The 57671-nt window shown below is 49.5% G+C and carries 44 protein-coding genes (1 of these 44 cut by a window edge); 23 read left to right on the plus strand and 21 right to left on the minus strand.

The features are described 5' to 3' along the window. Both AC1RVX_RS10685 and AC1RVX_RS10690 read right to left on the minus strand, forming a co-directional pair. On the minus strand, positions 1–85 hold the 5' portion of the coding sequence (locus AC1RVX_RS10685; protein WP_493216566.1) for an AzlD domain-containing protein. The gene continues 239 nt to the left of window position 1, outside the view; 85 of the gene's 324 nt are visible here — the first part of the coding sequence; it begins with the start codon at positions 83–85; its stop codon lies off the left edge, out of view. Then, on the minus strand, positions 82–828 hold the full coding sequence (locus tag AC1RVX_RS10690) for an AzlC family ABC transporter permease (RefSeq protein WP_493216567.1): 747 nt from the start codon (positions 826–828) through the stop codon (positions 82–84). Before AC1RVX_RS10690 ends, AC1RVX_RS10685 begins: the two co-directional genes overlap by 4 nt. A gap of 240 nt (positions 829–1068) precedes the next feature. On the opposite strand from AC1RVX_RS10690, the gene AC1RVX_RS10695 reads away from it, so the two are divergent. From AC1RVX_RS10695 to AC1RVX_RS10710, 4 genes are read left to right on the plus strand one after another with little or no spacing between them, the layout of a single operon-like run. Further along, a complete protein-coding gene (locus tag AC1RVX_RS10695) occupies positions 1069–1272 on the plus strand; it encodes a zinc-finger domain-containing protein (RefSeq protein WP_493216568.1) in 204 nt (67 codons plus the stop codon). Positions 1273–1284: 12 nt separating this feature from the next. Continuing rightward, entirely contained in the window at positions 1285–1716 is a 432-nt protein-coding gene (locus AC1RVX_RS10700) for a YybH family protein (RefSeq protein WP_493216569.1), read from the plus strand. A 41-nt stretch (positions 1717–1757) separates the two neighbouring features. Next, a complete protein-coding gene (locus AC1RVX_RS10705; RefSeq protein ID WP_493216570.1) occupies positions 1758–2714 on the plus strand; it encodes a YheT family hydrolase in 957 nt (318 codons plus the stop codon). Next, positions 2714–3334 carry a DUF2946 family protein gene (locus AC1RVX_RS10710; RefSeq protein WP_493216571.1) on the plus strand — a complete coding sequence of 207 codons (621 nt, stop codon included), beginning with the start codon at positions 2714–2716 and terminating at the stop codon, positions 3332–3334. The genes AC1RVX_RS10705 and AC1RVX_RS10710 overlap by 1 nt, the downstream gene beginning before the upstream one ends. 86 nt (positions 3335–3420) lie before the next feature. Here AC1RVX_RS10710 and AC1RVX_RS10715 read toward each other — a convergent pair whose 3' ends face one another. Continuing rightward, positions 3421–6072, minus strand: a complete 2652-nt coding sequence (locus tag AC1RVX_RS10715) for a hypothetical protein (protein ID WP_493216572.1) — start codon at positions 6070–6072, stop codon at positions 3421–3423. Positions 6073–6369: 297 nt separating this feature from the next. Beyond that, the gene (locus tag AC1RVX_RS10720; RefSeq protein ID WP_493216573.1) at positions 6370–7932 is read right to left on the minus strand and encodes a M48 family metallopeptidase; all 1563 of its coding nucleotides are present in this window, start codon (positions 7930–7932) and stop codon (positions 6370–6372) included. A 45-nt stretch (positions 7933–7977) separates the two neighbouring features. Here AC1RVX_RS10720 and moaC point away from each other — a divergent pair, with 45 nt between their 5' ends. Continuing rightward, a complete protein-coding gene (gene moaC / locus AC1RVX_RS10725) occupies positions 7978–8502 on the plus strand; it encodes a cyclic pyranopterin monophosphate synthase MoaC (protein ID WP_493216574.1) in 525 nt (174 codons plus the stop codon). 36 nt (positions 8503–8538) lie between these two features. Here moaC and AC1RVX_RS10730 read toward each other — a convergent pair whose 3' ends face one another. Beyond that, complete coding sequence (locus AC1RVX_RS10730; protein WP_493216575.1) at positions 8539–10245, minus strand: PglL family O-oligosaccharyltransferase; 1707 nt, start codon at positions 10243–10245, stop codon at positions 8539–8541. A gap of 394 nt (positions 10246–10639) precedes the next feature. Between AC1RVX_RS10730 and AC1RVX_RS10735 the strand changes: the two genes are divergently transcribed. The 8 genes from AC1RVX_RS10735 to AC1RVX_RS10770 all read left to right on the plus strand — a co-directional run bounded on the left by AC1RVX_RS10735 (position 10640) and on the right by AC1RVX_RS10770 (position 18214). After that, positions 10640–11068, plus strand: a complete 429-nt coding sequence (locus AC1RVX_RS10735) for a pilin (protein WP_493216677.1) — start codon at positions 10640–10642, stop codon at positions 11066–11068. 147 nt (positions 11069–11215) lie between these two features. Further along, positions 11216–11683, plus strand: a complete 468-nt coding sequence (locus AC1RVX_RS10740; RefSeq protein ID WP_493216576.1) for a pilin — start codon at positions 11216–11218, stop codon at positions 11681–11683. 126 nt (positions 11684–11809) lie between these two features. Further along, on the plus strand, positions 11810–12250 hold the full coding sequence (locus tag AC1RVX_RS10745; protein ID WP_493216678.1) for a pilin: 441 nt from the start codon (positions 11810–11812) through the stop codon (positions 12248–12250). A gap of 63 nt (positions 12251–12313) precedes the next feature. After that, a complete protein-coding gene (locus tag AC1RVX_RS10750; RefSeq protein ID WP_493216577.1) occupies positions 12314–14236 on the plus strand; it encodes a hypothetical protein in 1923 nt (640 codons plus the stop codon). Between the two features lie 20 nt (positions 14237–14256). After that, on the plus strand, positions 14257–15132 hold the full coding sequence (locus AC1RVX_RS10755) for a glycosyltransferase family 2 protein (protein WP_493216578.1): 876 nt from the start codon (positions 14257–14259) through the stop codon (positions 15130–15132). Further along, positions 15113–16249 (plus strand): glycosyltransferase family 4 protein, encoded by a 1137-nt coding sequence (locus AC1RVX_RS10760; protein WP_493216579.1) that lies wholly within the window; start codon positions 15113–15115, stop codon positions 16247–16249. Before AC1RVX_RS10755 ends, AC1RVX_RS10760 begins: the two co-directional genes overlap by 20 nt. Then, positions 16246–17172, plus strand: a complete 927-nt coding sequence (locus tag AC1RVX_RS10765) for an NAD-dependent epimerase/dehydratase family protein (protein ID WP_493216580.1) — start codon at positions 16246–16248, stop codon at positions 17170–17172. The genes AC1RVX_RS10760 and AC1RVX_RS10765 overlap by 4 nt, the downstream gene beginning before the upstream one ends. Positions 17173–17179: 7 nt before the next feature. After that, positions 17180–18214 (plus strand): glycosyltransferase family 2 protein, encoded by a 1035-nt coding sequence (locus AC1RVX_RS10770; protein WP_493216581.1) that lies wholly within the window; start codon positions 17180–17182, stop codon positions 18212–18214. A gap of 19 nt (positions 18215–18233) precedes the next feature. On the opposite strand, the gene AC1RVX_RS10775 is transcribed toward AC1RVX_RS10770, so the two are convergent. After that, positions 18234–19973, minus strand: coding sequence for a DUF4214 domain-containing protein (locus tag AC1RVX_RS10775; RefSeq protein ID WP_493216582.1), 1740 nt, complete (start codon positions 19971–19973; stop codon positions 18234–18236). A gap of 349 nt (positions 19974–20322) precedes the next feature. Here AC1RVX_RS10775 and AC1RVX_RS10780 point away from each other — a divergent pair, with 349 nt between their 5' ends. The 4 genes from AC1RVX_RS10780 to AC1RVX_RS10795 all read left to right on the plus strand — a co-directional run bounded on the left by AC1RVX_RS10780 (position 20323) and on the right by AC1RVX_RS10795 (position 23475). Beyond that, positions 20323–20928 carry a phosphorylase family protein gene (locus AC1RVX_RS10780; protein ID WP_493216583.1) on the plus strand — a complete coding sequence of 202 codons (606 nt, stop codon included), beginning with the start codon at positions 20323–20325 and terminating at the stop codon, positions 20926–20928. 259 nt (positions 20929–21187) lie between these two features. Continuing rightward, the gene (locus AC1RVX_RS10785) at positions 21188–21517 is read left to right on the plus strand and encodes a DHCW motif cupin fold protein (RefSeq protein ID WP_493216584.1); all 330 of its coding nucleotides are present in this window, start codon (positions 21188–21190) and stop codon (positions 21515–21517) included. Positions 21518–21610: 93 nt separating this feature from the next. Next, complete coding sequence (locus tag AC1RVX_RS10790) at positions 21611–22486, plus strand: helix-turn-helix domain-containing protein (RefSeq protein WP_493216585.1); 876 nt, start codon at positions 21611–21613, stop codon at positions 22484–22486. 89 nt (positions 22487–22575) lie between these two features. Further along, the gene (locus AC1RVX_RS10795) at positions 22576–23475 is read left to right on the plus strand and encodes a metal-dependent hydrolase (RefSeq protein WP_493216586.1); all 900 of its coding nucleotides are present in this window, start codon (positions 22576–22578) and stop codon (positions 23473–23475) included. A 19-nt stretch (positions 23476–23494) separates the two neighbouring features. On the opposite strand, the gene AC1RVX_RS10800 is transcribed toward AC1RVX_RS10795, so the two are convergent. The 12 genes from AC1RVX_RS10800 to AC1RVX_RS10855 all read right to left on the minus strand — a co-directional run bounded on the left by AC1RVX_RS10800 (position 23495) and on the right by AC1RVX_RS10855 (position 43152). Continuing rightward, positions 23495–24196, minus strand: coding sequence for an ABC transporter ATP-binding protein (locus AC1RVX_RS10800; protein WP_493216587.1), 702 nt, complete (start codon positions 24194–24196; stop codon positions 23495–23497). Then, positions 24189–25418, minus strand: coding sequence for an FtsX-like permease family protein (locus tag AC1RVX_RS10805; protein WP_493216588.1), 1230 nt, complete (start codon positions 25416–25418; stop codon positions 24189–24191). Before AC1RVX_RS10805 ends, AC1RVX_RS10800 begins: the two co-directional genes overlap by 8 nt. Next, positions 25415–26659: an efflux RND transporter periplasmic adaptor subunit gene (locus AC1RVX_RS10810; protein WP_493216589.1), complete on the minus strand. Its 1245-nt coding sequence runs from the start codon at positions 26657–26659 to the stop codon at positions 25415–25417. Before AC1RVX_RS10810 ends, AC1RVX_RS10805 begins: the two co-directional genes overlap by 4 nt. Positions 26660–26918: 259 nt before the next feature. Then, positions 26919–28244: a TolC family outer membrane protein gene (locus AC1RVX_RS10815; protein WP_493216590.1), complete on the minus strand. Its 1326-nt coding sequence runs from the start codon at positions 28242–28244 to the stop codon at positions 26919–26921. A 24-nt stretch (positions 28245–28268) separates the two neighbouring features. Further along, positions 28269–28592, minus strand: coding sequence for a rhodanese-like domain-containing protein (locus tag AC1RVX_RS10820; protein WP_493216591.1), 324 nt, complete (start codon positions 28590–28592; stop codon positions 28269–28271). A 37-nt stretch (positions 28593–28629) separates the two neighbouring features. Further along, complete coding sequence (locus AC1RVX_RS10825) at positions 28630–29280, minus strand: protein-L-isoaspartate O-methyltransferase family protein (RefSeq protein ID WP_493216592.1); 651 nt, start codon at positions 29278–29280, stop codon at positions 28630–28632. A 42-nt stretch (positions 29281–29322) separates the two neighbouring features. Further along, positions 29323–32523: an efflux RND transporter permease subunit gene (locus tag AC1RVX_RS10830; RefSeq protein ID WP_493216593.1), complete on the minus strand. Its 3201-nt coding sequence runs from the start codon at positions 32521–32523 to the stop codon at positions 29323–29325. Positions 32524–32525: 2 nt separating this feature from the next. Further along, positions 32526–33683, minus strand: coding sequence for an efflux RND transporter periplasmic adaptor subunit (locus AC1RVX_RS10835; protein ID WP_493216594.1), 1158 nt, complete (start codon positions 33681–33683; stop codon positions 32526–32528). Between the two features lie 389 nt (positions 33684–34072). Continuing rightward, the gene (locus AC1RVX_RS10840; RefSeq protein WP_493216595.1) at positions 34073–34705 is read right to left on the minus strand and encodes a TetR/AcrR family transcriptional regulator; all 633 of its coding nucleotides are present in this window, start codon (positions 34703–34705) and stop codon (positions 34073–34075) included. A gap of 554 nt (positions 34706–35259) precedes the next feature. Next, positions 35260–39708, minus strand: a complete 4449-nt coding sequence (locus AC1RVX_RS10845) for an EAL domain-containing protein (RefSeq protein WP_493216596.1) — start codon at positions 39706–39708, stop codon at positions 35260–35262. A gap of 624 nt (positions 39709–40332) precedes the next feature. Beyond that, positions 40333–41355: a LacI family DNA-binding transcriptional regulator gene (locus tag AC1RVX_RS10850; RefSeq protein WP_493216597.1), complete on the minus strand. Its 1023-nt coding sequence runs from the start codon at positions 41353–41355 to the stop codon at positions 40333–40335. A gap of 204 nt (positions 41356–41559) precedes the next feature. Beyond that, a complete protein-coding gene (locus AC1RVX_RS10855; protein ID WP_493216598.1) occupies positions 41560–43152 on the minus strand; it encodes a tryptophan halogenase family protein in 1593 nt (530 codons plus the stop codon). Between the two features lie 507 nt (positions 43153–43659). Between AC1RVX_RS10855 and AC1RVX_RS10860 the strand changes: the two genes are divergently transcribed. Both AC1RVX_RS10860 and AC1RVX_RS10865 read left to right on the plus strand, forming a co-directional pair. Further along, on the plus strand, positions 43660–46074 hold the full coding sequence (locus tag AC1RVX_RS10860) for a TonB-dependent receptor (protein WP_493216599.1): 2415 nt from the start codon (positions 43660–43662) through the stop codon (positions 46072–46074). A 215-nt stretch (positions 46075–46289) separates the two neighbouring features. Continuing rightward, entirely contained in the window at positions 46290–46766 is a 477-nt protein-coding gene (locus tag AC1RVX_RS10865) for a cache domain-containing protein (protein WP_493216600.1), read from the plus strand. 97 nt (positions 46767–46863) lie between these two features. Here AC1RVX_RS10865 and AC1RVX_RS10870 read toward each other — a convergent pair whose 3' ends face one another. Continuing rightward, positions 46864–48204, minus strand: a complete 1341-nt coding sequence (locus tag AC1RVX_RS10870; RefSeq protein ID WP_493216601.1) for a GH1 family beta-glucosidase — start codon at positions 48202–48204, stop codon at positions 46864–46866. Positions 48205–49165: 961 nt separating this feature from the next. Between AC1RVX_RS10870 and AC1RVX_RS10875 the strand changes: the two genes are divergently transcribed. The 3 genes from AC1RVX_RS10875 (at position 49166) to AC1RVX_RS10885 (ending at position 53414) form a co-directional block, all read left to right on the plus strand. Then, a complete protein-coding gene (locus tag AC1RVX_RS10875; RefSeq protein WP_493216602.1) occupies positions 49166–50500 on the plus strand; it encodes an MFS transporter in 1335 nt (444 codons plus the stop codon). Between the two features lie 347 nt (positions 50501–50847). After that, entirely contained in the window at positions 50848–52224 is a 1377-nt protein-coding gene (locus AC1RVX_RS10880; RefSeq protein WP_493216603.1) for a pyridoxal-phosphate dependent enzyme, read from the plus strand. Further along, entirely contained in the window at positions 52221–53414 is a 1194-nt protein-coding gene (locus tag AC1RVX_RS10885; RefSeq protein ID WP_493216604.1) for a trans-sulfuration enzyme family protein, read from the plus strand. The genes AC1RVX_RS10880 and AC1RVX_RS10885 overlap by 4 nt, the downstream gene beginning before the upstream one ends. Before the next feature lie 80 nt (positions 53415–53494). Here AC1RVX_RS10885 and AC1RVX_RS10890 read toward each other — a convergent pair whose 3' ends face one another. Next, on the minus strand, positions 53495–55678 hold the full coding sequence (locus AC1RVX_RS10890; RefSeq protein ID WP_493216605.1) for a DUF4214 domain-containing protein: 2184 nt from the start codon (positions 55676–55678) through the stop codon (positions 53495–53497). Between the two features lie 198 nt (positions 55679–55876). Between AC1RVX_RS10890 and AC1RVX_RS10895 the strand changes: the two genes are divergently transcribed. Continuing rightward, positions 55877–56473: a DNA-3-methyladenine glycosylase I gene (locus AC1RVX_RS10895; RefSeq protein WP_493216606.1), complete on the plus strand. Its 597-nt coding sequence runs from the start codon at positions 55877–55879 to the stop codon at positions 56471–56473. 83 nt (positions 56474–56556) lie between these two features. Here the strand turns inward: AC1RVX_RS10895 and AC1RVX_RS10900 are convergent, their stop codons facing one another. Beyond that, positions 56557–57435, minus strand: a complete 879-nt coding sequence (locus AC1RVX_RS10900) for a proteasome-type protease (RefSeq protein WP_493216607.1) — start codon at positions 57433–57435, stop codon at positions 56557–56559. Positions 57436–57671 lie beyond the last annotated feature (236 nt).

Raw genomic sequence — 57671 nt, forward strand, 5'->3', positions numbered from 1 at the left:
GCCCGACCAGCCAGAAGCCGCTACGGGCAATGAAGGTGGCCAGGGTCAGGAGGAATATGATCAGCCAGACTTCCCAATCGTTCATGTTGACTCCTTACTAGACTCATTGCCAGTCTGGTCATGGTCGGCTTTCTTGCCTTCCAAAAATTCTTCCAGCATCATGGCCGTGCCCATGCCCAGCAAAACTGCCAGTAGCAGCCCCAGTTTGTATGGCAAGTTCACTGCCAGCAAGGCGCAAATACCGGCTACCACCACACCGGCAAACGCAGCGCGGTTAACAATCAGTGGCAGCATAATGCAAAGTATTGCCAAAGTACCTGCAAAACCCAGCCCCCAACTGGCAGGCACCTGGCTACCCAGCAAAATACCGATAATGGAACCAAGTTGCCAGGATGACCAGTTAGGAAAAACCAGCGCCTTCAGGTATGCAAGCTTGCCCTTTTGCTCGCCAAATTCGGGATAGCGCTGCATGAACAGCCCAACCGAAATATCGCCCGTCATAAAACCCAGCCAGGCACGGGTACGCCACGGCAGGTGCGAGAAATGCGGTGCCAGAATGGCAGAAAAAATCAGGAAGCGCAGATTAACCACCAGCGCGGTCGCAAAAATCACCCAGGCCGGCGCGTGTGCGGCCATCAAGGGTAATGACGCCAGTTGGGCTGATCCGGCAAACACCAGCAGGCTCATGCCCAGCGCCTGTGGCAATGTCAGACCAGCCTTGATCATGGCGATGCCGACCACCAGACCCCAGGCGGCAATACCAAACCAGGTAGGTGCGCCCACTCTCAAACCTTCTTTGAATGCGGCCTTGTCGGTATCGAATGACATGTGTGGGGGAGGAAGTGCAGAAAAGTCCATTATTGTAACGGGGAAATAAAAAACCTGCCTGACACGCCCTGATATCAGGGAAATTGACAAACCTCAAAATTGACCAAACGGCACCACGCATTCTCACTCTGTTAGCCCAGAATCCGTTAAAATCGCGGTGGAATTTCTATTTTGGAGAAGCAGGCTACCTGACAGCAGGTCCGGCAGCTTCCCGCACCAACATTATTTACCGGAGTCACCATGTCCACATCAACCAGCGCCACCAGTAATATCGTCGAATTGCAAGCCAAGGATTTGCCTGCACACTGCCCTAATCCTGCCATGCCGCTGTGGTCGTCCCACCCGCGCGTATTTCTGGACTTGTCACATGGCGGTACTGCAACTTGCTCTTATTGCGGCACGCAATACAAACTGGCGCCGGGCGTTGTGCTCAAGGCGCATTGATTTTTTAAGACCATGCCTGCAAAAAAGCAAATGAATGGCAGTGCAGACGAAGTTGAAGCTGCTTTCTATGATGCACTCAGCCGTGCCGATCTTGAGGGTATGATGGCGCTGTGGGCCGAAGATGAAGAAATCGTCTGCATCCATCCAGGTGCTGGCCGGCTGATTGGCCATGCTGCCATACGCAGCTCCTGGGAAAGCATCTTTGAACGCGGCAGTGTCAGTATCCGGCCCTTGCAACTGCATGCCACTCACAATATGCTGACTGCCGTGCACAGCATCATAGAAGAATTTCAGCGCACAGGTGACGGCAAACAGGATGTCCATGTGCTTGCCACCAATGTCTATGTCAAAACACCGCACGGATGGCGTATCACCATGCACCATGCGTCAGTCGCGTCAGGCAAGGCACCACTGGATATGTTCAAAGCCAGCACCCTGCACTAAATTAAACTGCACTGGCATATGCGTTACCGGAATAGAGTCACATGAAATACCTGTCTCCACGCTGGTTACCTGGCGGCCACCTGCAAACGATTTACCCGGCTGTGTTTATCCACAAACCCGTCACACCCTTGCGACGTGAACGCTGGGCCACGCCAGACGAAGATTTTGTGGACGTTGATTTTTTGGATGGCGAACCGGGCAAACCCTTTGTAGTGATGTTTCATGGTCTGGAAGGCTCCAGCGACAGCCACTATGCACGCGCCATGATGGCAGCCCTGCGTGAACGTGGCTGGTCAGGTGCCATACCGCATTTTCGTGGCTGTTCTGGCCAACTAAACCAGGCCCCGCGCTTTTATCATTCTGGCGACGCACAAGAAATAGGCTGGATCATACAACGTCTTTACCAGCAATATCATCAGCAACATGCCAGCGGCAAATTTTATGCAGCAGGCGTCTCGTTGGGTGGCAATGCCCTGTTGCGTTGGCTGGGTGAATCACAACATCATGCTGACATCGTCAGCGCCGCCTGTGCCGTGTCTGCCCCACTGGATCTGGCACAAGGTGGTGCTTCGCTGTCCAGCGGTTTCAACATGATCTACACGCGCATGTTCCTGAAGACGCTGAAACCAAAATGTCTGCAAAAGCTCGATCAATTCCCCGGTTTGTTCAACAAAGATGCCATGCTCAACGCCAGGGACCTGTATGAGTTCGATAATGTCGTTACTGCTCCCCTGCATGGTTATCTGGATACCGATGATTACTGGCACCGTGCCAGCGCCAAGCATATACTCAACGACATCACCGTTCCGACGCTGGTGCTGAACGCAAAAAATGACCCTTTCCTGCCCGGTCAGCATTTACCCGCCCAGGCAGCAAACTGTGTCACACTGGACTACCCTGAGCATGGTGGTCACGTCGGCTTTGCGGCGGGCAATGTACCCGGTCATTTGAACTGGTTACCGCAAAAGATACTGCATTTCTTTGAGGCGAATAGCTGATGGATGAGATCGTCAAGGCAGCACTGGCAAAATGGCCAAATGTACCCCATTGCTATGGCTGGCTGGCTCTTGACGCACGCGGCAACTGGCGCATGCGCGATGACCGCTGCCAGGCACTGAGCCTGCCCGGCGACATCATCCGCCACCCCACCCTGCTGGCTTTCATCGCCCGCAATTATCTGTGCAATGAAGATGGCTGCTGGTATTTCCAGAATGGCCCGCAACGCGTGTATGTAGACCTGGAAGCCACTCCCTTTATTGCTACCACCACAGCCAACGGCAGCTTTGCCCTGCAACACGGCGAGCAGGCTTTCACTCCCGAACTGGCCTTCCTTGACCCACAGGGCAGATTACAACTCAGCAACGGTACCACCCTTGCACAACTGGACGACCGCGACCTGGCCACCTGCCTGCCATGGCTCACCCTTGATCAACAGCCCATCCATGATGAAGCATTGCTGGAATGGTTGGAAGACGGCAATGCGCCAGGCTGCCTGCAACTGCGCCCACCCGGCATGACCGGGCTTTGCATTGATGTTCAACGCTGCAAAGAGCATCAACTGATGCGGGAATTTGGGTATGTGCAGAGGCCGAGACTGGAAAGTATCGCTGCCAATTAGCCTCCAACTATTTGGAAGACTATGCTTCTTCAACACTGCCACAAAAACAGTGCTTAAAGCAATGCTGCAACTCATGTCATGGACAATTATTCTTCACTCCAAGTACCATCGTCCCACCATTCCTGCGCAAGGATAGTGACAACATCATAGCTGGAATCGCCTTTTTCCTGATAGACAGACAAACCCAATTGAGCAGCCAGTTCAAAATCATAGGACTTAATTGCGGCTTTTAAGTCTGGCAATACGTTTTCAGGATAGACAGCAAAGCAAACCAATTGATCGGCCTCATCGATAGCCAGTAACTGACGCGCCACCACCTTGCCTTGGGCATTGCGCGCATACAAAACCTGCTTATTGGCATCCAGCAGGCAAGCGACGGTAGAGTAATCACACAAGCCGCCTATCCCAAGGCAACTGCCGACATAGGTACCCATCATGAGAATTTCAAATGGATCTTGCTCAAACCCAAGTGTCAACTTTCCTTGAGTAGTTTGGACTGTATGTTGCAGCCCGCCGCACCACAAAGCTTGCTGGACCCGTGGATGTTTGACATACCAGGCTTGATTGAGTGGGTGCTGAATGTAATCCAAAACATTACCAGTTTTGGCACTAATCAAAAACCGACGCAAGCCCTTTCGGTTGCGTTTGGAAAAATTGTTCATTCCAGTCAATAAGCGCAGGGCATGCCTTGCAGATACAGAAGAATTACGCAACTGGAACGCCGCATCCATTTCCAACCAAAGAGCAGCCTCCAAAGCACGGAGACGCAAAGCAGGTAGCCGTGACAAGCTCAGCTTGCAATGTCTCGCTATTTGCTGAGGCGACAAATTCGCGCTGCCTTCAAAGTATTCGCGCAGGCGGCTTGGCAAGGGGCTGTCCAGTCCGGCTTCTCTGGTTAACTTCAACAACTGCTGACAAGCGTCTTGCAGCGGCATCTCTTGCCAGTCCAGGGTGAACCAGCCCGTTTTTGTCTGCTTCCTCATGAAAAGCTGGCGGCGCTCATAATGCATACCACCAAGCAAAATGGCAGTCTTAAAAAATCTTACCGGAGCTGCTAAGAAAGAAGACCGTAACAAATCTGGGGCTACACTAGCAAAAGTGTAGGTTCCAAAAACCAGCAGTCTCGTAGCATCCTGTCGACGACATGTGCGTTCAAATTGCCGCCAGATACGATCGTCGAGGTCAAGAATCTCGTGTCTTTCGTTTTCTGCCCAGGTTTCAACTATGTTGACAAAGGCATGACCATAATCGATATTTTCTGAGAATGGTGGCATACATAATTTACGCATCAAAGGCAGGAAATCACTCACTGCTTTGGGTAAACTAAGAGCATCGTCCCAGCCTTCAATGAAGCGGCTCCACATCAAGGCCAGCTTGCTTTGCCTTTCAGCAGGCATTGATATCAGTACATCATGACAGGTAGAAAATATGTTCAAATACACCTTCCACTTTGCCTGCTTCCTATCTTTATCATCTTTACCAATAAAGTTGTAAATGACATTAAGCCAAGTATCGGCAGTCTGAAGGTCGAGTCTTTTCCAGTGCGTTTCACGCAGTAACCGCGCAAGTCCGGGCAATTCGGCGCAATAACCCCATAAACATATCCACGATCTGAGACCTGTGGCGGCGCAAACATTTGCGATCGCGTCTACCGGCACATCCTTGCAATCATGTTTTGCAGTCAGTCCGTATTCGCGTAATTCAGTTTCACCGCTCATCTCAAATAACAGGCAACCAGCAAGGCTATATTCCACACTCACCTGCTTGCTCAAGTTGTGCAAGACACTACCCAGATAATATTCAAAACGCGCATCATTTTCCGTCAGGTCATGCAGACGCATAAGCTGTTCAGGGGTCATCTGCTGCACAGACAATTGCCCTTGCATTTCACGTATGAATAAACGCAGGAAAATATTCTGGCGACATGCTGGTAACAACTGCGCCAGTTCCGCACCATGGCATTGTGTAGCAGCCATCGCGCACAGATGTGCCAGCAGGTGCAGGTTTTCTGAACGGCATTCGTCATCTGCATGAATGCTGGTATGGCTATGCCATATCTGTAACCAGGCAAATTGCAGATCTTCGCTTGATGTCCGCAGATGCCAAAGGAAGCAGCGGCGAAAACCTTCAGGAAAAACCGGTAATCCTTGTACTGGCTGTTGCTTATAATGGAAAAACAATGCGTTGCTACTTGGGATCTCATCTGCAGTCATTGAAATAAGCTGCCCTTGCGCATCCAGCACTGGCAAGCTCACAAAGTCATGCCTGGCAAGGAAAGCATCCAGTAGTCTCTGCTCAGCCAGCCAGGTACAAAGATCAAAGTCCGGTTTAGCCTGCTTGGGCGGCTGGTATTTGGTGCCGCGAAAAGCCCGGGGGTTGGCCGCCGTAGCAACGGGTTTCTTCACTGTCATGACTTGGTGCAGATTTGCAGTAACCACATTCGCCGGGTCAGGCACGGTCATCCAGAACACACGCCAGAATGCAGGCCACACACTGGAAAGTTCATTCGCATTTTGCAGGCTATTCCAGTCTGCGAGCAAATCGGCTGCTTGGGGAAACAATCGTTTATCCAGCACTGACAGACAGACCTGACGAAAGCCTGGCTGCAACACGCCATCCACTTCATCGCTGAGCAAGGCAAGGATTTGTCCAGGTTGACGCAACAGATTGATAACAACGGATTTGACGACAGAGGACTTAGTCACTGTCTTGATTTTGACAGAATGAGATTTTTGCATGTGAACACAATATGAAAATCAGAAATGAAAAGACACTACCCGATAAGCCGCATCGCGTTAAAACGCTTCCAGCTGGGCACTACCATGTCTTCATTGAGGCTGAACCGGCTTGATGTGCCAGAATCAGATTTTCATCGTGGATATCACATGTGATAAATTTTATTCTAATTGAACGTGGCTTATTATAACTGTGTTCAAACCGCGTGGATATCAGGAAGAAATGTGCTTATCTCAACCTGTGCAGAAAAAAACAGGTACAAATGGAAAAAATTCGATTCATTTCACCTGACCTAACCATCAACGACGCTTCTTCTCATCCGCCATCTGATCCTTGTGTTTCTCTTTCCATTCCCGCTCGCGCGCATCGATGACTGACAGATCAAAATACTGGGCATCCTTGTCGCGGCGGGCGATTTCCAGCTGTTGCAGGGCTGCGTCCCAATTACTCTGTATGCCATAGGCTTCGGCCAGGGCCAGATGCTGGGCTGCTTGTTTGCCTTGGGCGTCATACACTTTGGCTAACAGGTTATACAATTGTGCTTCTTGCCGGTACAAAACGATCTGGTCACGCAGAAATGCGGCGGCCTGTTCTTCTTTTTTATCTGCCAGCAAAGCTTCTGCATATTGCAGGGCCACGCCACGTGACAAGGGTAGATCACGCATGGCTTTTTCTGCTTCTTTGACGGCGGCGGCAGTTTGCTGACTGGCGATCAGGATGTCGATAGACAGGTCAGCAAACATATTGCTTTGTGTTAGCAGTTCTTTATACCTGTTATCCTTTTCAACCAGTTTCTGCGACTGATCAAGCAAGGTTCTGGCTGTCTTGTAGTCCAGCCGTTTATAGGCAACAAAGGCGTGGCCATATTTGGAGGTGATCTGGTCTTCCAGTTTGCCGGACTTGGCTTGAACGTCAAAGAAAGTCAAGGCATCCATCAGGCCCTGGGTGGTGGGATCTTGCAATACACGCACCCTTGCCTTGGCCAGCAAAAATTCCAGGCTATCGGCATGCTGGCGATAGGGCTGGTCGATCAGACGTGCCTGAATGTCGGCAATACGTTCACTGGTCAGTGGATGGCTGCGCAAAAAAGGTGGGACATTGTCGCTGTAATTACGTGTAGAGTTTTGCAAACGTCCGAAAAAACTGACCATGCCTGACGGGTCAAAACCGGAATCGCGCAAAATCTGGAAACCGACCCGATCCGCTTCGCGTTCGGCATCTCGACCAAAATTTAATTGCTTTTGAATCGCCAAGCCCTGTCCACCTGCAGCCAGTGCCATGGCAGCGTCCGGGCTGGAGCGAGCAGCCAGCACGGCCAATGCCAGTGCAGCCAAAGGAATAAATGCGTCGCCCTTCTGGCTGGTCAGCATACGGGCAATGTGGCGCTGGGCAACATGACCAATTTCATGCCCCATGACCGAAGCCAGTTCCGATTCATTTTGAGCTGCTAAAATCAGACCAGAATGAAATCCGATAAAACCACCGGGAAATGCAAAGGCATTCAGCACGGGGTCACGGACGGCAAAAAATTCAAAATTGAAGGATGTTTCCCCACGAGCATCAGGACGGGTTTCCAGCATTTTATTGCCAAGGCGGTTCAGGTATTCTGATACCGGGGCGTCATCCATGAAATCAGGATCACGGCGCACCACACTCATGATCTGTTCACCCAATTTACGTTCTGCCAGTGGCGACAGTTCTTCACGCGAAGTATCACCCAATGTGGGCAGGTTTTGCGCATGTGCCAGATCTGGTGCCATGCCAAGATTGCCCATGCCGCTGATCAGCACGACAGCAGCACATATAGAAGTCCGGCGAAATGTGCGACGGACCGTATTCGCAATGCTATGATGACGGGACACTGAATTGCTTCCTTTTCTCTTCACTTTTTGCCTGTTATCACAATAATGAGTAACGATTCAACAAACCAGGGCCTCAGCCATTTTGATGCCAGTGGGCAAGCGCATATGGTCGATGTTGCCAGCAAGAATGACAGCCATCGGAGCGCCATTGCTCTTGGAAAAATCCGCATGAAGCCGGAAACCCTGGCCATCATCCTGCAAGGTAACGCAAAAAAGGGAGATGTGCTGGGTATCGCCCGCATCGCTGCCATCATGGCTGCCAAACGCACCAGCGATCTGATTCCACTCTGCCATCCTCTGGCGCTGACCAGGGTCACCGTTGATTTTAGCATTGATGAAGCCACTGCCACGATCAGTTGCCGGGCACAGGTTGAAACAATTGGTAAAACCGGTGTCGAAATGGAAGCGCTGACCGCTGTTCAGGTCGGCCTGCTGACCATTTACGACATGTGCAAGGCAGTTGACCGGGGCATGGTCATGACAGATGTACGCGTGCTGGAGAAACATGGCGGTAAATCCGGTGACTGGGTTAGCCTGATTGATGATCAGCAAGATAAGGTAACAAAATAAAGAACGCCGTCAAAATAGCAAGGCATCTCCCTGAATTTATGGCGCATCACGTGGCGGCATCGTGACAAAAATGGCCTTGTAGCGTTCATCCTGGGCGGATTTGGCTTTCCAGTAATCCCAGTATTCCGCATAGGCTGTCGGGTGCAGGCGCTGCAGAGTCAGCATGGCGCGTTCCGCTTTCTTGGGTTGCCCATTCAATACATAAGTTTCAGCCAGCTTGTTGATGATATGCACAAAACCAAATCGCGCACCCCACTTTTCCAGATAAGCAATTTCTGCCGCTGACATGCCTTCGTGCGGGTTGATTCTGGTCAGGATGAAGTATTCAAAGAATTGCGGAAAAAGAGTAAACGCAGGTTTTTGCATAGGTGCCTGCGGCGCGCTATAACCTGACTGTTCCGTGCGTAAAGCCTGAAAACCGGCAACAACTCGCTGAAAATCCAGACTGATCAAGGCCATCAACAACAGCGATACAGCCACTAGCACGGACAGGGTACTTGGTACCAACCTCACGCCATCCGTTGGCCAGCGCATCTGATGCACCATTCCCATAAGGATACCTACCGGCATCAATACATAGGCATACCACAAAGGAAATTCAACCATGCTGTGCACCATCACGGCTACAAAGCACAAACGGGCAAACTGAATCGCCAGATTAGCTGAAGGTCTGATACAGGTTTGAACAAACCACCACACCAGCGTCAACATAAACACCAAAGTGAACGGCCAGCCCAGTTCTGCAGCAAAATTCAAGATCAAGTTATGGGCATGTTCAGCATAGGTACCAGAAGCCAGATCTGCCGCTATCCTGACCTGTTCGGCCCCAAAGCCAAACCAGCCTATACCAAAGAACGGGTGTTCTGCCGCCATGCGCCAAGCCTGCGACCACAAGACCATGCGCTCGGACCGTCCGCCTACGTGTTCGGCAATTGAGCCGCCATTAAACCCAAATACCTCTCCCAAAGAGGGTAAGGCCGCGACCATACCGGCATATAACAGGGCCATGGCGATACAAAATACCAGGCTGACATGTTTTTCAATTGTGTTACCGTTGATCGCAGAGCGTCCCAGGCAGCACATCAAGACAAAAGCGGGAACAATCACCCAACCTATGCGGGAATGCGTCAACGTCAGCCCCCAAAGCAGGAAAATCACTGCCGCTATCGCCAGCCATGTTGGCATCTTGCGTGCTCTGTATAGATAGAAAGTTGAAGCAAGAGCAAAGCAAAGCAGCAAAGCCAGTTGATTCGGTTGTGCCACATTGGCAAACGGACGCATGAAAGGCTGGGTATTCGTCGCAATATACATAACGAATGGCCAGGCATATATGCCAGATAACTGTATACATTGCAAAACTACCGACAACAGACCAGCAAACAGGTGGGCAATGGCAAGCGCCTGACACAGTAACACCACGCCCCCCTCTTTTGCCGCCCAGGTTGCCCCCATCATGATTGCAGCGATCAGTGCCACTATATATAGAAGGGGCAGGATGATGTCAGCCGCGTTTTCAAGAAGGCCAGCGACAAACTGCATGGCTATCCATAACAGCAAACCCGCAAACAGATAAATAATGGCGGGTATTTGCAACCGTGGCGCTTTCTCCGCTGCGAGAAATGCAAAAGCCAGCACCAGACCCAATATGCTCAGGACGTCATGATAATAAGTACGGTAAGGATGAATATGAAAAGGATGGGCGTAAGAACAAATTAACAAAAAAACAAAAATAGCAATAGCCATTGTTGATTTTTCTCTCAAAAATACGCTAGGAACCATGTAGCAGTCTGCTTTTCATATTGACGACAAGTAAATTATCTCACGGCGACGAACACAATACAGGCCAGATCAGACAACAAAAATCGTCAATTAACAAATTCTGTCACTGCCATTTCCTGCACTGACAAAAAATGGCAGCACAAGTAAGCAGATGTAAAAAAATCGACTGCCTTTGTTGCACCCATGCCAGAATATGGCTGGCAAGCAACTTGCTTGTCCTGAGCTAGCTTCTGAACTGTCTTTGTTTTGATCAGAAGTTTCTCGTTTAAAAAAGCTGGCACATATCATGCTTATAGGTGAGTGCAGCACTTAATATAGCCTTGTTTCACTTCAATTTTAAGGATTTATCATGAAAACTATGCAAAAGGGTTTTACCCTTATCGAATTGATGATCGTTGTAGCGATTATCGGTATTCTGGCTGCTGTTGCTATTCCTGCTTACCAGGATTACACAGTTAAATCCAAAGTATCTGAAATCGGCAGTCTGATCGCTCCTGCATTGGCACAAGCTGGTGTAATGTGCTCTGGTGGTACTTTGGCATCCGCAACAAACAACTCCAACATGGGCATTCCAACTGACGTTTCCATCGCTGGCAAATACGTCAATAAGATTGCTGCTTCTGGTGCAAGCGCAACTGCAATCACAATGACAGCAACATTGCAAACTTTGGCTGAATTGGGCTCTGCAAGTGCTGGTACAGTTACATACACTGGCGCATGTGGCGTAGGTTCCCTGCGTTGGACAGTATCTGGCAGCATCCCTCCTAAATACTTCCCTAAAGCATAATTTAGCTTAAGTATTGATGGCATGAAGAATAGGGAGATTCAAACATCTCCCTATTTTTTTAGAGATGCCGTCGCAGGCTGCAGTAAAGTCGTTTTGTATTGCTTTTGGTTTTTTTTTGGCTTCCAATAAAGAACGTAAGGTGTACACATGAAAACTCAGATCAACCGCTTAACAGCGATACAGTATGCACAACGTGGATTTACATTAATTGAATTAATGATCGTTGTCGCCATCATCGGTATTTTGGCAGCAGTCGCCATACCGGCATATCAGGATTACACAGTGAAATCGAAGGTTGCTGAAGTAGGCAGCCTGGTCAGCCCGGCATTGCAAGTTGCTGGTGTGATGTGCTCTGGGGGTACCCTGGCATCGGCAAGTAGCAATTCAGCTGCTGGCATACCAACTGATGTGTCAATTTCAGGCAAGTATGTTAACAAAATAGCCATGAGTGGCGGTACCACCACGTCAGTGACGGTAACGGCAACCATGCAAACTCTGGCAGAATTGGGAAGCGCCAGTTCGGGAACCATTATCTATAACGGGACTTGCGGTGTAGGTTCATTACGCTGGACAGTTACTGGCACGGTTCCTGCTAAGTACTTGCCCAAGGCTTAATTAAGGCATCGTTCTTCATATTTGGAACCGGTACCAAAAAGCTGACCCAATCAACATCTGCCAGCTCAGGAAATTTCCAAGCAATGAAGGACTTGCCATATGAAAAAACAAAATAAAAACTTAACAATGACTCAGTACGCTCAACGCGGCTTTACATTAATTGAATTAATGATCGTGGTTGCCATTATTGGTATTTTGGCGGCAGTCGCGATACCGGCTTATCAGGATTACACTGTTAAAGCAAAAGTGGCTGAAGTAGGAAGTTTGGTTAGCCCGGCATTGCAAGTTGCTGGCGTGATGTGCTCTGGCGGCACGCTGGCGTCCGCCACCAACAATTCGACTGCAGGCATCCCTACTGATGTGTCTATTGCGGGCAAGTATGTTAACAAAATTGGCATCAGTGGCGGTACGACGACTTCGGTGACGATCACGGCAACGCTGCAAACTCTGTCTGAGTTGGGAGGCGCAAGTGCAAAAACCGTTGTATACACAGGTGCTTGTGGTGTAGGATCATTACGGTGGACTGTCAGCGGTACGATTCCGACAAAGTATTTACCTAAAGCTTAAGCTGTCGCTTAATTTAGTTGCAAAACAGGAGGTCTTAGACCTCCTTCTTTTTTTTAAAAATCGATGACAAAAGACCGTATCCCGTTATTCGCGCTCTTACTGGTTCTGGTTTTGACATTTTTTGTCTATCAACCTGGGCTAAGCGGCTACTTCCTGTTTGACGACAGCGTCAATATCCTCGAGAACAATAAGCTGCACATAGCGAGTCTTGACTGGTCAGGGTTAAAGCAAGCAGCCATGTCAGGTACGGCTGGCATGCTTGGCCGGCCCATCAGTATGCTAAGTTTTGCCCTGGATTATCTGGTCGCAGAAAATAACCCTGGCCAATTCAAACTTACCAACCTGATTATTCATTTGCTCAATGGTATTTGTGTGTATTTCTTTAGCACATTGCTGTTGAAAGCCCATCGCACAAGATTTGCCAACAGCATTCCACTAGGAAATGCTGGTTGGGTCAGTGTATGCATTGCCGCCGCCTGGTTACTGCATCCTTTGAATCTATCTGGTGTGCTGTATGTCGTGCAACGTATGACCAGCCTGAGCAGTCTGTTTTGTCTTCTTGGCTTGATTTGTTATGTGCACGGCCGTTTGCAGATGGCAAGCAACAGTAAGGGCTGGCTATACGTATTTACTGCTTTTTTTATTTTCACTCCACTGGCGATTTTTAGTAAAGAAAACGGTGCCCTGTTACCATTTTTCTTTTTTTTGACCGAATGCATTTTCTTTGGCTTTGAAGCGCCGCTTCTTTCCAGAAAATTACTCAAGACCTTATACGTCTGCACCTTGGCGATACCACTGCTGGGGATATGTATTTTTCTGGCATTGCATCCAGAATGGCTGGGCAATACTTATAAAATACGCGACTTCACCCTGGCTGAACGCCTGCTGACTGAAGCACGCATAGTCTGGTTTTATGTACGCCTGGTATTTGTGCCGGACATCAATGTGCTGGGGCTGTTCCATGACGATATTCCCTTATCCAAGGACTGGCTGGAACCCATTACCACCCTGCCCGCCTGTCTGGGAATATTGGGATTGGGAATAGCCGGTATCGTTGGTTATAAGCGCATGCCTATTGCTGCCTATGGCATATTGTTTTTCCTGGTAGGCCATAGTATGGAGTCCAGCTTCATTCCTCTGGAATTAATTCATGAACACAGGAACTACCTGCCTTCTTTCGGTCTGATTTTTGCCCTGATGTTCTACCTGTTTGTACCCGGCAAGCACAACGAAAGCATGAAAATCCGCAGTTTATTGGCAATTTTCATCCTGATCATGCTTGGCAGCATCAGTTATCTGAGAGCAGTTCAATGGGGTGACGCTGTAGAAATGAAACTGAAGGAAGTCGCCCACCATCCGGAGTCTCTCCGGGCCAATATGGATATCGCGGCATTTTATTCAGCGTTACCAGCGACAAATCAGATAGAAGCTGATGAATACTACAACAAGGCATACTCGTTTTACGCCAAGGCAGCCGAATTATCACCCTCGGACACGCTGGGCTTAATGGGTTTGATTTCATTGAATGCCAATAGAACGATGCCAGTTGAAGAGACATGGGTGTCCGCGCTAACGCAACGCTTGACTAAATTCCCATTTGCCACCAATACTGGAAACTCTTTGTCAAGATTAAGTCAGTGCACGATAGCTAAAAACTGCCAGGGAATTGATATCATCGTTGGACAGTTGTTTGAGGCCGCGTTCAAAAATCCGACATTGGCGGGTAAAACAAAAACACAATTACTGTTTGCCTGGAGTGATTATTTGCTGCAAATCCGTCAAGATCACGCCGCGACCTTGCAAGCTGTTCGCGAAGCTGCGGCGCTGGCACCAACTGATATTGACGCACAAATGAATACCGCAATCGTCCTCGTGAATTTGAAATTGAACGAAGAAGCAAAAAAACAAATTGCCGTGGTTCGCCAGCTTGATCATTTACAAACGCATGCCAGTTCCCTGACGGACCTGGAAAAGCTTATCAAGTAAAAAATAACAAGATCATCATTATGTCCGCTACCCTGTCCATCATCCTTCCGGCCAAGAACGAGGCTGCCTCTCTGCAGAGTCTGTTACCTAAACTACGTGAATACGCAGATCAGGCAGAAATCATCGTCGTTGATGATGGCTCTACCGATAACACGGTAGAGATATGCCAGCAAAACCAAGTGAAAGTTATCTCCCACCCTTACAGCATAGGTAATGGCGGTGCCATCAAGTCTGGTGCCCGGGCTGCCAAGGGTGAAATACTATTGTTCATGGATGCGGATGGTCAGCACAAACCAGAAGACATTCCACGCTTGCTGGCGAAACTGAGCGAGAAATACGATATGGTGGTCGGTGCCCGCGACCGTGCATCGCAAGCCGGAGCCCACCGCGCTGTTGCCAATGGTTTTTACAATCGACTGTCGAGCTGGATGGTGGGGCAAAAGATACATGATCTGACATCCGGCTTCCGCGCCGTTAACGCCAAAAAGTTTCGCAAGTTCCTGTATCTGCTGCCGAATACCTTTTCCTATCCAACCACGATTACCATGAGCTTCTTCCGGGCCGGCTATGCCATCGCCTACGTGCCGATCGAAGCGCCGAAACGTATCGGTAAAAGCCATGTACACGTGATCAAGGATGGCTTCCGGTTCTTGCTGATCATTATCAAGATCGGTACCTTGTATTCGCCACAAAAACTGTTCTTGCCGATCAGCCTGTCATTCTTTACGACAGGACTGGCCTATTACCTGTACACGTATATCACTACGCACCGCTTCACGAATATGAGTGCGCTGATGTTTATCTCGGCCATACTCACCTTCCTGATCGGGATAGTCTCGGAACAGGTATCTGCCTTGCACTACAAGGATAGCGACAATGAGCCATCCGGCCAATAAGGCTAGTCTTGATGTCTTGCTGGTCAGCACCTCCTACCCCAAAAATGCAAAAGACTGGCAGGGGCGATTTATTGCTGACATGTTGCAATCGCTGTCAGAAAAACCGACTCTGAAACTCAGCCTGTGGGCACCATCCGGTGACATACCTGCCAACGTCCGCAATAGCCTGAGCGGCGAAGATGCACTATGGCTGGATGGCATGCTGGCAGAAGGCGGCATCGCTCATATCGTGCGCAGCAAGGGCATAAAAGGCGTATTTTACGTACTCAAGCTATTGAACCTGCTGCGACGCACTTATCGCGGGCCGCATCAGCCTGATGTTGCCCATGTCAACTGGCTACAAAATGCCCTGCCTTTGTGGGGAACCAACACACCTGCGCTGATTACTGTTCTTGGCACCGATTTCGCCCTATTGCGCCTGCCCGGCATGAAAGCCGCACTGCGTCGTGTCATGGCGCAGCGCCCCTGCATCATTGCACCGAATGCAGAATGGATGCAGCCAACATTGCAAGCGGCCTTTGGCGATGTCGCTGAAATCCGCGTCATTCCTTTTGGGGTAGAAAAGAAATGGTTTGCCCTGCAGCGACAAACACCAGCCCCGGTGGTCAAGAAATGGCTGGTCATTACCCGCATTACTAAAAATAAGCTGGGCACCTTGCTTGAATGGGCGAAAAATCTGGTACATGAGCAACGCGAAATACATCTTTTTGGTCCCATGCAGGAACAGATAGAGCTACCAGACTGGCTGCATTATCATGGTCCAACCAACCCTGCTGCCCTGATTGGTGAATGGTTCCCTCAAGCAGCTGGTGTGCTGACACTCAGTCAGCATGATGAAGGCCGTCCACAGGTATTGCTGGAAGCCATGGCAGCTGGCCTGCCGGTGATCGTCTCTGACATACCGGGGCATACCAGCCTGGTGCAGGACAAAAACACCGGTTGGATTTGTGATAGTCAATCCAAACTGCAACAGGCACTGGATTTCCTTGACGATCCAGAGAATAATGAACTCACAGGCAAAGCAGCACGAGCCTGGATAAAAACAGAAATCGGTACCTGGGACGATTGCGCAAGTCGTTATGAATCAGCCTATTTTGATTTGATGGCAAAAAAATGAGCAACGATGGCATCTTAATTATCGGCGGTACCGGCTTCATGGGATCAGCCATCGCGCGTGGGCTGCAAAATGATCCAGCTAGCCAGCAACGGCCCATCCACATTCTGGCGAGGCATGCAGAACCTGCATTGCCAGCAGAAATACAAATACACCGTGGCAGCATGGACAATAGCGATCTTTTGCGCAGCTTGCTACCAAGCTGTTCGACGATTATTCATGCGGCTTCGTCAACTACGCCTGGTGTATCAGCAAAACAACCAACACTGGAAGCAAGCCAGAACATACTGCCCACCTTGCGCTTTATTGAATTACTGAATGAATGCGGCCCCAAACAACTATTGTTCTTTTCTTCTGGAGGCACCTTTTATGGTAATCCGGATAGCTCACCGGTATCCGAAAATACGCCTTTCTCACCACGTTCATATTACGGTGCAGGCAAGGTCGCCATAGAAGCATTTTTACAGGTCTGCCAGGTACAGACAGGTAGCAAGGTAACGATATTGCGCCCCTCCAATGTGTATGGCTGCGGCCAGCCTTTCCGCCCCGGCTTTGGTGTTATCCGTACCATGCTGGAACATGTATTGCGCGACACTGCAATAGATATCTGGGGTGATGGCGAAACCATACGTGATTTTTTGTATATCGATGACCTGGTGAATGCCTGCCTGTCCATTATCAGGCAGGGCGATGTCAGTGGCAGCTACAATATCGGTTATGGCGTTGGCCATAGCCTGAATGAAGTCATACGCAGTATGGAAGCCATATGCGGACACAAACTCAAAGTGAATTACCAGCCTGCGCGCCAGGTGGATGTAGCACGCATCGTACTCAATAACGACAAGCTCACCCAGCAATTGAACTGGCAGCCACAAGTCTCACTTGACCAGGGAATAGCACTGACCTGGCGTAGTCTGCAAGGATAAAAGCAAGATGACTCCAGTATCAACGCCGGACAAAACACCCGTCTGCAGCGTCTGCATTGCCAATTACAATGGACTCAAGCTCATCGATGCCTGTCTGCAATCCGTCTTGCAGCAACAATTTTCTGGCGCAATAGAAATCATCGTCCATGACGATGCATCAACCGATGGGTCAGCCGATTATATCCGTACCCACTACCCTGATGTCCGGCTCATTGTCAGCAATGACAACGTCGGTTTTTGCATCTCGAATAACCGCATGGCCGACATTGCAACAGGTGAATACCTGCTCTTGCTGAACAATGATGCAGAGCTATTCGATGATGCTATAGCCACCCTATACGCACATGCACAAAATTTGCAGCAGCCCGCCATACTCGGCCTGCCACAATATGACGCGGCGACAGGCAAGCTGATCGACATAGGCAGCAGTTTTGATATCTTCCTTAACCCCGTGCCCAATCTGGATCCGCAAATGCAGAACGCAGGCATGATCATCGGTGCCTGCTTGTGGATGCCACGGACACTGTGGATAGAAATCGGCGGCTTTCCGGACTGGTTTGGCTCGCTTGCGGAAGACATGTATGTCTGCTGCGTAGCGCGCTTGTACGCCTATCCAGTGCAAGCCCTGGGCACATCTGGTTTTCGTCACTGGGTTGGACAGAGCCTGGGTGGCGGCAAGGTGCTTGAAAACAAACTCAGTACCAAACTGACGCGACGTGTGGCATCCGAACGTAACAAAACCTTTGTCATGGTCATGACGACCCCGGCACCGTTAATTTATCTGCTTTTACCGCTGCATCTGTGCATGCTGTTATTGGAAGGTCTGGTACTTGCAGCCCTCAAACAGCGCTGGACATTGTTCAGCCAAATCTATTGGGGCTGCTTGAAATCACAATGGCGGGAAAGAAAAAGGCTGGTTATTTGGCGCGACAAAATACAAAGCAAGCGGGTTATCAGCCAGTCTGGCTACCTCAAAGTATTCTCTTTAATTCCGTATAAATTGCGCATGTTTTTCAGGCATGGTTTGCCTGAAGTCAAATAAAACCCTCAGATACCGCGCATCACAAAAAATTTGTCACGTCAAAACCAACCAGGCTCAGATTATTGATATTCTTGAGCGTACCAACCAGGGTAATTTCATCCGACGTGATATTCGCAACGTCGTTCTGGTTAATCACGTACCAGATACTGGCGTCACCAATAATGTCCGCAGTAATCAGTACCATCTTGGTCGCTACCGTCGGTGCAGCAAAAGCCTTGCCAGCACCAAACAGCGCTGCCAGTTTTGTCGGGTCCAGCGCATTCCCTTGAACGGTCAGTACGTCACCATTTGACCATGCTTTGGGAACGATGCTGGCGGCGTTCACGGCAGCAATTTTGGTGGTACCGGTTTTATTCAGGAAGGATGAAAAATTCAATACATCCCCACCCTTGCCTATCGTGAAATTGGTGATCAGGTCGTTACCATTATCCTGAGGCGTAATGCCAAAAGCATAGGTGTCAATAGCTGCGCCACCTTGCATGGTGTCATTCCCTTTGCCACCGACAAAAAAATTCGGATAAGCAGACCCTGTCAAAATATTATTGCCGTCATCCCCTTTGATGGTGGTGGTGACTGTCACCTTGCTACCACCGGTGGTGGTCGTGGTGGTGGCTGGTGCCAGGCTGCTGAGATCAACATTATTCACCTGCTGTATGCTGCCACTGAGTAAATCCAGGTTTTTACCATCCAGCGTAAGTTTATCCAACAGCAGGTCCACCGACAGGGGTGTCGTCAATGCCCCCTTGCCACTCAAGAGATGGTTGGTTTCATTCAACGGTATATCGATATAGTTGATCTGCAAATCAGACTTGACGGCATTGATGATATTCGCCACCTTGCCACCGGTAAATGAAGTATTGTCCAGCGTCACGGTCAGGTTGCTGACATCATTGACACTATAGTTGCTGGTCGCAAAACCTGTCAGTGTCAAAGTCGCGGTTGTATCGGTCGTCTTGGTCAGGCTACCTGTTAAGCCAGCAGGTACATTTGTCAACTTACCAAGGCTGGTGCCGACATTGCCTTTGAAGGTATCCCCCGTCAGTGTCAAGGTGATGGTATTGACGATGCTGCCGTCATTGATCTGTTTTTCATTAAATGCTGTGGAAGAATAAGTAATGCTGCCTATTGTAGGTGCAACTTCTGAAGCCTGCGCCACCTTCAATACCAATTGCTCGACATTGGTGGGGGCAACAGCAACCTCGGCAGCGGTAGGCATACGCCCCAGCAGTGTGGTGTACACTACACTGGCATATACCTTGGTTGCCGCCGAAGTCTGAAATTCTGGCGACTGTGCAAACTGGTTAAGAATTTCACCACGTGACATGCCGCCTGCCATTTGCTGCAGCCAATAATCACGACCCGCTGCATCGGCAGTGCGCCCCAGCACATTTTGGTATATCAGATCCAGGTACTGGGTATTTGATATGTTGCTACCGTATTTGGTAACAAATTCATCTGACTGTGCAAAGGTCTGGGCAATTTGTAAATTAGTGCCGCCATTTCTTTGTACACCCATCCAGAACAAGAAGCCGTCATAGTCAGGGATGCGATTAAAGGCGGCAAAATAAAGACGCACTATCTGCTCAGCCGCAGGGCTGTAATCAGACGCGGTCAGGAAATTGTATTCAACACCGGCGCGTGTCAGCAGGCCAGAATCCAGGCGCGCTGCATACAAGTCTACCGTTGCCTGATCAGCCGGCTTATCCCACAATACCTGAAACAGACCCGTGACAAATTCTTTATTGGTTTTGGCCATCATTGCACCTGAACGATTTACAACAGAGGATAGGAATAATACGCAACGGCACTTGCATTCAAGCAGCCCGTCTCTACCGTTATAACGGCAGGATTCCCGATATTTCCAGCTTAGCTATTTTGCCAAGCGGCAAAAATACTATTTTCGCTTAGTATAGTTGATAAATTTCATCCTCAATTCAAACAACAGCAATTGAAAAGTGTGGCAATTCACATCTGTACCATATATAGCTACGGACCTGAGAACAACGCTGCTGTACTTTTACTGATGTCAACAATTCAATGCGATAATCTATTGCCATCCAAAGACAGCTTAATCAGTGCAAGAATTTAGCAAAAGCAATGGAGTACCCATGAAAATCACCGTCCTGTTTCCCACTCAGACTGAAGCCAGCCTGTTCCAGCGCGACGATGTGACTACCGTCATCTCTGGTGTCGGCCTGAGCGCCACGGCACATGCCACGACCAGACTCATCCACCAACAAAAGCGGGATATGCTGATCATGGCAGGCATAGCCGGGGCCTATCCCCATTCTGGTCTGAAGATAGGTGACGTCACCCTTGTCGCCAGTGAGGTAGAGGGTGATCTGGGATTCTTTACTCCCTCCGGCTTTGTCCATCTTGCCCACTTGCCGATAGATATGGAATTTGAACGTCGCCATACCCTTGCCTGCCCGCATCTGCCAGTCAACCCGCTCTTCCCGCTGGCACGCAGCATGTCGTTGAATGCAGCAATGGCACCGTTTGTAAATACTGCTGAAGTCGACCTGGAAAACATGGAAGGGGCTGCTTTTTTTTATACCTGCCTGCAAGAAAATCAAGCATTCCTGGAATTGCGGGCTATCTCAAATTTTGTCAATATCCATAATGATGAATGGGATATGCAAGGTTCGGTCAAAGCCATGACTGCTGGCCTGCATCAATTAATAGATTCGCTATTGCACCCACATAAACGCTAATCGACCAGGACAAGCTGATAACACTGTTCAATGAAAGCAACTCAACGTGAATGACCCAACGCCCGAACATGTCAAAACGTCATTCTTGAAACGTGCGCTGATCACGGCAGGCGATATCGCCGTTTTACGGGACAGTGTCTGACAGTGCAACTAAACTCGATTACAGATGGTGATCAAAATAAACCAAAATTGTTACCTGCGCTAGCGTACAGGCTGGTCTAAAGTCGTAGCTGTATTTACGCGACTATGGTAAAGAATAATGAAAATCACAGACATCCCCTTTGGCACCACAGACTGGAGTTCGATAGCAACCACCACCCATCCGGGAATAACCGGCACAGCCTACTGGCGCACCTGTCACTTCGGCGATATCCGCGTACGCATGGTTGAATATACGCCCGGTTATCTGGCAGACCACTGGTGCAGCAAAGGCCATATCTTGCTATGCCTGGAAGGGGAATTGCAAACAGAACTGGATGACGGCCGCATCTTGAACTTGCGGGCAGGTATGAGCTATCAGGTAGCCGATGGCGCAGAAGCGCATCGCTCGTCAACCACTACCGGTGCCAAGCTGTTTATTGTTGATTAAGCGGCCACACAAGTAGCTTTGATATATGGGTCAGTATCAACGCAAAACCAGTAAAATGCAGTAATCGAATTAACGCCTAAAGCTTACTGTATCTTGAACCAGCCCAATACCGCCGCTTATCCGGTCAGGCATCACGTCTTCCCCGTGCACCCAAGGCTGGTTCCACTGCTCATGCATATACTGGTGGTGGAACTGAATGACTGTGAGGCATCTTTACCCGCTACGCTATGTCCAGCCGTTATGCTGTTCGTGCGTGGGGGCGGCAGCATGGAAAACGCGGATCAAAGTCGTACAGAATCACCACGTTTTTTCTTGCGCGGCCCAACGATGACGCCTGTAAATGTGCACTATCCGGCAAATACCCTGACGGTTTCGGTCTGTCTGCGGCCCGGCATGCTGCATCAGGCAACCGGCCTGAACGCCAAAGACATCGCGGATGGTTATGTCACGATGGATAAGCTGGCAGATGAAGAAAAATTGACAGCCTTTTTGCAATCATTGGAAAACGAGCAAGAGATTAGCCGTATCGTCAGTCTGTTTCAGGATTTTTTGCTGGACATACTTGATCACAAAAAAAAGAATGGCATAGGTGCAGCATTCCTGGCCGCGCATAAAAAAGTCTTCTTTCCTTTGCTCGACCTGTCCGAGTACTTTGGCATAGGGCAAAGACAGCTTGAGCGCCGGGTACGTGATGCGTTTGGCGTCACGCTGCGTGATGTCCGGCGCATCGTGCGCTTTGGTCAATCCCTTCCCTCCCTGATCAAACCGGATGTGGCCTGGGGTGACCTGACCCAGATTGCGCAAGACACCGGATATTACGATCAGGCTCACATGCACAGGGAATATCTGGAGCTGGCAGGTATTGCGCCGGCCCAGTTAAGACAGAAAATCAATAGCCAGGATCCAGCCTACTGGCTTTACCGCATTGGCACGCAGGATTTTTATGATCTCTTTTTATCGGTCAAATGACGGGTTGGTACAAATTTGACGCTTTGATACAAGTACGCTGCATGCATATTGTTTAGACTGTTTTCCATGATTAAACATGAGGGAACAAGATGAGCAAGGCTGAAGACAACACCGCATCGTACACCGTAGCGGGCACCGTATCAGATAAGTCAAATGCAACTTTGCAGGTCAGACATCTGCATGTTGATTTCTCCAAAGGCTTTCCACGTCACTGGTTGGGCAATGATGCTTTTCGCTCACAGTTATTCAATGCACAGTCCTTCAGTTTTCCTTTGGGAGAGCAGTATTTCATCGACAGTGTGCGTGCAGCCCTGCCACTATTAAACGATGAAAAACTGAAAGCCGATGTCAAAGGTTTCATTGGTCAGGAATCAACCCATCGCCACATCCACGAACAATACAACCGGCAACTGAATGCCCAGGGCCTGAGCTATTTCATTGAACCTTTTGTCAGATGGCGCATACGCATGGCAGCCGGTCTGAGTGTCAAAAACAACCTGGCAGTCACCATGGCATATGAACATTTCACGGCGATTTTTGCTGACGGTGTATTGAGTGAAGCAAAGTGGGTGGACGATGCAGTGGAACCAATGAAACGCTTATGGACCTGGCATTCCATAGAAGAAACCGAACACAAATCCGTGGCCTTTGATGTTTATCGAGCCCTGGGTGGTGGTTACTGGCGGCGGGTCGCCTGGCTGCTCTATGTGACGATGCTGTTCAGCTTTGACACCGCTGTACAGACTGCACATTGCCTGTATCGCGACGGTGAGTTATTTAAAGTCAAAACACTGTGGCAAGGATTGAAATTTTACTTTGGTCGCCGTGGCCTGTTGTGGTTTTCCTTGCCCCAATATCTGGCTTACTTCAAACCCAGCTTCCAGCCATGGGCAAGAGACAATCTGCATCTGACCAAGGATTGGCTGACAGCAAATACCGATGTCTACAAAAACGTAGGTGCAACAGCACAGTCCGCAGTCAAACAGTGATTTCGCAAGCAGAAGTGTGTCACACCGGCAAACCTGTGGATGGGACCAGGCATCCATCAATCAGTTCAATTATGCGGTCGCAGCGTCTGGCCAATTCCATGTTGTGGGTCACCATCAGAAAGGTAGTACCATTTTCTGTATTGACCTTGCGCATGAGCTCAAATATGGCGTAGGTGGATTTGGTGTCCAGATTGCCCGTAGGTTCATCTGCCAGGATAAGCGGTGGATTTAACGCCAGCGCCCGGGCAATGGCGACACGCTGTTGCTGTCCGCCAGACATGTTACCTACCATGCTATCCTGCCATTGTGCGAGTCCGACCTGTGCCAGCAAGGCCTGCGCTCGTTGGCGCATGACAGCATCTGGTCTGCCCTTCTGCATCAGCATTGGCATCATGACATTTTCTGTCGCGCTAAAAGCACTCAGAAGATAATGGGCCTGAAACACAAAACCAATTGCCTCACCACGTAGACGCGTTAGTTCTGCGTCATCCATGTGGCTGGTTTCTTTGTTGATCAGATATAGCTTGCCGCTGGTGGGCCGGTCCAGCAGCCCGATTATATTCAATAAGGTGCTTTTGCCAGAACCGGATGGTCCAATCAAGGCCGCAAATTCGCCTTTCTGTATCGACAAATCAATGTCGTGCAAGACCTGCGTCTCTGCCGGGGTACCCACAGCATAGAATTTATTTAATTGCTCAAGGCGTAGTAGAGAATCAACCACGAATAGCCACCACGGGGTCAAGTCTGGCCGCGCGAATTGCTGGTGTCACAGCGGCAAGCAGGCCGGTCAGTGTCGCGATCAGGGCACTCCAGAGAAACAGACTCATATCCATGCTAATGGGGAACATGGGTGTGCCGTCGGGGTTCTTGGCTATCATCCTCCACCCTGCCAGCAAGCCGGTCGCCAGGCTGGAGCCAAGTACAGAACCCAGCAATCCAACGACTGCCCCTTGTATCAAGAATATGCGCATGACCTGTCTGCGAGTTCCACCCATTGCGCGCAATATCCCAACTTCTTTCTGACGCTGGACTACCGACACCACCAGCACGCTGGCGATACCTGCAGCAACTGACAGCGCAACAAAAATACGTATCAACAGACTTGAATAAGTCTGTGCCCGCATACCCAGGAAAAACTGACTATTGGCGGCAATCCAGCTCATCGCAGTCAGTCCGGTCGTATTGGCAATTGCCTGGGCAATATCTTCAGCTGCATACGGGTCACGCACGGTCAGATCGATACTGGAGACGCCACCGACCATGCCCAGCAGATTCTGTGCTGTGGACAATAAAACATAGACTGTGCGCTGATTAGCGCCGCGGCTACCAAGGTCGAAAATGCCAGCGATATTCAAATTCAGACTGGCACCGGCAGCACTGGTAACACGTAATTTATCACCTAGTTGCACACCCATATCATCTGCCAGTTGCACACCAATCAGCATGTCGGTATTCATCATACGTACACTGCCGCTCACCATTTTTTCTGGTAAGGGGACTATTTTCATATAGGCGTCAGGCTCTATACCGACCAGTGATATAGCCTGAGTTGCACTGCCACGCACCACTAGTGCCGGGCCACTGGTACTTGGCGACACTGCAAGGACATCGGCACGTGACTGCATTTGATCACGTACTTTTTGCCACTGATCAATGGTATTCATACGCTGGGATGGTTTTTGTACTGTCGATGCGATGATATTACCAGGTGACGCCATCACTATATTTGTAGCTTGCTCTTTCGGTCGTTCCAGACTGATATGGGGTTGTGAACTGAGTACGCGCTTGAATAAATTTCCCTGCATGCCCGACAACAGCGCCGACATGAAAACGATGACGCCCACTCCAATCGCTACACCCAGGATAATGAATAAGGATTGCATGCGTCCTTCACGCAAAAAGCGAATCGCGACTATCCATTCAAACGGCAACAGGCTGTTCATGGCTTGCTACCGTTCTTGTTTTCTTTCGGTAAATCGGCGCGCGCACGCTTACCTTCTGCGACAGTAATTCCAGTAGCCGGCAAGATCAGATCATTCTCGTTTAAACCCGACAGCACTTCCACGCTCTTGTCACCCCGAGCCCCGATGGTAATAGCTCTATGCTCTGTCTTGTTGTCCTTCAACAGCATGACCCAGGGTGAACTAGCCGCATCATGCACAGCATCCATACTGAGAGACAATGCATCTTTGCGTCTGGCAACTTCAATTTCAACCGATACGGTCATATCCTGCTTCAAAAATGGAGGAGGATTACTGACCGTCAGTTTGACATCGACAGATCCGCGTTGAGCGTTTATACCTGGATTAATATAGGTCAATACTGCAGGAAATTTTTGTCCCGGATAGGCATCCGCCATTGCCTGGGCAGTTTGATTTATTTGCAGATAACGCAGATTTTTCTCATCAATCTGTATCAACAACTGGGTCAGGCCCACAGGTGACAACACCATCAACACCTTGCCAGGTTGAACAATGTCACCACGTTCAACGTCACGCGATATCAATACACCGTCACTGACAGCCCGTATCTGCATGTGCTGCAATTTTGCCCTTGCTGCATTTTCAGCAGCCCTGGCCTGATCCAGTGCGGCAGCCGCCAACTGATAATCACTGCCAGCAGGCTTGGCGCTTTGAATTTGTAGCCTGACACTATTGAGCTGGCTGCGTGCTACATCCAGATTGCGCTTGGCATCATCCAATTGAGCCTGCCCAACAAAGCCCTGTGCGACCAGTTCACGCGTGCGATCAAATTGTTTTTGCACATTGGACAAATTGGCCTGTGCCTGTACAAATGATTGCTCAGCCAGCGGTTGGGTTAAATCCTGCAATTGCCTGATTTTGATTTCTGCCTGATGCACATTGGCTTGTGCCAGTTCCAGCGCTGCGGTTTCATCCGCGGCTTCCAACTCGATCAATAGCTCCCCTGCCTTGACCGTCTGCCCCTCCTTCACAGGCACATTGGCAACCCTGCCTGTCACTTGTGCACCGATATCAACACGGGCAGGTGTTTCAACCCGGCCACTGGCGACGACAGTTTGTATTAGTTCCCCGCGCTGCAGTTGATAGACTTTAACCTTGGCACCGAACAACAGAGGACGGACAAAATAAGCGCCTGCGACAAGGACAAGAAAAGCCACTACACCAGATAGTACATAGCGCTTGTTCAGAAATCCGGTTTGCATAGTTATCTAAAGCCCCCTGGTTTAAGTATCGCCCGGCTTGCCAGCTTTTCGTCGCCAGATTAAAGCACAAACCTGGTGCAAGCTGAATGGGCAGATGTCAACTGGAACTCAACGTATCAATAGAACTGAGTTCTGACCAGATCTAGTGTCCTGTAATTGAAGCCGTGTATATTGATTTTTAGCAAACTCACAATAAAAAAGCTCGCCAAAGGCGAGCTTTTGATCATGTCCTAAACAGACTGATGTAAATACAATCAGCTTAATGCTGCAACAACGCGTTCACTTCGGCCAAATCTTCTTCTTTCAAAGTACCCGCAGCAGACTTCAGCCGCAAACCATTCATGATGGTGTCATAGCGGGCTTTAGCAAGTGTCTGCCGTGTCGTATACAACTGTTGCTGAGCATTTAATACGTCGATATTGATACGTACACCGACCTGGTAACCCAGCTTGTTGGAGTCAAGTGCAGACTGACTGGAAATTTCAGCTGCTTCATACGCCTTGACCTGCGCCAGACCAGAAGTTACGCCCAAAAAAGCCTGCCGCGCACCTTGTGCAGCAGCACGACGGTTGGTGTCAAAATCGCTGCGCGCCTTGTCTTCCAGTGCAATCGCTTCTTTCACACGACTGTCAACGAGAAAGCCAGAAAAAATAGGGATATTCCATTGCACACCGATTTGTGTCGTCTTGGCGACGCCGGTCAGATTAGGATTGGTGGCACCGGCATTGGAAGTACGGCCTGTGCTCGCGAGCAGATCGACGGTCGGATAATGGCCGGCACGATTCCTCTCGATTTCGCGCTTGGCAACTTCAACGGCAACCTGTGAAGCAACGACACCGAAATTTTGCTTTTCAGCAGAATTGACCCATGCATCAATCACTGCCGGCTGCGGCTCACTAAGCTTGATTCCGGTTTTCAATGTCGCCAGTTCGCCAGCTTCTTTGGCAATAATTTGTTGAACGGCAGCGCGCTTGATTTGTAAATCACTTTCTCCCGCATATTCCTGCGCAATTACCAGGTCGTAACGTGCCTGCGCTTCATGTGTATCGGTAATAGTCGATGTGCCGACTTCAAAATTACGCTTGGCCGAAGCCAGTTGCTCGGAAATTGCGCTTTTTTGCGCACGCAGAGTTTCCAGCGTATCTTGTGCTGCCAGTACGTCGAAGTACGCCTGCGCAACACGGGTAATCAGATCCTGTTTTGCCTGTTCAAACTGTGCCTGGCTAATCAACAGTGATAATTTTCCTTGTTCATAAACTTGCCAGTTACCCCAGTTGAACAAAGGCTGTGACAGGCCCAGTGTCCAGGTATTGGTCACACCGGTAAATGAACGACTGCCACTGACGATATCATTTTCCGCCTCGGTACGCGCCTTGCCATCACTGCCTTTCAAGGCAATACCTGGCAACAGACCTGATCTGCCCTGCGTCAGTTTTTCTTGTCCAGCTACCTGAGAAGCACGGGCACTTGCATACTGCGCATCATTTGCCAACGCATCCTTATAGATTTGCAGCAAATCTGTGGCATTTGCATTCAGCGAAAGGAAGGCACTGGCAAGCAGTGTGGCAAGAATAGGATTACGCATGTAACGCTCCGAAAAAAAAGTAAATTAATAGGTGGGCATTGCCGGGTCGATTTGCTGCGCCCATGCATGCACCCCACCCGTCAGGTTAATTGTCTGGGTATAACCCTGACGCTCTAAAAAATTTGCTACCTGCATACTGCGTCCGCCGTGATGACAGATACAGACAATCACGTCATCCGGTTCCAGTTCATGAAAACTGGTCGGCACCGTTTGCATGGGCATCAGTTGCACACCTGGGATATGACAGGTCTGATGCTCCCAAGGTTCCCGTACATCGAGTAAAACAGGGGGATTTCTGCTGCTATCGTTCAACCATTGCGCGAGTTCGGTGGCCGTGATGTGTTGCATGATTTTTTCCGGTTTGTTCTAGTGTATCAATTGAAATTTACAAGCTGAAATGAGAAACCGGCGCCGCACCAACAGCAGGGGCAACTACGGTTTCAAACAAATTGCGTGTCGATACATCAGTACCAGAAGTACGGGTCTGCAACTGTGCGGTCAGAGTAGGCAACTGACCAACAAAAGCCAACAGACGGCCACCGGCATTCAACTGTTTTTGCAATTGCTCAGGCACTTGTTCCAGACCACCGGCGATGATAATGGCGTCATACGTGCCGGTATCTTTGAAACTGAATGCATCTGCCAATACCACATCCACATTGCTCACATGGTTATTCGCCAGATTGCCAACGGCCAGGTCACGCAGACTTGGGGATGACTCCAGCACGGTAACGTGACGCGCGCGATAAGCCAGCAGTGCAGCCAGATAGCCATTGCCTGCACCGATCAACAATACCGTTTCCTGTTTTTTCAGGGCCAGTTCTTCCAGGATGCGCGCTTCCAGTTTTGGTGTCATGGCCTTGCTGCCACCAGGCAAAGGTAATTCCGTGTCAAAAAATGCCAGACTTTTTTGTTCTGCCGGGAAATAATCTTCACGTTTGACAACGATCAGCATGTCCAGGACATCCTGGTTCAAGACATTCCACGGGCGGATTTGTTGCTCTATCATGTTGAAGCGGGCTTTTTCAATGTTCATTTCTTTACTCGATTGCAAAATTAATAGGGAACCGGCATTTTATCAAAGCACTTGGGCAGTTTGACGATTACCGCGCCATTTTTGCGTAATCCATAGACCCAGATCATCCAGATAGGTATAAATCACTGGTACAACCACCAAAGTCAGCAATGACGAAGTAATAATTCCACCTATCACAGCCTGCCCCATCGGTGCACGCTGCTCGGAACCTTCTGACAGGGCAAAGGCCAGCGGCACCATGCCAAACACCATTGCCAGCGTCGTCATCAGGATGGGACGCAGGCGCACATGGGCAGCTTCCAGCAAGGCTTCCATGCGATCCATGCCATCTTTTCTAGCCTGATTGGCAAAATCTACCAGCAAAATGGCATTCTTGGTAACCAATCCCATGAGCATGATGAAACCGATGATGGAAAACATGTTCAGTGTCGAGCGGAAGAACATCAAGGCCAGGAATACCCCGATCAAGGTCATGGGCAGGGCCGACATGATGGCGATAGGCTGCAGGAAGCTGGCAAACTGCGATGCCAGAATCATATAAATGAAAATCACCGCCAGGGCCAGCGCCGACAGGGCATAGCCAAAGGATTCGGTCATGTTCTTGGTCGCGCCACCCATCTTGTAGCGATAGCCGGGTTGCCATTGCATGCCTTCCAGCACTTTTTTGACTTCAGCACTGACTTCGCCTGCAGAGCGCCCGACCACATTGGCAGACAATTCGACTTCACGGTTCAAATCACGGCGATTGATTTGATTGGCACCGGTCGAAGGCTTGATATCGGCCACCTGGCGCAGTGGCACCATTTTCGGTGAACCATCAGCATTCGTCTGTGAACTGGTCAGCATCAGACGCGACAAATCGTCGGCATTATTCCTGTCACTGGGCGACAGGCGTACCGTAACATCATAGTTTTCATCATCCGGCGCACGCCAGGTGGTGGCAATTTCACCCGCCAGCAAAGGCCGCAAGGCACCGCCTATCTGGGCCACTCCGACACCCAGATCAGCACCGATATCGCGACGCGGCTGTACCGAGATCGTTGGTTTTTCCGCCTTCAGGCTGGAATCCAGATCCACCAGACCAGGAATGCTGCGCAATTTTGCTTGTACATGCTCCGACAATTTTCCCAGCTCCGCCAAGTCACTGCCTTGCAGGCTGAAACGCAGGTTCTTGTTGTCACCACCCACGCCATCCAGCGCACCGATATGGGTGACCGTGATACCTGCAATCTGGCTTAAACGGGCGCGCAATGGCACCGACATCTGCACCGTCGATCTGGCCCTGTCCTTGCGTGCTACCAAACGGATAAAAGTGGTCACATAATTCTTGCCCTGCGCTGCACCGGTGTTCACCGTGCTATAGGTGTCCAACACTTCCGGGAATTCCTTGACCACGGCTTCCACCTGATGCACCTTGGTTTCTGTCAGTTCCAGCGATGAACCTACCGGCGTGTAATAGGTGACACCGGTTTCAGAGTAATCCGCCTGTGGTACAAATTCAGACCCGATCAGTCCTGTGCCAGGTATCGCCAGCCCCAGGAAAAATGTCAGAGCAGCGATCAAAAGGGTCTTGATGCGGTGCTTGAGCGACCAGCGCAACATGACTTGATACCCACGCGAAAACCACTGCACACCTCGCTCAAACTGTTCAAGTACCCGTCCTATGCTATTTGCATACCAGCCCTTGCGAATGGACTTACCGTTTTCATCTACCTTTGGATGACCATGGACATCCGGGTCGGGCCAGATGGATGACAGCATCGGATCCAAAGTGAAGGATACAAACATGGAAATCAGCACGGCAGCCGTGACAGTAATGCCAAACTGATGGAAGAAACGGCCGATGATGCCGCCCATGAAACCCACGGGCAAAAACACTGCAACGATGGAGAAGGTGGTCGCCAACACGGCCAGGCCGATTTCTGCCGTACCTTCCAACGCAGCCGTATGGTGATCCTTGAACTTGCCGTTCACCTTCATGCCAGCATGACGGACAATATTTTCACGCACCACGATGGCATCATCAATCAGCAAACCCACACACAGCGACAGAGCCATCAGCGTGATCATGTTGATGGTGAAACCAAACATGTCCATGAACAGGAAAGTACCTATCAGCGCCACCGGCAAAGTCAGGCCCGTAATAACCGTGGAACGCCAGGAATTCAGGAACAGGAAAACGATCAACACCGTCAGCGCAGCCCCTTCTATCAGGGTACGGCGAACGTTTTCCACACCCACCCGTATCTGGCGGGAACCATCCTTGATGACCTGCACCTTAACACCCGGATACTGTGCTTTTAGCTGTGGTTCCATTGCCTTCAAGGCATAGGTCAGACCGTCGGCAACTTCTATAGTATTTTGCCCTTGCGCTTTAAGAATATCCAGTGCCACAGTACGCTGGCCGTTATACAGAGCCAGGCTTTCCTGTTCTTCCTGTCCATCCAGCACAGTCGCCACTTGTGACAGCAAGACCGGCTGTCCACCACGACGGGCAACAATGATGCGACCAAAGTCTTGTGGATTCTGGATACGCCCCTGTATCTGCACCACTTTTTCATTATCCAGCGCACGAATGGCACCGGTAGGTAATTCCTGATTTTCGTTGCGCAAGGCATTGATGACCTGGTCCACACCCAGACCCAGCGCTTCAAGCTCATTTGGTTTCAGGTAAATCTTGATCTCGCGCTTGACGCCACCCACCAGGGTTACGGAACCGACACCACGTACATTTTCCAAACGCTTTTTGACCAGTTGATCACCGATGGTAGTCAATTCGCGGAAATCACGTTTCTTGATCTTTTCGTCATTCGTCACCGATACCGAAAAGATGGGTTTGTCCGATGGGTCATAACGGGTAACCCTTGGTTCCTTGACCTCTTTGCGGAAGTTGGATTTGATCAGCGCCACTTTTTCACGCACGTCCTGCGCTGCCTGGGCCGGGTCTATCGTCAGATCAAATTCCAGGATAACCACCGACGTACCTTCATACGAACGCGACGTCAATGCGCTGATGCCATTGATGGTGTTGACGGTTTCTTCCACCTTGCGCGTCACATCCGCTTCTATGGTTTCCGGCGACGCTCCGGGATAATCAGTCTGGACGACCACCACCGGAAAAGTAATATCAGGAAATTGATCAACTCTCATACGCTGATAAGAAAACAGGCCAAGTACTACAAAGGCCATCATCATCATGGTTGCCAGCACCGGGTTGCCTATACTGATACGTGTGAACCACATGCTTACACCTTGCCTGTGGCAGTGATCAACTTGACTGCAACACCGGCACGCAAGCGTCCCAGGTTGGTCTGGACAATACGCGCGTCTGGCGTCAGGCCAGTGGTGACTTCAACTACTGCCTGCCCGGCACCGTCGCCATGCAAACCCAGTTTCACCGGCTTTTGCTGCAAAACATTATTTTCTATCACGTACACGAAAGCCTGCCCAGCTTCATACTGTATGGCAGTCTCGGGCACAGCCAGTACGTCGGACTTCTTATCCACGACCAGTTGCGCCTCACCGAACATGCCAGCACGCAACAAGGTATCCGGGTTAGCCACCTGCACATAAGCCATGATGGAACGCGAGCCGGCAGTCGTAGACGGATTGATCCTGACGACCTTGCCATCCACTGCAGCAGTCACACCTTCAATTTTCAATTGCACTGGCTGGCCTATCCTGATGCTGGCGATGTCCTGAGTTGGTACAGATGCTTCCATTTCAAGTACGCGCAAATCGACCACATCCAGCAAACGATTATCAGGGGATATCTTTTCACCCGGCTGCACCATGCGACTGCTGATCATGCCAGTAATCGGCGCGCGGATGACAGTATCCGCCAGGGCTTTCTGGGCAACCGCCAGCGCGCCTTTGGCACTATCGACATTCGCTACAGCAATCGCATACTGACTATTGGTATTGTCGAAGGCATTCTTGGAAATGAAACTTTTGTCGAGCAAGGCGCGGTTATTGTCACGCGCAGTACGGGCGATTTCCAGTTGCCCCTGAGCTGCGGCAAGCGCACCACGCGCCTGTTCCTGCCGCGCCAGGTAATCGCTGGCATCCATCTTCACCAGGACCTGACCAGCCTGCACGGCTTCGCCTTCGCGCACCAGCACTTCGGTGATGTCACCCGCTACTTTGGCTTTGACAGCAGCCTGATTGACAGCACGTAAGGCGCCTGACAATGCCAGCAATTTTCTGACTTCGGTTGTTTTGACTTCCGTAATATCAGCGGGTAAAAATTCCAGTACCTGCACTGCTGCATTGGCGGTTGTGCTGGCAGTGCTTATATCGGCAGATGTCGTAGTGGTGCCCTGTGATTTTCTTTTTGCCAGCACCAACCCAGCGGCAAATAAGACCACTACAGCGATGATCCAAAACGTCCTGCGCTTTAACATAAATGTTTTTTTCCAAAAAGTGGTTGTTTCGAGACCTGGAAAAACAAGGGCAGCAAACACCTCAGGTCGATGAAACCCTGACTTTAAAGCCTGACACTGTGTAAGGGTCAAGCAGCGCATCTAAATTAGAACTTACACAAAACCGTCCAGTTGCATTGCGGTCGGTGTTTCAACGAACATGCTGCCTACCGGTGACACGAACATCCATTACCTTGCAAAGGCCCCCACCCGACAGTGGTAGCATTGTTTGGACAATGTTGCGCCCGTCCTGTGAACGAAGCCCAAGACTGCAAGCAACGCTGCACGCATGCAACGCCTGGGCACTATTGCACCCGCCTCTTGTCATGGTCTGGACCGCAACATTCTGGGTGGATCAAATTTTTATAGATCTAAGGCACTATCCGCAAACTGTGCAGCGCCATTTCTATGTAATGCTCAAGATAGGTATCCAATTTGTCAGGATCAATCTGGCAGATACCCTGTGAATGTTTCCACATCATCATCATAATTACGGGTGCTGTCAGTATCTTGGTGTCAACTTCCAAATCTACCTTGCGAAATTCACCCCGCTCCATACCTCGTCGCAACACGGTTGTCATCAAATTTTCACCGCGGTCAGCAACTTCTTCCTGATAAAACCTGGCCAGCTCAGGGAAATTTCCAGCTTCTGCCATCATCAGTTTCGGCAAGCCTGACAACTTGGTATGACCCACGTTTTGCCACCAGGTATGTGTAATCAGGCGAAACAGCTCTTCGCTACTACCTTCAAACTGTCCAATTGCATCCTCTGCCGCCCCGATCAAAGGCACGATGCTTTCCCTGACTACCGCCTTGAATAATTCTTCCTTGCTGGAAAAATACAAATACAAGGTTCCTTTGGAGACACCGGCAGCGCGTGCTACGTCGTCCAGACGTGTGGCAGCGAAACCGCGCTCAACAAACAGGTCAAGGGCAGCAGCAAGTAACTCTTGTGGGCGAGCATCCTTACGACGCTCCCACTTTGGCTTAAAAGGACATGACATTATAATAACAACTCAATTAACTTACTTTTGAGTCAGTAATATAGTCCCCGTCCCTTTCAGCGTCAAGACAAACGCATATGACCTCAGAATAAAACCTTGAATGAAACGACAAAACCGCGATCAATTTTTAGCTTTGTTACCTCTTTCGACAGGTCATAGCTAACTATCCCAACCAGCAAAGTACATTGCACCGCCACAGGCAAGATGATCTGATTTTGCATGAAAGATAATTACTTTTCTTTTAAATATCATCCGATAAATAACAAATTAATATCACTCTCTTGAAATAACATTTCCCTACACTACCGCCATCAACAGGCGCGTTTTCTCTTAACCTGCGAGGATTCTGCCAAGCGAGCTAACTTACGACAATCACAATGCGACAGAATGCAAAATTGGGGAACCCAAGCACTAGAAATCTGGAACAGGCCGTGAATATTGGGATGAAACACCTGCTTAGAATCTGTTCACGGTCTGTAGCGAGCCCGCCTCAACGGGATCAGCGGGGTACGGGCAACTAAGCGCAGCGCAAAAAGAGGAATGTACTCTAGAACTCATTTCATAAATAGGGATGCGTTCTGGACCTTGCCTGCCTGTCGGTTTTTTTCCTGCATCAATTCGTGATAGCGGAAAGCATCGCGCACATGTTCTCGCAATTGTTCATTTTCCCATGGCTTAGTCAAAAATTTATAAATTGTCCCTTCATTGACAGCACCGGCTACAGTATCAAGGTCGGCATAATCTGACAATATCATGCGTACAGTGTCAGGATAGATGATTTTGACACGATGGAAAAATGCAGTTCCGGACATTTCTGACATGCGCTCATCAGACAGAATAACGTCAACATCATGCATAGCCAATAATTCCAATGCCTCGTTAGCGCTAGTCGTGGACAGTAGCTGGTAGCCTTCGAGCGCAAACACACGCCGCAAAGAGCTCAATACGTTCAGTTCGTCGTCGAGCAAAAGCAAGGTACGCTTGCTTATACCTGCGTCTTCGCTGCTGACCAGTTTCTCCGCCTTGACGAGAATGTCCTGGAATGCATTCGTGGGTACTGGTCGGCCAGTCAGATAACCTTGCACCTGGTCACACCCGTGAAGACGCAGAAATTGCAACTGTGCTTCGGTCTCCACACCTTCAGCAATCACTTCCATGCGCAAACTATGGGCCAGATTAATAATCGATAACGCAATCGTCGCACTGTCGGGGTCGCGTACCAGTTCACTGATAAAACTCTGATCTATTTTTAGAAGATTAATAGGAAAACGACGTAGATAATTGAGAGAAGAAAATCCAGTCCCAAAATCGTCCAGGGCCAATTTAATCCCCAACGAGCGAAGACGTGACAACATGACGGCTGCATCGTCAGGGCGATGCACAAGTATGGATTCAGTCAACTCTAATTGCAGGAAAGACGCGTCGATTTCTGTTTCTTGCAGAATGCCGACAATCTGTTCGACTAAATTTGGTAAAGAAAACTGGCGAGCCGAAAGGTTAACCGCCAGCGGCACTACCGGCAGATCAAGGGCCAGCCACCGACTTATTTGTTGACATGTCTCGCGCAGTACCCAATTCCCGATGTCCAGTATCAAACCAGTATCTTCAGCAATAGGAATAAATTCTACTGGACTCACTGCCCCGAATTCAGGATGTTGCCATCGTAATAGCACTTCAGCACCAATCAGTATGCCCGTATCCAAACGAATTTTTGGCTGGAAATGAAGATGCAATTCCTTGTTCTCCAACGCTTGCCGGAGAGCGGATTCTAATTGCAGTCGACGTCCGGTACTAGCGGTGAGGTGTTGCGAATAAAACTGAGGGCAGCTACTCCCTTCTGCTTTCGCACGATACATGGCGGCATCAGCATTACGCAATAGAATAAGTAATTCATCACCGTCACGCGGGAACATCGCCAGACCTGTGCTGCAGGACGTATAGAAAATGTGTCCATCAATAACTATTGGCTCGGCAATCGCACTCATCAGCGCGACAGCCAAAGAGGCAGCTCCATGCTCATCGTGAACATTTGCAACGATGACAAATTCGTCACCACCGAGCCGGGCTACGGTATCCCCTTCGCGTACATGCTCCACCAGCCTCGTCGCAATACGTTGAAGAAGCTGATCCCCCACTTCATGACCAAGACTATCGTTGACAAGTTTAAAGCGATTCAGGTCAAGTAGCATCAACACGACACTATTTTTCTCACGTCGGGCTGAAGCGATTGCCCGATTAACACGATCTGCTAACAAGAGCCGATTCGGTAATTCCGTTAGTGCGTCGTGTGTGGCCTGATATTCGAGTTGAGCTTCCCATTTCTTGCGCTCTGAAATATCGGTCAGCACCCCAATGATGTGGCTAATCTCGCCGCTTGATTCACGTACAGGCGCAATGGCCATTTCGCTCCATAGCACCGATCCATTTTTTCGGACAATACGAAGTTCCTTACGATCTTCTCGTCCGGAGTTAATCATATCGTTGAGCTCACGCAGGCTACTGCCCCGCGCTTCTGGAGCATAAAGAAAAGCCAGGCTTTGTCCCAATGCATCAGCTGTGGTAAAGCCGGTAATTTGTTCGAAGGCGTTGTTGACGTAGACTAATGGAATCTCACTTAATCTATGATCAGCGACCATGATGCCATCATTGCTTGCGTCTATCGCACGGCGCATCAAAAGCAGTTCTGACGCACCAGCCTGATGTAAAAGCTCACTACGCAAGTTGGCTATCCCGTAGGCCAGATCATCTGCCAGTTCGGACAATAATTCCAGTTCGGCAGCATCAAAGGCTAATGCGTCGCCACTAAATAGATTCAAGACACCCAGCACCTCCCCACCTGCGACAAGAGGTAAGCTGGAAATCGCGTTGACACCTTTGCTCTCGTGGATAATGAACCATGGCTGCTGCTTGTCCACGCCTGAACAGTGTTCCGTTACAATCTGACCAGTCCTCACAGCCCGCCCAGCCGGGCAGCTACCCCATGGACTATCATCCCACCTCGCCGCAGCGATAAGATCCATCAGGGCTTGAGTATCAAATCCACGTTGTGTCGCAACGTGCAGTGTGTGATCTGGCTTCGGCAAACCTATCCATACCAGTTGATAACCGCCATACTCAACCAGTACGTCGCACATTGCTTCAAGTATACCGTCCTCACTGACAGCACGCACTAAGACCGCATTACAACGACTTAACACGCGCAAAGTGCGGTTCATGCGCTGCAATTCAGCTTCAGCATGTTTTTTTTCTGTAATATCTTCTTTGATTGCAACGAAGTTACAGATGCGCCCCTTATCGTCGAAAACAGGCGCAATGACTTCCAATTCCCAAAATAAACTACCATCCTTATGCCGATTCAATAATTCACCTTGCCAAATGCCGCCTGCCAATATGGTTTTCCAAAGTTTTGCATACACTGCATTGGACGTCAGGCCAGAAGCATTAACGTTAGGCGTTTTCCCCAGAACATCTTCAAGCGTATATCCGGTGAGTTGGCAGTAACGTGGATTGACATATTCAATATGTCCATGAATATCGGTAATGACCACTGCAGCGGGACTTTGTTCGACCACGGTGGACAGCTTCCGGACATGGCTTTCTGCAACTAGACGCTCACTAATATCGCTTGCTATTCCATCTATGCGTATAGGCCTATTTTCTTTATCAACGACAACATTGGCTCGCATTTGCAGCCAGCGTAAATTTCCATCAGCCAGTACGACACGTAGCTCCAGTGCCTCATTTCCACCCTTTTGTATGTTTTGTAACCAGATATCCATAAGCCCCTGGTCTGCTTCATACAACAAACTTTGCCACTTCTTTCCTAATGCAGTGTCCGATATTTTCTGCCCTAGCAGGTTAGTCGCTACCGGGCTCAAATATTGCAAAGTATATTCGGGTAATCCGATAGACCAAATCAGATCCGGAAGTGCAGCAACTACGGATGCCAATCTTTGTTCACTGGCTAACGCGCGACTTTCTGCACGCCGGCTCATCATCAACAGTAAGCGCAAAACTGCGAAAACACTAAAGGTAACCAGCAAGCCAATTATCGCGACCAGCATAGGCAAAACCTTGTCAGAGAATGCCCGAAAATCAGCGTGGGGGGAAAATTTGAACATCCAGGGATGTCCGGCTACCATAAGATTATTTTGCACCAAAGGTAATATCGCTGCGTGGGTAGTTGTTCCAAAGATTTGTTGCGTACCGTCTGGCTGCGTACTCAAATTAGTTGTCGTGTCGTAAGCGGCAACTTCTATTTCTTGCAAAAAAACGTCTCCCAAAGCACTGGCAATCACTTCTTTATATCGATAGACACCTGTTACCACACCGAGAAAAGCACGACGACGCTCATTTTCTGTAGTCAACTGTGCGCCATACGAATAGATCGGCAGTGCGAGAATGAAACCCTGCACTCCGCGGGAAGATAAGAACAGTGTCAATGGTCCACTTGAGGTTAATTCGCCACTGTCGCGTGCACGTTCAACCATGCTGCGCCTTGCTGGCTCACTGCAAAGGTCAAAACCAAATGGCTGACGATTTTCTTCCAGTGGTTCAAGCAAATCGACTATGCAATAAAAGTCACGTTGCCCGAGGGGCTTGACTGAAAAATCTGGAAAACCATCCGGGTTAATCGAGCGATCTGTTCGTACGCGAGCCACATAGTCTTTGATTTGTTCAGGGAGTAACCAACGAGTAAAAGTCAATCCTTGCAGGCCGGGATAGCGTTGCTTAAGTCCCAGCGAAGAATAATAATTGCGAAAACTTTGTCTGTCGTAATCTGAACTACTGACAAAATGGCTTTGCAATGCCCGCACTACTTCGAAATTGGCAACAAGGTTTCGCTCAATTGCGGCTCTGCCCTGCTCTGCACGCAAGTTGAAACGCGTTTGTTCTTCCTGCCCTATTAAGTGAAGTGTCGTCCAGTATGCCAGCGCAGAAATAAGCAGGCCTACAAATAAGAATAACCAACTCACGAACGCCCGGCTAAAAACACCGGGCATTATACTTACCACTGTATACCGCCGGTATGTATTAAACATGATTTTCCGGTAAGAAGTAGTGCGGCTTCAACAACGGTCGCGAGGTACAAAACACTTCAACAACGACTTAAATACCGTTCTACAAGGTAATAGTACTTGCAAAAAAGCGTAACCACGCTATTTCCAAGTTATAAATATTGACAAATATTTGTAAGACAGATCGGATGATAATCAGCTTAATTGAGAGAGTATTGACATAAATCTGAGTATTGCGAACAGCACGAAATAAAACCACATCTATTGACTAAGGTCATGTTCAAGCATGTTATGGAGTAGTGGGAAATGGTAGGCTTTACAACGACGACTTTAATGCGTTATTGATCGTCATGAGTAGGATATTGATCAATGAATATCCATCATTACATGATTTTCGGACGAGCCAGGTTGACATAGATACACGCAATCAAGGACTCAACGATCAAGTCGTTATTTGCTGCGTTGCTTCATTACGGCCAGAGGGCGTTGACCTGGTAATTTAAGATTATACTGTTGTAAGTTCGCACAAAAGAAACAACTAATCCTGGATTATTATTGAATACGATTGAACAGCATCATGTTCGCAAGATGCTGCCGGCTGACATATTGCTATCGAATACGACGTGTGGTTTCCCTGGCTATCAGCTCCAGATCAGGCAAGGTCATATCGACTTCAGTCCCGCTAATCAAACCCAGCAGTGTCCTGGTCGCCAGTAAACCCATGTCATACAGAGGTTGATGGATAGTAGTCAGCGGTGGTGTGGTGTAGAGCGAACTGGGCAAATCATCGAAACCAATGAGTGAAATATCTTCCGGAACCCGTATGCCTTTTCTGTACAGACCAAGCCGCACGCCATAAGCAGACAGATCATTGGCAGCAAACACCGCACTGAATTGCTGCTGCGTTTCAAGCAGACGGTTGATCGCCATCAAGCCACTGGCTTCATGGAAATTGCCTTCAACTATCAGACTTTCTTCGAATGCGATATTCGATTCTTGCAAGGCACGTTGATAACCTTCCTGGCGTTCAGAGGCATCTGTATTATTAGCCGGACCAGTGACAAATGCGATTCGCCTATGGCCAAGCTCGATCAAGTGTCGGGTCGCCAGGTAAGCACCATGTGCATTGTCAAGCTTAAAACCGACCGCCGTCTTACTTTGCAGGGCTCGTCCAGTGGCGACAATCGGTTTGTCTCTGGCAAATTCAAGAACCGTGTTGTCAGCGATGCGGCCTGACAGCAAAATAATGCCATCCACTTTGCGCGCCAACAACAGCTTGATACGCGCCGCCTCTTCTTCTGCATTCCAGTGACCGCTGACAATGACGGACGCATAGCCTGTACCCTTTAGTCCTTCATCCACTCCATGCAGGGTTTCGTCAAAGAAAGGACTGGCAATATCCTGCACCACAATACCGATAGTCATGGAACGTCCGCTTTTCAGTCCCTGTGCCAACTGATTTGGCTCAAACTTCATTTCAGCGATGGCCGTTTCAACTGCTTTACGCTTGTCCGGTGACACCTTGGCAGTACCATTGAGTATGCGTGACACGGTACTGGGTGAAACACCTGCTTCACGCGCGACATCCAATAAAGTCACTGGCACATTTTTTGTTCTAATTTTTTCAACCACGCAATACCTTCTGTCAAACGGGATGTTTTTTTGAACAGATCATGCTACGCAAACATGAAAAGCTTTTCACGATTAGCATAACATGCTTCTTTTCAAATGAGCAAATGCACACGGTACCAATCAGTTTTTGCTCATGACTACTCATCAACAACCCCAAGCTGGCCCAGCATCGGCCAGCGGTGGCCAGGACAGTAAACAATGTGACTAAGCTCGGCGTGCCACCTGTATGTCAGCATAGGTTTTGCACATACGGTCAACCAGTTTCCGGTGATCGGGTAAATCAGCCAAAGCATGCTGCGACATCTGCGCAATCATCTGGAATTCTTTAGCGGCTTCTTCCATACGCGGATAGGAAAATTGATTGACGCCCATGTCGGTCTGAAATTCCATCCCATACAGGACAAACTGCCAGCTTGAGGGAGGGTACATTTCCAGATCAGTAACAAAGTCCATGCGATTTGGTGGGCGGCAACGCCACATCGCCAGTTTTTCCTGCAGACTATCGGGGATTGTGGCGGGGTCAACATTGTCGCGCCAGAATGCACTGTCCTTGCGCTGGGTCAGGCAATAATGCATTTTGACAAAATCGATAATGCGCTCATAACGCGCTTTCATGTGTTGGTTGAACTGGGTGGCAACCGGTGCCAGTTCACCGTTAAAAGGGAATAGATAGGTCAGCAAATAAGCCGCTGTTTCTATCAAACCTATACCCGATGATTCCAGCGGCTCCAGGAAGCCGCCGGACAATCCAATCGCCACGCAATTCTTAATCCATTGGGTTTCGCGGTAACCAACATTGAGCTTCAGTAATCTGGCTGACATGCCGTCCGCAGCTGACCCTATGTAATTACGCAAGACTTGCTCTGCCTGCGTTTCGTCCGTATGGCGGCTGGAATACACATAGCCTATGCCGCGCCTTTGCTGCAAGCCTATGTCCCAGGTCCAGCCAGCCTCATGCGCGGTGGAAATCGTGTAAGACGGAATGGGCGCATCTGGCTGTGCATATGGCACCTGCATTGCCACGGCACGGTCAACAAACAACACATCATTCATGTTGCGGAAAGGTGAGCCCAGTGCTTCACCTATCAGCGCAGCACGGAAACCGGTGCAGTCTATATACAGGTCAGCAGTCAGCGCCTGCCCTTCTTTGGTATGCACGGCGGCAATAGCACCATCATCATCGAGCTGCACATGTTCGACCGTTGCCAATACCTGGTGCACCCCCAATGATTTGCCATGCTCACATAACAGAGCCGCCAATTTACCGGCGTCAAAGTGATACGCGTAATTCATGGGGCCAAGAAAATCCTTGTCGTCGAAACGCTTGGGGCCGCGATGTGCATCGGCAACACGCTTTTGCATGCTGACCGCATCGGCAAATTGACGACGTGCTTTGCTTGAACCAGCCGCACCCAGCAACCAGTATGGTAATAATTCCGGCCCGCCCGGGCGCTGGCTGGGATGGCTGAAGGGATGAAAATAATGTCCGTCCCCTTCGGCCCCTGCTGGCCTGACCCAATCAGCAAACTGTACGCCCTGCTTGAACGTTGCATTGCATTCACGGATAAAGCGCGCTTCGTCTATGCCTATCGCTGCCAGAGTACCGCGAATTGAAGGAAAACTGCCCTCCCCCACGCCGATGATGCCTATCTCTTTTGACTCTACCAGGGTAATACTGATACCGTCCTGAGACGAAGATGCTGTTTTAGCGAGTGAGAGATTACTGGCAAGAAAAGCTGCCGTCAGCCAGCCTGCAGTTCCCCCGCCGACTATCAAGATATGACGTACCGGTTTCATTCAAAGTCTCCTGTTTCTGGAACCTGTTTCATGAATAGAAGCAAGTTCTCACGTTTTTATAAGAACCTGTTCACGATCTGTAGCGAGCGAGCGTCAGCGGGGTGAAGAGCAGCACAAAAAGCGGAATGTACTCTAGTACATGAGCATTTTGAGCAGCGCATGAGCCCCGATCACGCCCGCGCAGTAAGATCGCGAACAGATTCTAAGAAGCTGTTGCAAAATTCATACGGTCTTATGTGATGCCTTGCCAGATATGCAGCGTCATCTTGTTTTTGTAGTTACCTATGAGGGAAGCCGGGCCTAAACCTGCGGCTCCACCGTCCTGGCATCTCATATTACAACATTTTGAAAACGTTACCATTTTATATTTGACACTGAAATCCGTTTCTATGTAATATGAAAACGGTTTCAAAGCAGAAAGTTGCAAAACATGAATAAGAAAACGTTTTCAAGCAAAAACGTAATGGTTTAATAAGCCAACAAATCTAACCGTGTAACAGGAGACATATGAAAATCAGCACATTCGTGCCGCGAAAAACCGCGTGCACTCCCATCCAGCTCGCCGTTTTCTCCTTGCTCGCCAGCATGGGCAGCGTTCAGGCACAAGAGCAAACTTCGGCGCAAGCTCAGGCAAAAACAGCGCAAGAAAGCACGACTATTTCAGAAGTCATTGTGACTGGTACCAAACGGGCCACGTCACTGCAACGCACACCAGTGGCCATTACCGCCATCAATGCTCAGGCGCTGGATGATGCACATGTGCAAACGGTTCAGGACGTTGTCAATCTGGTTCCTGGTTTCCAGGCCACCAACGAGGGTGATCATGGCGTCATTACCATGACCATGCGCGGTATTGGTAACGACAGTGCCAAGACCGAATACGCCGACCCCGAAGTCGCTTTGTTTATTGACGGCATATATGCCCCACGTCCAGAGGGTGCAACGTCCCTGCTGTTTGACCTGGAAGGCATAGAAGTCCTGCGCGGTCCGCAAGGTACATTGTGGGGTCGCAATGCCACAGTTGGCGCAGTTAACATGCAAACAGCCAAAGCCAAGATCGGCGACAGTTCTGGCAACTTTGAGGGCGGCGTTGGCAGCTATAACCGCATTGGTACACGCGGTGCATTCAATGTACCCGTCAGCAATGAAATGGCCTTGCGCTTTGCCTTTGTCCACGAAAAACATGATGGCTATGTCGACTTCCAGACGCCGCCCACCCTGTCCCTGGACAGCCAGAAAGCGGCTTTTGCCACTTACCTGAAAAACGGCGGCACCGTCGTACCATTCCAGCCTATCAACTACGCCCTGTTTGTACAGGATGGTCCTAAATACGGTGCACAAGATCAAAGTGCCGCCCGCATCAGCATGTTGTGGAAACCAAATGCTGCAACAAAAATCGATCTGTCCTATGAGAAATTCATAGACCGTGGCACACCATCGATGAATCTGCTGCAAACTCCGCGCGCAGGTCAAAGCCAATGGTCGGCCCTGATTGATACAGCCCCCTTCCTGAAACGCGACACTGACTCTATCCGCGCCAGGATAGAGTACGCCATAGACAAGTCCATGCAACTGACTTACATCGGCGGCTATTCGAAATTCAGCGGCTCTTCCCGTTTCGATCAGGATGGTGGTGCTACCTTGCCAACCAGTTTCACTTCTGGCGGTAGCATGCAGGCGAATAATACTGTCTCGTCGAATTACAAAAACTTCAGCCACGAAGTGGAACTGCAGTCTGTAGGTACACGTGACATCGACTGGCAACTGGGTTTGTACTACGGCTCTGAAACCAACGATATCCGCTTTGACATTCCCATCCTGAACGGCACATATCAAGGTACCGTCGGTTGGCAAGGCTCCTTCATACAACCAAAAGAAACGGTAGAATCTGCCGCCGCTTTTGGTCAGGCAACCTGGAACGCCAGCAGCGATACGCATATCACTGGCGGCCTGCGTTTCACCTCTGACAAACGCACCAATGTTGGTGGTCGCGGCTATGGTTTTTCCAACAAGCCAGAACTGAGCCAATCAGCCATTACCCCGAATGTTGATCCTGCTTCTGCCACATCCAACTTTGCAGCCTACTCCATCAATGACGGTAGTTACAGTGGCAGTAAGATGACTGGTCTGTTGCGCATCTCGCATGACATAGACAAAGACAATATGATCTATGGCAGCATCTCTACCGGCTATAAATCTGGCGGTCTGCAAGATGGCGGCAAAACCTATGGCCCTGAAACACTGACCAATTTTGAAGTTGGCACCAAGAGCACGCTGATGGGCGGCACGGTCCGGCTAAACAATGCCCTGTACTACGGCAAGTTCAAGGACTTCCAGTTCAGCGCACCGGTCACTGCACCTGATGGCACGCGCGGTCTGCAAACATCGAACGCAGATGGCGCTACCGTCTATGGCTTTGAATCTGAACTGGCCGCCAAGCTGAGCAAGGACGACAAACTGCAAATTACCGTTGCGTTTGCCCATGCAACTCTTGGTAATTTGGTCGGTGGCTCAAACGACTATGCACTGCCTGCCTGCAAAATCCCTGGCATTAGCAACTGCCTGGATGTGTCCGGTAACACTATGCCACATACACCGAAGTTTTCAGCACAGGTCATGTATCAGCACACCTTCCATCTGAATGAAGGTACGCTGACACCGCGCGTCAGTCTGCATTACGAAACTGATACATGGTTGAGTGTGTTCAACTACGGAGACGGTGACAAGCAAGAAGCCTATGCACGCGCCGATCTGGGCATGCGTTATCAGTCATCAGGAAAAACTGCATGGTATGCTGATTTCTTTGTTCGCAATGTCAGTGACAACAAAATCAAAACCAGTGCTTTGAACGCAAACGGACCATGGCAGGCCCAATATCTGCCACCCCGTACCGTCGGCGTCAATGTTGGCATTGATTTCTAATTAACGCATTCTGTCTTGGTAAATAAGCTCCCGGTCCACGCAAGTGGGCCGGGAGTTTTTACATTGTCAGGCATTCCAGCCTTGTCCACGGTGCAGTTCGGTACTTTCACTTAGCATAATTTAACAAATATGCACGCCGGAAACATTGCATTGCCCGATTACCTCACTAGAATATACACAAGCTATATAGCTACCATTCCTAAACGGAGATCAAAATGCGAAGACTGTCCATCAAAATAATGCTGGCGTCGTTGGGGCTGTGCTTGCTGGCTTTCGGCCAGTCATCCATGGCAGCGGACAAAGGGAGCGCCGACGAAGCCATCGCCCTGGTGAAAAAAGCTGCCGCCTATTTGAAAGAGAATGGCAAAGAAAAAGCCTACACTGAATTTAATAATGTCAGCGGCCAATTTGTCGTCAAAGACTTATATGTCTTTGTCTACAATATGAATGGTGATGGCATTAATCGCGCCCATGGGGCCAATCCCAAGATGGTAGGTAAAAATCTTCTGGAGCTTAAAGACGCCGACGGCATCTCCATCGTTAAAAGTTTTCTGGATGTAGCCAATAGCAAGGCTGGTCACGGTTGGGTTGACTATAAATGGCCCAATCCGAATACCAAACAATTGGAAGCCAAATCAACTTATATTGAACGGGCAGGTGATGTGCTGATAGGTTGCGGGATTTACAAATAGACTTGGTGCACCGGCACCACAATTCTCATACAGACGGCAATAAACCTCGTTGAATTTCTGGAAAGCGGCTACTGATGCAGCCGCTTTTTCGTTTATCTTATTTAGCCTGTGAGCGAATAAAATCACGATACCAATAGGCACTTTCTTTCATCGTGCGCTTTTGCGTGGCATAGTCGACATGTATAAGTCCAAACCGCTTTTCATAGCCAGAATTCCATTCGAAATTATCCAGCAAGCTCCAATAGAAATAACCTTGTACGTTGACGCCGGCTGCAATCGCTGCTTGCAGTGCGTGTAAATGCATTTCCAGGTAATCAATGCGTGCCTGATCATTGATTTTTCCGTCAATAATTTTATCTGCAACGGCCATGCCATTTTCAGTAATATAAATCGCTGGCAGGTCTGGATATTCGTCCCTTAACTGCAGCAAAAGCTCGGTCAGGCCAGAAGGATAAACTTCCCAGCCCATGTCGGAAAAACCCAGTTTCCCTTCCGGCTTCCTGGGTGGATTTTCAGTGCTGACAAAGGCACGGAAATAATAATTCACACCCAGAAAATCCAGTGGCTGACGGATGACTTGCATGTCTTCAGGATGCACATGGAATTTTGTCACATCCATCCGGTCCAGCGCTTTCTGTGGATAACGTCCTTTGAATATCGGATCCATGAACCACTGTACCGACCGTGCATATTCCCATTCAGCGGCAGCGATATCTTCCGTACTATTAGTTGCCGGGGTAGCTGGCCACTGATTCAGCACAATACCCAGACGCGCCGGACTATTCACAGCACGCATGGCTTGCATGGCCAAGCCATGCGACAGCAAGAGGTGATGAGATACCTGTAAAGCCTGCACCGTATCAGCAACACCAGGCGCAAACTGCGCATTGCCATAGCCGAGATTGGCAGTACACCAGGGTTCGTTGTGCGTCGCGATGGTGGCAACACGCTTGCCAAAACGGCGCGCGACTTCGGCTGCGTATTCAGCAAACCTCAGTGTTGTCTCACGATCCAGCCAGCCCCCACGGTCCTGTAAGCCTTGCGGCAGATCCCAATGGTAAAGGGTAATGTGAGCCTTGATATTTTTTTCTTCCAGCTTGTCCAGCAACTTCGAATAAAATTCAAAACCAGCTTCGTTCCAGGCACCATATCCCAATGGTTGCACGCGTGACCAGGAAATCGAAAACCGATAGGAATCCACTTCCAGCGACGCGATGATGTCCACGTCGTCGGCATAAAGATGATAATGATCGCAAGCCACGTCGCCAGTGCTGCCATCGATGATCTTGCCCGGTGTATGGGTAAACGTATCCCAGATGGAAGGCCCACGCCCATCGGCAGCCGCCCCACCCTCAATCTGGTAGGCACTGGTAGCCACTCCCCAGGTAAAGTCCGGTGAGAATGCAAGTGATGCTGACGAATTTTTCATAGTATTCATTTGAAAAGTTGGATTAGTCCAGATGCCAGCCTGAAGGCCGTACTCCGGTTTTATTTATTATTCTCAGGAAGCTCTACATAACAGCGACATAACAAGCAAATCCACTCTTTGTGTATTTGTTCAATCTGCCCACACGAACATTGACTCTGGGCCTATGCACATGCGTACCGGCAAAGCTCCCCCGACCGGCCCTTTTACTTACAACGTTCTGCTGTTATTTCACGCATGCAATGACATTGAAAACGTTTTCAAATCACCATTAAAAATACGACCTTCATTAAGGCCATATTAGCCACATATACAAATGACAAGTATGTGGTGGTGAGCGGCACAATTATTGAAAACGTTTTCAAGTAAACCGAAATTTATCATTGCCTTTAAACTGTGTCAACAATCTGTCCAGGTATAGCTTGGTAAATCTCATCAGCAATTGATCGTTAAAGCTTAATTGACTGTCAAATTATGAAAACAATTTCAAGTTTTTACCATAAAGACCAGAAAATTCATGTCTGCGCATAGCGTAAGTACGTCTGCATATAACAACAGAAAATGGAGAAAAAATCATACCCCAAGCCTTTTCTTCATTCACTGCCAAGCATTTTGACCTGCCTATGAACAAATCTGAATTGCATCTTTTTAATGAACAAAGTTTTTAATTCTCACTTTTCATGTTATTCTTTTTTATGAAAAGGTTTTCAAGATACCGTCACTGAATAACTTTTTTATAAGAAGTTTCAGCAAAATGAAGATAGTCAGGCATAAACATATGATCGATTAATGATCTGACGGGACTAACTTGATTGCGCGCGAAGCGAATAATAAATATACGAGACCAGCTATTCTTACGATTGCATGCTGATCCAGTTTGCTGCGAAAGCAAAGTAACCTGGCCAGTCAAAGCTGACCGGCTACCATCAATGATGATAGCCGGGTAAAGAGTAGCGCCACCCTAGCCGCCACCATGATTACACAGACAGAAGTCCATCTTCGTGCAGCACCAGGAAAACCCTCTCCGCTATTCTGGGTACCCACCACGTATTTCACCATGGCACTGACGTATATGACGCTGACCAACGTCACTGCCATCATGTTTAAAAATTTGGGTATGAATAACGGTCAGGCAGCAGAATATGCCAGTTACCTGATCCTGGCCTATACCATCAAGCCCCTGTTTGCCTCTTTTGTCGAGATGTACAAGACCAAGAAATTCTTTGTCATTTGTACTGAACTGGCCATTGCTGCTGGCTTTGTTGGCGTGGCACTGGTGATGTCCTTGCCCAGTTACATGGTGATTTTGATGATGCTGTTCTGGCTGATTTCCTTCCTGGGAGCAACCCAGGATATCGCTGCGGACGGGGTATATGTCACCTCACTGGATAGCAAGGCACAATCTCTGTATTGCGGCATACAAAGCCTGAGCTGGAATATCGGCCCGATAGTCGCCGCCGGTGGCCTGGTGTACCTGAGCGGCAAACTGCATACTGATTTTTTTCACCATGATCCCAAGGTATTTGGTGCAGAATGGATGGAATCCTGGCGCATTATCTTCCTCATCGTGGCGGGTATTACTGTACTGATGGCGTTCTGGCATATGCGTACCATGCCAGATGGCGCCAAGGCTGAAAACACACCAGCCAGTGCCGGCGAAGCAGTACATATCTTGCGTGATTCCTTCGTTACTTTTTTTCAGAAACGCGATGTCTGGCTGATGGTGGCATTTGCCTTCCTGTTTCGTCTGAGCATAGGCTTTCTTGAAAAAATCGGCCCCTTTTTCATGGTTGATCCGGTTGCCAAAGGTGGTTTGGGTTTATCGAATGAATCGCTGGGCTTGATCTATGGCACTTACGGTTTGGTTGCCGTGCTGCTTGGTTCTTTGCTGGGCGGCGTGTTCGTCGCAAAGCGCGGCCTGAAACCCAGCCTGTTCCTGCTGTGCTGCGCAGTCAACATACCCAATGCAACCTTTTTGCTGATGAGTATCTTCCAGCCAGAAAGCCAGATATTGATTACTGCCGGCGTCGCGATCGAGAAATTTTTCTTTGGCTTCGGCTCTGTCGGCTTCATGATTTACCTGATGCAGCAACTGGCCCCGGGCAAATACACAACCACCCACTATGCCTTCGGTACCGGCCTGATGGGTCTATGCATGATGGTAACCGGCGTCATCAGCGGTCACTTGCAGCAAATGCTGGGTTATACCCATTATTTTGTCTTCGTCATGCTGGCAACTATTCCATCTTTCGCAGTTTGCTGGTTTGCCCCTTTTCACAATAAGGAAGACCGGAGCATACCGGAATAAGAACTGGAGCCGATCGGCGACACCGGTTTAAATAAAAGATGAGTGCATCGCCCCAAGCAGGCATGTTTTAACGTAGTACATTCTTGATGCCGCCTTCGGGCGGCATTTATATTTTCTGCCTTCCGCCTTTTTCTTCACGGTAACACCCTGCTTTCAGCCCATCAGCAAGATTCAGCACAAAGACTATACTAAAACTCTGATAACACTGGCAAGCGCATTTTCCGAATAAGCATAGTTGTAAAAATTCCTTATCCGTGGCGACAGACATAGCTAGCATGTCTGCCTCTTGAACAAAAGCGTAACGAGATGCATGGCAATGATCTGCCATCGCAGGCTTGGAGAAAAAAATGACAAATCAAACTAATCCCGCAGTACTTGCGTTGATTGGCAACACACCTCTGGTTCAGGTTACCCGCCTCGATACTGGCCCATGTGAATTGTTCCTGAAGCTGGAATCACAAAACCCTGGCGGCTCCATCAAGGACCGTATCGGTCTGGCCATGATAGAAGCAGCGGAAGCCGACGGCCGGCTACAAACTGGTGGCACCGTTATTGAGGCTACAGCAGGCAATACCGGACTGGGTCTGGCGCTGGTGGCCCGTGCAAAGGGTTACCGCGTTGTGCTGGTGGTACCCGATAAAATGTCGACTGAAAAGATACTGCATCTGCGAGCCATGGGGGCAGAGGTACATATCACCCGCTCTGATGTGGGCAAGGGCCACCCTGACTATTATCAGGATTATGCAGCCCGTATTGCCAAAGATATTCCCGGTTCTTTCTTTGCAGACCAGTTCAATAACCCGGCTAATCCTCACGCGCATGAAACCACGACAGGTCCTGAAATCTGGGAACAGGCCAGCCATGACATCGATGCGATTGTGGTTGGCGTGGGCTCTGCTGGCACGCTCACTGGACTGACACGTTTCTTTCGCAAGGTACAGCCAGAACTGGAATTCGTACTGGCCGACCCCAAGGGTTCCATCCTGGCAGAGTACATAGAAACTGGCCACGTCAACGAAGTCAGCGGTTCGTGGGCGGTAGAAGGCATAGGCGAAGATTTCATTCCCGCGATTGCCGACCTGACGGCAGTGAAACATGCTTACACTATTGATGACACCGAAAGCTTTGGCACTGCGCGTGAACTGTTGCGTGCTGAGGGTATCCTGGCTGGCTCATCCACCGGCACCCTGCTGGCGGCGGCCTTGCGCTACTGCCGTGCACAGACCACACCCAAACGTGTGGTGACGTTTGTTTGCGACACAGGTACCCGCTATCTGTCCAAGGTATACAACGACAACTGGATGATCGACCAGGGGCTGTTGAAGCGACAAATTTATGGCGACTTGCGCGACATCATTGGCCGCCGCTTTGACGATGGGGGTGTGATCAGTGTTGACAGCGGTGACACCCTGATGGTGGCTTTCAACCGCATGCGCAGTGCTGATATCTCGCAACTGCCAGTCATTCACAATGGCGAGATCATTGGCATCATTGATGAATCAGATTTATTGCTGAAAGTATCAGGAGACGCCACGCTGTTTCGCAGTCCGGTACGAGACACCATGACCAGCCAGATTGAAACCCTGAACCCACAGGCAAGCATAGCGTCATTACGTGCAACTCTGGATCGTGGCCTGGTCGCCATCATCGCATCAGATCAGCATTTTCACGGCCTGATTACCCGTTTCGATCTCCTCAACCATTTACGCAGGACACTCACATGAGCTATCCCGAATACAAGAAGCCAGCGCATCCGCAAGCCTTTGGCACACGTGTTATCCATGCCGGGCAATTCCCGGACCCGACCACCGGTGCCATCATGCCGCCAATTTACGCTACCTCCACCTACGTGCAGGACAGCCCTGGCGTACACAAGGGCCTGGATTATGGGCGCTCGCACAACCCCACCCGTTGGGCGCTGGAACGTGCTGTGGCTGATCTGGAAGGCGGTGCCCAGGCTTTTGCCTTCGCATCTGGCCTTGCCGCCATCGCCACCGTACTGGAAATCGCCGACAGTGGTGCTCACATCGTCGCTGGCGATGATATGTATGGCGGCAGTTATCGCCTGTTTGAACGGGTGCGCAGACGTAGCGCTGGTCTGGATTTCACTTATGTGGACATGACACAACCGGAAGCCTTGCTGGCAGCATTAAGGCCAGACACCAAAATGGTGTGGGTGGAAACACCGACCAACCCCATGCTGAAACTGGCAGATTTGCAGGCTATTGCCAAGATTTGCCGCGAACGCGGCATCATCGCGGTGGCCGACAATACCTTTGCCAGCCCCCGTGTGCAACGTCCGCTGGAACTTGGCTTTGATATTGTCGTGCATTCCATGACGAAATACCTCAACGGTCATTCAGACATCATCGGCGGTATTGCCGTCGTCGGTGGTGCAGAACATCAGGCCGAATGGCGGGAACGTCTTGGCTTTCTGCAAAATTCTGTCGGTGCAATTGCGGGCCCCTTCGACAGCTTTCTGGCCCTGCGCGGCATCAAGACACTGAACATCCGGGTAGAGCGGCACAATACCAACGGGTTGGATCTGGCACAGTGGCTGGAGCAGCAGCCCAAGGTCAGGAAAGTATATTACCCCGGCCTTGCCAGCCACCCGCAGCATGAACTGGCGAAGCGGCAAATGGATGGTTTTGGGGGCATCATTTCCATTGAGCTTGATACCAACCTGGCTGGTGCGCGCCGCTTTCTTGAACGTTGCGAAATATTTGCTTTGGCAGAAAGTCTGGGTGGTGTTGAAAGCCTGATCGAACACCCAGCCATCATGACACATGCCACCATCCCTGCCGAACAAAGAGCGATACTGGGGATTACCGATTCTTTCGTGCGACTGTCAGTCGGCATAGAAGATGTGGAAGATTTGCGCCGTGATTTGCAACAAGCACTGGATGCCATATAAGTAGTTGACTACAAAAAAACAGGGAGCGTGCTGTTGCAACGCTCCCTGTTTTTGTATCAAGCTTAGCTTCACTCCATACACTATTTCAGCAACTTGATACTCCGCCACGGACGCGGGTCCTTGTCGACAATGGGGCTGAACCGTGCTGGTGGCGCTGCTGCAACACCTCCTGTCCCCCCTGCTGCAATCGTAGGGCATGCACCGGTGCTGGCATAGGTCAATGCTGCCGACAGGCGTGATTCGCTGACATTGCCCAGTTCATGATTCAAGTCGTCCGGCACATAGCATGCCGGCGTAAAGCCATTGGTGTAATCGCCCTTGCCCAGCGAATTGACACCGGCAAACTGAATCGCAAAATAGGCAGTGTTACAGTTATTGGTCTGGATAAAACCATAGGGCTTGCCACAGGTTGTATCGCCGATCAGTATCACCTTCATGAAAGGCGTCAGACCATTGATGATGGATTCGCTGGCTGAACAGGTATTGCTGCCAGTAATCACAAAAACGCGTGGCAAATTCAACGTAGGCAGGAAACTGTTATTCGAATCAGTATCATAGAAATAGGACACATTGTCAGCCGTCATGTCAGCATGCTTGTCATTGAACTGCAATTGTTCAAATATTTGGTTGGTGACCTTGTTGCCCCCCATCATGGCAGCCAATTCATTGGCAATATACAGGTAGCCACCGCCGTTATAGCGCAGGTCCAGTACCAGGTCATCAATGCCGCTTTGCCGGAACTTGCGTATGCTGCTCACCAGCGGTGCTTCCGCAGTGCGGATGTGGTCGGTAAAAACCATATAACCAATCTTTTTGCCATTCACGTTCAACACCTGATTTTGCAAAACAGGGGAAGTTGTCACAGTGATGGCGGTCATGGTCACAGTTCGGTTGGCGCTGCTGCCATCCTGCACCTGGAAGCTATGGGATTCGGATTTGGATGGATACAGGGCGTTGTATTGCGCGTCATTGATATAGGAGCCCAACGCGGCATTATCAACGCTGACAATGGTGGTGCCCCGTTTGATCTGGGCCAGGTCAGCAGGCGACCCTGGCTGTACGTAGCGTACACGTATATTGCTACCTTCACGCACCAGGCTATATCCGTAACTGACATCTTCACCTGACTGGAAATAGTCATCAATACTGCCTTGCTCGGAAGTGAAGCTAAATCTGTCCTTGGATCTGACCAACAATGCGGTGAAATAGTCTTCTGCCGTACTGTATTGCGAAGGTGGCACATCAATAATGTCGCGATACCACAAATAAACATCATCCAGATGAGCACGCACCCAGCTTTTCTTGCCATCCACAGTACAAATATTGGCCAGACTTTCTGGTGTCCCTATGGTGCTGGCGAGATTCAGGCCATTATCCTTGACGCCGATGAGGTCAAGAGCTGCCGTCGTTGAGGTACTGGTGACAGCTGCAGCGATGGCCATGGTCTTGGTGATGTTGTCATCCAGACTGTTATAGTTCAACCCCTGTTGAACAGCAAAATAATTGGCGACATTGAGCTTATTGTTGAGTAAGGCCGGTACCCAGCCCCAAGTCGGATCATTTGCATATTCACGCGCAGCAACCAGCATCGCCCTGACTATATGCCCCTTTGTTGTACCTGTTTTCAACTGGCTGGACCAGTAATCAATTTCAATTGCAGTCGGTGCCGTTGTGCCAGTTCGTCCCAGCACGTTTTTATAAATGATACGGATAAAGTCATCGTTGCTCATGCCACTGGAATAACCTGTCAGCGTCGGCGATTGCAAAGCGACCAAATAAAAACTTTCTGCGATCTGATCATCCGTCATGCCTGCTTTGACCTGATCTATCCAGTAAGCCAGTCCGTCCGCATCCGGTATGCGGTTAAAAAATGCGACATACAGGTCTATCAGGGAATTCAAACTGGTGATGGACAAGGAGTTGGCTTTATCACCAATGCTCAGGTTCACATGAAAATCAGAAAACTGGATATTCTTTATATTGCTGGCCAAGGTGACCGAGGTACCGCCAGCACGGGTATCACTAACGATAAAACCGCTGATACCAGCATTGGTAACCTTGGTAATCGTATAGTCCTGGCGTTTGCCAGAAAATACCGTGGTATCTGCATTGGCAGGTGCTGCCTGCACCGGCGGTACAGCAGCTGGTGTGGCCGAATTGGCCGCAGTTTTACTGTCCTGACCGCCACAAGCTGCCAATATCAGGCTCAGGGTCAATACAGACAAGGCAGACAACGTTTTACTACTTCGTTTAAAGCTCAGCATGTTGATTCCAAAATCTGGTGGCGTCTGATTATGAATAATGACGATATGAATTTACAATTTTCAAACTTACTATTGCTGCCCTGCAGCACCATTCTGCAACAGGCTTTGTAGCAATTAAGTAAAATAGAGAAGCAAATTGAAACACATTGTTAAAAATTAATATTTCAGAATCATATCTTAAATTTACGGTTATCAAGCATGACGACACGTTGCAATTGGGCTAACTCCTCTAATCCTTTGTATTTGCACTATCACGACCATGAATGGGGTGTGCCTTGTCATGATGAGCAACGCCTGTTTGAAATGCTGAACCTGGAAGGTGCGCAGGCGGGCTTGAGCTGGGAAACCATCTTGAACAAGCGCGAAAATTACAGGCAGGCATTTGACCAGTGGGATGCAAAAAAAATTGCCGTCTACGGTCCTGACAAAGTCGCAGAATTGCTGGCTAACCCCGGCATCGTCAGAAATCGCCTGAAAGTGGCTGCTGCGATTACCAATGCGCAAGCCTATCTGCGTCTGTGTGAAGAGATTGGTAGCCTGGATGCTTATCTGTGGGCTTATGTTGAAGGCAAACCCTTGATTAATAATGGTGAACGCATCATCACGACTGAGCTGTCAGATCGCATTTCAAAAGACCTGGCAAAACGTGGATTCAAATTTGTCGGCTCCACCATTATCTATGCCTATATGCAGGGCATAGGCATGGTTAACGACCACGCTGCCAATTGCGCCTGGCGACATCAGGCAAGCGAGCCCAAGGCTGTGCGCAAGACAGTCGTAAAAAGTAAAGTTTAAGAGAAGAAACAATAACGACAGGTGCCGCTTAAAGGCACCTGTGCAGCATTAATTTCAATGCCTGTTGATTCAAGCGTCTTGATTCACGCCTGTTTATTACTGTTGGGGTGCTGCGCAAGCGACTGCAAAGGTCCCGGCGGTTGCGGGTTTTCTATCAGTTGCGCGGGCACTTCTACACGCACGGGCTTGCTGTGCATATTAGTGGCAGACAAGACATTACAATCGACTTCAGGGCTGGCATTCCAGACCGGGTCATCAATACTTTCGAATACGCTTTTTAATTGTTTGCCCCAGGTACTACGTATCATCTGAAAATACTGGTTCTTTTCATCGATGGTGACGAAGTGGGTGATCGCCAGTTTATTGTTTTCATACACCAGCAAATCCAGCGGTAAACCGACAGACACATTAGAGCGCAATGTAGAATCCATGGAAATCAGCGCACATTTTGCAGCTTCATCCAGTGGTGTGGTGGGGGTAACAACACGGTCTATGATGGGTTTGCCGTACTTGGCTTCACCAATCTGAAAATAGGTATTTTCATTGTGTGACTCGATGAAATTACCGGCAGAATAAATCTGGAACAGGCGGCAACGCTCACCCTTGATCTGCCCACCAAAAATCAGGCTGACATTAAAGTCGATACCGAATTCGGACAATGCCTGGGCATCGCGGTGATGTACCATACGCACAGCCTCACCGACGATGCGGGCAGCTTCATACATATTCGGTGCAGTCCAGATATTATGGCCTTTGCCATCCACATGTTCGGAAACGATTTGCCGTATCGATTGCGAAATCGACAGGTTACCTGCAGTCATCAGCACAATGGTGCGATCGCCAGGATTTTCAAATACCGACATTTTACGGAAAGTGCCTACCTGATCCACGCCCGCATTGGTACGTGAGTCGGAGAGAAACACCAGCCCGGCGTCAAGGCGCATACCAACACAGTAAGTCATAGAGCAAAGTCTTGATGGAACGAAGTGGGGATTTTACCTTAATCTTGCACCAGATAAAGCAAAGGACTGTTGCAAAATGTGGCGCGCAGACCAGCAGCCGAGGACTAAATCGGGTTTATATAAGGAAAAGATCACGAATAAATTAAATTTTTTATATTATTAGGCCTTGCGCAAAATTGTCTCAACAAGGCGACAGCGACGAAGACAGTACGAATAGTACAAATAGTACGATAGGG

It is taken from the genome of Undibacterium sp. GW821-FHT11B02 (genome assembly GCF_058808955.1).

Coding starts and splice junctions, on each gene's coding strand:
- AC1RVX_RS10785 (WP_493216584.1), top strand. CDS start 21,188: ATGAAAATCACAGACATCCCCTTTGGCACCACAGACTGGAGTTCGATA.
- AC1RVX_RS10750 (WP_493216577.1), top strand. CDS start 12,314: ATGACAAAAGACCGTATCCCGTTATTCGCGCTCTTACTGGTTCTGGTT.
- AC1RVX_RS10885 (WP_493216604.1), top strand. CDS start 52,221: ATGAGCTATCCCGAATACAAGAAGCCAGCGCATCCGCAAGCCTTTGGC.
- AC1RVX_RS10695 (WP_493216568.1), top strand. CDS start 1,069: ATGTCCACATCAACCAGCGCCACCAGTAATATCGTCGAATTGCAAGCC.
- AC1RVX_RS10805 (WP_493216588.1), bottom strand. CDS start 25,418: ATGAACAGCCTGTTGCCGTTTGAATGGATAGTCGCGATTCGCTTTTTG.
- AC1RVX_RS10895 (WP_493216606.1), top strand. CDS start 55,877: ATGACGACACGTTGCAATTGGGCTAACTCCTCTAATCCTTTGTATTTG.
- AC1RVX_RS10715 (WP_493216572.1), bottom strand. CDS start 6,072: ATGCAAAAATCTCATTCTGTCAAAATCAAGACAGTGACTAAGTCCTCT.
- AC1RVX_RS10745 (WP_493216678.1), top strand. CDS start 11,810: ATGACTCAGTACGCTCAACGCGGCTTTACATTAATTGAATTAATGATC.
- AC1RVX_RS10840 (WP_493216595.1), bottom strand. CDS start 34,705: ATGTCATGTCCTTTTAAGCCAAAGTGGGAGCGTCGTAAGGATGCTCGC.
- AC1RVX_RS10825 (WP_493216592.1), bottom strand. CDS start 29,280: ATGAACATTGAAAAAGCCCGCTTCAACATGATAGAGCAACAAATCCGC.
- AC1RVX_RS10690 (WP_493216567.1), bottom strand. CDS start 828: ATGTCATTCGATACCGACAAGGCCGCATTCAAAGAAGGTTTGAGAGTG.
- AC1RVX_RS10735 (WP_493216677.1), top strand. CDS start 10,640: ATGCAAAAGGGTTTTACCCTTATCGAATTGATGATCGTTGTAGCGATT.
- AC1RVX_RS10815 (WP_493216590.1), bottom strand. CDS start 28,244: ATGCGTAATCCTATTCTTGCCACACTGCTTGCCAGTGCCTTCCTTTCG.
- AC1RVX_RS10755 (WP_493216578.1), top strand. CDS start 14,257: ATGTCCGCTACCCTGTCCATCATCCTTCCGGCCAAGAACGAGGCTGCC.
- AC1RVX_RS10705 (WP_493216570.1), top strand. CDS start 1,758: ATGAAATACCTGTCTCCACGCTGGTTACCTGGCGGCCACCTGCAAACG.
- AC1RVX_RS10770 (WP_493216581.1), top strand. CDS start 17,180: ATGACTCCAGTATCAACGCCGGACAAAACACCCGTCTGCAGCGTCTGC.
- AC1RVX_RS10780 (WP_493216583.1), top strand. CDS start 20,323: ATGAAAATCACCGTCCTGTTTCCCACTCAGACTGAAGCCAGCCTGTTC.
- AC1RVX_RS10860 (WP_493216599.1), top strand. CDS start 43,660: ATGAAAATCAGCACATTCGTGCCGCGAAAAACCGCGTGCACTCCCATC.
- AC1RVX_RS10760 (WP_493216579.1), top strand. CDS start 15,113: ATGAGCCATCCGGCCAATAAGGCTAGTCTTGATGTCTTGCTGGTCAGC.
- AC1RVX_RS10830 (WP_493216593.1), bottom strand. CDS start 32,523: ATGTGGTTCACACGTATCAGTATAGGCAACCCGGTGCTGGCAACCATG.
- AC1RVX_RS10795 (WP_493216586.1), top strand. CDS start 22,576: ATGAGCAAGGCTGAAGACAACACCGCATCGTACACCGTAGCGGGCACC.
- AC1RVX_RS10775 (WP_493216582.1), bottom strand. CDS start 19,973: ATGATGGCCAAAACCAATAAAGAATTTGTCACGGGTCTGTTTCAGGTA.
- AC1RVX_RS10890 (WP_493216605.1), bottom strand. CDS start 55,678: ATGCTGAGCTTTAAACGAAGTAGTAAAACGTTGTCTGCCTTGTCTGTA.
- AC1RVX_RS10820 (WP_493216591.1), bottom strand. CDS start 28,592: ATGCAACACATCACGGCCACCGAACTCGCGCAATGGTTGAACGATAGC.
- AC1RVX_RS10845 (WP_493216596.1), bottom strand. CDS start 39,708: ATGCCCGGTGTTTTTAGCCGGGCGTTCGTGAGTTGGTTATTCTTATTT.
- AC1RVX_RS10880 (WP_493216603.1), top strand. CDS start 50,848: ATGACAAATCAAACTAATCCCGCAGTACTTGCGTTGATTGGCAACACA.
- AC1RVX_RS10730 (WP_493216575.1), bottom strand. CDS start 10,245: ATGGCTATTGCTATTTTTGTTTTTTTGTTAATTTGTTCTTACGCCCAT.
- AC1RVX_RS10765 (WP_493216580.1), top strand. CDS start 16,246: ATGAGCAACGATGGCATCTTAATTATCGGCGGTACCGGCTTCATGGGA.
- moaC (WP_493216574.1), top strand. CDS start 7,978: ATGAGTAACGATTCAACAAACCAGGGCCTCAGCCATTTTGATGCCAGT.
- AC1RVX_RS10740 (WP_493216576.1), top strand. CDS start 11,216: ATGAAAACTCAGATCAACCGCTTAACAGCGATACAGTATGCACAACGT.
- AC1RVX_RS10865 (WP_493216600.1), top strand. CDS start 46,290: ATGCGAAGACTGTCCATCAAAATAATGCTGGCGTCGTTGGGGCTGTGC.
- AC1RVX_RS10835 (WP_493216594.1), bottom strand. CDS start 33,683: ATGTTAAAGCGCAGGACGTTTTGGATCATCGCTGTAGTGGTCTTATTT.
- AC1RVX_RS10875 (WP_493216602.1), top strand. CDS start 49,166: ATGATTACACAGACAGAAGTCCATCTTCGTGCAGCACCAGGAAAACCC.
- AC1RVX_RS10855 (WP_493216598.1), bottom strand. CDS start 43,152: ATGAAACCGGTACGTCATATCTTGATAGTCGGCGGGGGAACTGCAGGC.
- AC1RVX_RS10700 (WP_493216569.1), top strand. CDS start 1,285: ATGCCTGCAAAAAAGCAAATGAATGGCAGTGCAGACGAAGTTGAAGCT.
- AC1RVX_RS10810 (WP_493216589.1), bottom strand. CDS start 26,659: ATGCAAACCGGATTTCTGAACAAGCGCTATGTACTATCTGGTGTAGTG.
- AC1RVX_RS10870 (WP_493216601.1), bottom strand. CDS start 48,204: ATGAATACTATGAAAAATTCGTCAGCATCACTTGCATTCTCACCGGAC.
- AC1RVX_RS10900 (WP_493216607.1), bottom strand. CDS start 57,435: ATGACTTACTGTGTTGGTATGCGCCTTGACGCCGGGCTGGTGTTTCTC.
- AC1RVX_RS10710 (WP_493216571.1), top strand. CDS start 2,714: ATGGATGAGATCGTCAAGGCAGCACTGGCAAAATGGCCAAATGTACCC.